This window comes from Mesorhizobium sp. M0207 (genome assembly GCF_040321995.1).
GTDB lineage: Bacteria > Pseudomonadota > Alphaproteobacteria > Rhizobiales > Rhizobiaceae > Mesorhizobium.
Genome location: NZ_JAMYSQ010000007.1, coordinates 1 through 52,700, shown reverse-complemented (window position 1 = coordinate 52,700; position 52,700 = coordinate 1). Strand labels below are relative to the sequence as shown.

General features: G+C 61.6%; 65 protein-coding genes and 1 pseudogene. 10 read left to right on the top strand and 56 right to left on the bottom strand.

The window, feature by feature from the left end; genetic code table 11:
• The first annotated feature begins 12 nt into the window (after positions 1-12).
• Positions 13-135: a hypothetical protein gene (locus NKJ15_RS12610; protein WP_084642452.1), complete on the top strand. Its 123-nt coding sequence runs from the start codon at positions 13-15 to the stop codon at positions 133-135.
• A 77-nt stretch (positions 136-212) separates the two neighbouring features.
• On the opposite strand, the gene NKJ15_RS12605 is transcribed toward NKJ15_RS12610, so the two are convergent.
• From NKJ15_RS12605 to NKJ15_RS12575, 7 genes are all read right to left on the bottom strand, one after another.
• Entirely contained in the window at positions 213-578 is a 366-nt protein-coding gene (locus tag NKJ15_RS12605) for a PRC-barrel domain-containing protein (RefSeq protein WP_023675091.1), read from the bottom strand.
• A gap of 122 nt (positions 579-700) precedes the next feature.
• Positions 701-1,552, bottom strand: a complete 852-nt coding sequence (gene kdsA / locus NKJ15_RS12600; RefSeq protein ID WP_352815529.1) for a 3-deoxy-8-phosphooctulonate synthase — start codon at positions 1,550-1,552, stop codon at positions 701-703.
• Positions 1,549-2,436, bottom strand: a complete 888-nt coding sequence (locus tag NKJ15_RS12595; RefSeq protein WP_352815528.1) for a VOC family protein — start codon at positions 2,434-2,436, stop codon at positions 1,549-1,551. The genes kdsA and NKJ15_RS12595 overlap by 4 nt, the downstream gene beginning before the upstream one ends.
• Positions 2,437-2,742: 306 nt before the next feature.
• Positions 2,743-3,030, bottom strand: coding sequence for a Dabb family protein (locus tag NKJ15_RS12590; RefSeq protein WP_254817185.1), 288 nt, complete (start codon positions 3,028-3,030; stop codon positions 2,743-2,745).
• A gap of 103 nt (positions 3,031-3,133) precedes the next feature.
• A complete protein-coding gene (locus NKJ15_RS12585; RefSeq protein ID WP_292655342.1) occupies positions 3,134-3,268 on the bottom strand; it encodes a hypothetical protein in 135 nt (44 codons plus the stop codon).
• A 371-nt stretch (positions 3,269-3,639) separates the two neighbouring features.
• Entirely contained in the window at positions 3,640-5,619 is a 1,980-nt protein-coding gene (locus NKJ15_RS12580) for a bifunctional 2',3'-cyclic-nucleotide 2'-phosphodiesterase/3'-nucleotidase (RefSeq protein ID WP_352815526.1), read from the bottom strand.
• 131 nt (positions 5,620-5,750) lie between these two features.
• Positions 5,751-7,016 carry an NAD(P)/FAD-dependent oxidoreductase gene (locus NKJ15_RS12575; RefSeq protein ID WP_352815525.1) on the bottom strand — a complete coding sequence of 422 codons (1,266 nt, stop codon included), beginning with the start codon at positions 7,014-7,016 and terminating at the stop codon, positions 5,751-5,753.
• A 180-nt stretch (positions 7,017-7,196) separates the two neighbouring features.
• Between NKJ15_RS12575 and NKJ15_RS12570 the strand changes: the two genes are divergently transcribed.
• The gene (locus tag NKJ15_RS12570) at positions 7,197-7,853 is read left to right on the top strand and encodes a 5-formyltetrahydrofolate cyclo-ligase (protein ID WP_352471829.1); all 657 of its coding nucleotides are present in this window, start codon (positions 7,197-7,199) and stop codon (positions 7,851-7,853) included.
• 13 nt (positions 7,854-7,866) lie between these two features.
• On the opposite strand, the gene NKJ15_RS12565 is transcribed toward NKJ15_RS12570, so the two are convergent.
• Positions 7,867-8,340, bottom strand: coding sequence for an Lrp/AsnC family transcriptional regulator (locus tag NKJ15_RS12565; RefSeq protein ID WP_023675099.1), 474 nt, complete (start codon positions 8,338-8,340; stop codon positions 7,867-7,869).
• A 157-nt stretch (positions 8,341-8,497) separates the two neighbouring features.
• Here NKJ15_RS12565 and ald point away from each other — a divergent pair, with 157 nt between their 5' ends.
• Complete coding sequence (ald, locus tag NKJ15_RS12560; protein WP_352815524.1) at positions 8,498-9,613, top strand: alanine dehydrogenase; 1,116 nt, start codon at positions 8,498-8,500, stop codon at positions 9,611-9,613.
• A gap of 244 nt (positions 9,614-9,857) precedes the next feature.
• Here ald and NKJ15_RS12555 read toward each other — a convergent pair whose 3' ends face one another.
• The 6 genes from NKJ15_RS12555 to NKJ15_RS12530 form a co-directional block, all read right to left on the bottom strand.
• The gene (locus tag NKJ15_RS12555; protein ID WP_352471826.1) at positions 9,858-10,325 is read right to left on the bottom strand and encodes a DUF1203 domain-containing protein; all 468 of its coding nucleotides are present in this window, start codon (positions 10,323-10,325) and stop codon (positions 9,858-9,860) included.
• Between the two features lie 77 nt (positions 10,326-10,402).
• Positions 10,403-11,209 (bottom strand): 4-hydroxy-tetrahydrodipicolinate reductase, encoded by an 807-nt coding sequence (gene dapB / locus NKJ15_RS12550; protein ID WP_352448952.1) that lies wholly within the window; start codon positions 11,207-11,209, stop codon positions 10,403-10,405.
• A 149-nt stretch (positions 11,210-11,358) separates the two neighbouring features.
• A complete protein-coding gene (locus tag NKJ15_RS12545; protein ID WP_352448953.1) occupies positions 11,359-11,922 on the bottom strand; it encodes a GNAT family N-acetyltransferase in 564 nt (187 codons plus the stop codon).
• 5 nt (positions 11,923-11,927) lie between these two features.
• Positions 11,928-12,779, bottom strand: a complete 852-nt coding sequence (gene sseA, locus NKJ15_RS12540; protein WP_023675104.1) for a 3-mercaptopyruvate sulfurtransferase — start codon at positions 12,777-12,779, stop codon at positions 11,928-11,930.
• A gap of 35 nt (positions 12,780-12,814) precedes the next feature.
• Positions 12,815-13,558: an alanyl-tRNA editing protein gene (locus tag NKJ15_RS12535; RefSeq protein ID WP_023675105.1), complete on the bottom strand. Its 744-nt coding sequence runs from the start codon at positions 13,556-13,558 to the stop codon at positions 12,815-12,817.
• On the bottom strand, positions 13,558-14,592 hold the full coding sequence (locus NKJ15_RS12530; protein WP_023675106.1) for a cysteine synthase A: 1,035 nt from the start codon (positions 14,590-14,592) through the stop codon (positions 13,558-13,560). Before NKJ15_RS12530 ends, NKJ15_RS12535 begins: the two co-directional genes overlap by 1 nt.
• 215 nt (positions 14,593-14,807) lie before the next feature.
• On the opposite strand from NKJ15_RS12530, the gene NKJ15_RS12525 reads away from it, so the two are divergent.
• Together NKJ15_RS12525 and NKJ15_RS12520 are read left to right on the top strand one after the other, a co-directional pair.
• Entirely contained in the window at positions 14,808-15,629 is an 822-nt protein-coding gene (locus tag NKJ15_RS12525; protein ID WP_352457508.1) for an SDR family oxidoreductase, read from the top strand.
• A gap of 25 nt (positions 15,630-15,654) precedes the next feature.
• Positions 15,655-15,801 (top strand): annotated as a pseudogene (locus NKJ15_RS12520) (alpha/beta hydrolase); the annotation flags it as partial.
• A 108-nt stretch (positions 15,802-15,909) separates the two neighbouring features.
• Here NKJ15_RS12520 and NKJ15_RS12515 read toward each other — a convergent pair.
• Positions 15,910-17,328, bottom strand: a complete 1,419-nt coding sequence (locus NKJ15_RS12515) for a DEAD/DEAH box helicase (protein ID WP_352471825.1) — start codon at positions 17,326-17,328, stop codon at positions 15,910-15,912.
• A 387-nt stretch (positions 17,329-17,715) separates the two neighbouring features.
• Between NKJ15_RS12515 and NKJ15_RS12510 the strand changes: the two genes are divergently transcribed.
• On the top strand, positions 17,716-19,248 hold the full coding sequence (locus tag NKJ15_RS12510) for an acyl-CoA carboxylase subunit beta (protein WP_352471824.1): 1,533 nt from the start codon (positions 17,716-17,718) through the stop codon (positions 19,246-19,248).
• Between the two features lie 7 nt (positions 19,249-19,255).
• The gene (locus NKJ15_RS12505) at positions 19,256-20,326 is read left to right on the top strand and encodes a M48 family metallopeptidase (protein ID WP_352815522.1); all 1,071 of its coding nucleotides are present in this window, start codon (positions 19,256-19,258) and stop codon (positions 20,324-20,326) included.
• Between the two features lie 44 nt (positions 20,327-20,370).
• Here the strand turns inward: NKJ15_RS12505 and NKJ15_RS12500 are convergent, their stop codons facing one another.
• Positions 20,371-22,374 carry a hypothetical protein gene (locus tag NKJ15_RS12500; RefSeq protein WP_352815520.1) on the bottom strand — a complete coding sequence of 668 codons (2,004 nt, stop codon included), beginning with the start codon at positions 22,372-22,374 and terminating at the stop codon, positions 20,371-20,373.
• On the bottom strand, positions 22,371-23,900 hold the full coding sequence (locus NKJ15_RS12495) for an NAD(P)H-hydrate dehydratase (RefSeq protein WP_352815518.1): 1,530 nt from the start codon (positions 23,898-23,900) through the stop codon (positions 22,371-22,373). Before NKJ15_RS12495 ends, NKJ15_RS12500 begins: the two co-directional genes overlap by 4 nt.
• Before the next feature lie 358 nt (positions 23,901-24,258).
• Here NKJ15_RS12495 and NKJ15_RS12490 point away from each other — a divergent pair, with 358 nt between their 5' ends.
• Both NKJ15_RS12490 and glnA read left to right on the top strand, forming a co-directional pair.
• Positions 24,259-24,597, top strand: a complete 339-nt coding sequence (locus tag NKJ15_RS12490) for a P-II family nitrogen regulator (protein ID WP_019857988.1) — start codon at positions 24,259-24,261, stop codon at positions 24,595-24,597.
• Positions 24,598-24,651: 54 nt separating this feature from the next.
• Positions 24,652-26,061 (top strand): type I glutamate--ammonia ligase, encoded by a 1,410-nt coding sequence (gene glnA / locus NKJ15_RS12485; protein ID WP_352815517.1) that lies wholly within the window; start codon positions 24,652-24,654, stop codon positions 26,059-26,061.
• A gap of 116 nt (positions 26,062-26,177) precedes the next feature.
• Here glnA and NKJ15_RS12480 read toward each other — a convergent pair whose 3' ends face one another.
• The gene (locus tag NKJ15_RS12480; RefSeq protein WP_023717535.1) at positions 26,178-27,218 is read right to left on the bottom strand and encodes a glutamine synthetase beta-grasp domain-containing protein; all 1,041 of its coding nucleotides are present in this window, start codon (positions 27,216-27,218) and stop codon (positions 26,178-26,180) included.
• Positions 27,219-27,537: 319 nt separating this feature from the next.
• Here NKJ15_RS12480 and NKJ15_RS12475 point away from each other — a divergent pair, with 319 nt between their 5' ends.
• The gene (locus NKJ15_RS12475) at positions 27,538-27,732 is read left to right on the top strand and encodes a DUF2735 domain-containing protein (RefSeq protein WP_352451032.1); all 195 of its coding nucleotides are present in this window, start codon (positions 27,538-27,540) and stop codon (positions 27,730-27,732) included.
• Between the two features lie 76 nt (positions 27,733-27,808).
• Here the strand turns inward: NKJ15_RS12475 and NKJ15_RS12470 are convergent, their stop codons facing one another.
• The 38 genes from NKJ15_RS12470 to NKJ15_RS12285 all read right to left on the bottom strand — a co-directional run.
• Positions 27,809-29,695: an MFS transporter gene (locus NKJ15_RS12470; RefSeq protein ID WP_352815515.1), complete on the bottom strand. Its 1,887-nt coding sequence runs from the start codon at positions 29,693-29,695 to the stop codon at positions 27,809-27,811.
• Between the two features lie 187 nt (positions 29,696-29,882).
• Positions 29,883-30,674, bottom strand: coding sequence for an ATP12 family chaperone protein (locus tag NKJ15_RS12465; RefSeq protein ID WP_352815513.1), 792 nt, complete (start codon positions 30,672-30,674; stop codon positions 29,883-29,885).
• A 2-nt stretch (positions 30,675-30,676) separates the two neighbouring features.
• A complete protein-coding gene (locus NKJ15_RS12460) occupies positions 30,677-31,534 on the bottom strand; it encodes a DMT family transporter (protein ID WP_502898883.1) in 858 nt (285 codons plus the stop codon).
• Positions 31,535-31,602: 68 nt separating this feature from the next.
• A complete protein-coding gene (locus tag NKJ15_RS12455; RefSeq protein WP_352451037.1) occupies positions 31,603-32,583 on the bottom strand; it encodes an RluA family pseudouridine synthase in 981 nt (326 codons plus the stop codon).
• 62 nt (positions 32,584-32,645) lie between these two features.
• The gene (locus NKJ15_RS12450; RefSeq protein WP_352451038.1) at positions 32,646-32,984 is read right to left on the bottom strand and encodes a DUF190 domain-containing protein; all 339 of its coding nucleotides are present in this window, start codon (positions 32,982-32,984) and stop codon (positions 32,646-32,648) included.
• Entirely contained in the window at positions 32,981-33,352 is a 372-nt protein-coding gene (locus tag NKJ15_RS12445) for a CrcB family protein (protein ID WP_352451039.1), read from the bottom strand. The genes NKJ15_RS12450 and NKJ15_RS12445 overlap by 4 nt, the downstream gene beginning before the upstream one ends.
• 125 nt (positions 33,353-33,477) lie before the next feature.
• Entirely contained in the window at positions 33,478-33,864 is a 387-nt protein-coding gene (crcB, locus tag NKJ15_RS12440; protein ID WP_352815510.1) for a fluoride efflux transporter CrcB, read from the bottom strand.
• Positions 33,865-33,895: 31 nt separating this feature from the next.
• On the bottom strand, positions 33,896-34,726 hold the full coding sequence (locus tag NKJ15_RS12435; protein ID WP_352614176.1) for an aspartyl/asparaginyl beta-hydroxylase domain-containing protein: 831 nt from the start codon (positions 34,724-34,726) through the stop codon (positions 33,896-33,898).
• A 136-nt stretch (positions 34,727-34,862) separates the two neighbouring features.
• Positions 34,863-36,173, bottom strand: coding sequence for a replication-associated recombination protein A (locus NKJ15_RS12430; protein ID WP_352815508.1), 1,311 nt, complete (start codon positions 36,171-36,173; stop codon positions 34,863-34,865).
• Between the two features lie 43 nt (positions 36,174-36,216).
• Positions 36,217-37,704 carry a DegQ family serine endoprotease gene (locus NKJ15_RS12425; protein WP_352815506.1) on the bottom strand — a complete coding sequence of 496 codons (1,488 nt, stop codon included), beginning with the start codon at positions 37,702-37,704 and terminating at the stop codon, positions 36,217-36,219.
• A 188-nt stretch (positions 37,705-37,892) separates the two neighbouring features.
• Positions 37,893-38,324, bottom strand: coding sequence for a 50S ribosomal protein L17 (gene rplQ, locus NKJ15_RS12420; protein ID WP_352815505.1), 432 nt, complete (start codon positions 38,322-38,324; stop codon positions 37,893-37,895).
• Between the two features lie 116 nt (positions 38,325-38,440).
• Entirely contained in the window at positions 38,441-39,451 is a 1,011-nt protein-coding gene (locus tag NKJ15_RS12415) for a DNA-directed RNA polymerase subunit alpha (protein ID WP_023675128.1), read from the bottom strand.
• 104 nt (positions 39,452-39,555) lie between these two features.
• Positions 39,556-39,945 (bottom strand): 30S ribosomal protein S11, encoded by a 390-nt coding sequence (gene rpsK, locus NKJ15_RS12410; RefSeq protein ID WP_006205444.1) that lies wholly within the window; start codon positions 39,943-39,945, stop codon positions 39,556-39,558.
• 139 nt (positions 39,946-40,084) lie between these two features.
• Positions 40,085-40,453, bottom strand: coding sequence for a 30S ribosomal protein S13 (gene rpsM / locus NKJ15_RS12405; protein WP_006205445.1), 369 nt, complete (start codon positions 40,451-40,453; stop codon positions 40,085-40,087).
• Between the two features lie 198 nt (positions 40,454-40,651).
• Positions 40,652-41,263, bottom strand: coding sequence for an adenylate kinase (locus NKJ15_RS12400; RefSeq protein ID WP_352815503.1), 612 nt, complete (start codon positions 41,261-41,263; stop codon positions 40,652-40,654).
• Positions 41,260-42,600: a preprotein translocase subunit SecY gene (gene secY / locus NKJ15_RS12395; RefSeq protein WP_352471807.1), complete on the bottom strand. Its 1,341-nt coding sequence runs from the start codon at positions 42,598-42,600 to the stop codon at positions 41,260-41,262. The genes NKJ15_RS12400 and secY overlap by 4 nt, the downstream gene beginning before the upstream one ends.
• Before the next feature lie 191 nt (positions 42,601-42,791).
• A complete protein-coding gene (gene rplO / locus NKJ15_RS12390; protein ID WP_292660428.1) occupies positions 42,792-43,265 on the bottom strand; it encodes a 50S ribosomal protein L15 in 474 nt (157 codons plus the stop codon).
• A gap of 22 nt (positions 43,266-43,287) precedes the next feature.
• Positions 43,288-43,485, bottom strand: a complete 198-nt coding sequence (gene rpmD / locus NKJ15_RS12385; RefSeq protein ID WP_006205449.1) for a 50S ribosomal protein L30 — start codon at positions 43,483-43,485, stop codon at positions 43,288-43,290.
• A 24-nt stretch (positions 43,486-43,509) separates the two neighbouring features.
• Entirely contained in the window at positions 43,510-44,073 is a 564-nt protein-coding gene (gene rpsE / locus NKJ15_RS12380; RefSeq protein WP_006333394.1) for a 30S ribosomal protein S5, read from the bottom strand.
• An 83-nt stretch (positions 44,074-44,156) separates the two neighbouring features.
• The gene (gene rplR, locus NKJ15_RS12375) at positions 44,157-44,516 is read right to left on the bottom strand and encodes a 50S ribosomal protein L18 (protein WP_023675132.1); all 360 of its coding nucleotides are present in this window, start codon (positions 44,514-44,516) and stop codon (positions 44,157-44,159) included.
• A gap of 85 nt (positions 44,517-44,601) precedes the next feature.
• Positions 44,602-45,135: a 50S ribosomal protein L6 gene (rplF, locus tag NKJ15_RS12370; RefSeq protein ID WP_023675133.1), complete on the bottom strand. Its 534-nt coding sequence runs from the start codon at positions 45,133-45,135 to the stop codon at positions 44,602-44,604.
• An 89-nt stretch (positions 45,136-45,224) separates the two neighbouring features.
• Entirely contained in the window at positions 45,225-45,623 is a 399-nt protein-coding gene (rpsH, locus tag NKJ15_RS12365; RefSeq protein WP_006205453.1) for a 30S ribosomal protein S8, read from the bottom strand.
• A 12-nt stretch (positions 45,624-45,635) separates the two neighbouring features.
• Positions 45,636-45,941 carry a 30S ribosomal protein S14 gene (gene rpsN, locus NKJ15_RS12360; RefSeq protein ID WP_352451046.1) on the bottom strand — a complete coding sequence of 102 codons (306 nt, stop codon included), beginning with the start codon at positions 45,939-45,941 and terminating at the stop codon, positions 45,636-45,638.
• A 27-nt stretch (positions 45,942-45,968) separates the two neighbouring features.
• Complete coding sequence (rplE, locus tag NKJ15_RS12355; RefSeq protein WP_008875670.1) at positions 45,969-46,547, bottom strand: 50S ribosomal protein L5; 579 nt, start codon at positions 46,545-46,547, stop codon at positions 45,969-45,971.
• Entirely contained in the window at positions 46,540-46,854 is a 315-nt protein-coding gene (gene rplX, locus NKJ15_RS12350) for a 50S ribosomal protein L24 (protein WP_254817150.1), read from the bottom strand. The genes rplE and rplX overlap by 8 nt, the downstream gene beginning before the upstream one ends.
• Before the next feature lie 12 nt (positions 46,855-46,866).
• Positions 46,867-47,235 carry a 50S ribosomal protein L14 gene (gene rplN, locus NKJ15_RS12345; protein WP_006205457.1) on the bottom strand — a complete coding sequence of 123 codons (369 nt, stop codon included), beginning with the start codon at positions 47,233-47,235 and terminating at the stop codon, positions 46,867-46,869.
• A gap of 82 nt (positions 47,236-47,317) precedes the next feature.
• A complete protein-coding gene (gene rpsQ, locus NKJ15_RS12340; RefSeq protein WP_023675136.1) occupies positions 47,318-47,557 on the bottom strand; it encodes a 30S ribosomal protein S17 in 240 nt (79 codons plus the stop codon).
• A gap of 11 nt (positions 47,558-47,568) precedes the next feature.
• Complete coding sequence (rpmC, locus tag NKJ15_RS12335) at positions 47,569-47,769, bottom strand: 50S ribosomal protein L29 (RefSeq protein ID WP_006205459.1); 201 nt, start codon at positions 47,767-47,769, stop codon at positions 47,569-47,571.
• Between the two features lie 13 nt (positions 47,770-47,782).
• Complete coding sequence (rplP, locus tag NKJ15_RS12330) at positions 47,783-48,196, bottom strand: 50S ribosomal protein L16 (protein WP_006205460.1); 414 nt, start codon at positions 48,194-48,196, stop codon at positions 47,783-47,785.
• A gap of 27 nt (positions 48,197-48,223) precedes the next feature.
• Positions 48,224-48,949, bottom strand: coding sequence for a 30S ribosomal protein S3 (gene rpsC / locus NKJ15_RS12325; RefSeq protein ID WP_023675137.1), 726 nt, complete (start codon positions 48,947-48,949; stop codon positions 48,224-48,226).
• Positions 48,949-49,338: a 50S ribosomal protein L22 gene (gene rplV / locus NKJ15_RS12320; RefSeq protein ID WP_006205462.1), complete on the bottom strand. Its 390-nt coding sequence runs from the start codon at positions 49,336-49,338 to the stop codon at positions 48,949-48,951. The genes rpsC and rplV overlap by 1 nt, the downstream gene beginning before the upstream one ends.
• A 2-nt stretch (positions 49,339-49,340) precedes the next feature.
• Complete coding sequence (gene rpsS, locus NKJ15_RS12315) at positions 49,341-49,619, bottom strand: 30S ribosomal protein S19 (protein ID WP_006205463.1); 279 nt, start codon at positions 49,617-49,619, stop codon at positions 49,341-49,343.
• Between the two features lie 16 nt (positions 49,620-49,635).
• Positions 49,636-50,469, bottom strand: coding sequence for a 50S ribosomal protein L2 (gene rplB / locus NKJ15_RS12310; protein WP_023675138.1), 834 nt, complete (start codon positions 50,467-50,469; stop codon positions 49,636-49,638).
• A 22-nt stretch (positions 50,470-50,491) separates the two neighbouring features.
• On the bottom strand, positions 50,492-50,785 hold the full coding sequence (locus NKJ15_RS12305; RefSeq protein ID WP_023675139.1) for a 50S ribosomal protein L23: 294 nt from the start codon (positions 50,783-50,785) through the stop codon (positions 50,492-50,494).
• Positions 50,782-51,402: a 50S ribosomal protein L4 gene (rplD, locus tag NKJ15_RS12300; RefSeq protein ID WP_023675140.1), complete on the bottom strand. Its 621-nt coding sequence runs from the start codon at positions 51,400-51,402 to the stop codon at positions 50,782-50,784. Before rplD ends, NKJ15_RS12305 begins: the two co-directional genes overlap by 4 nt.
• Positions 51,402-52,130 (bottom strand): 50S ribosomal protein L3, encoded by a 729-nt coding sequence (gene rplC, locus NKJ15_RS12295; protein WP_352451050.1) that lies wholly within the window; start codon positions 52,128-52,130, stop codon positions 51,402-51,404. The genes rplD and rplC overlap by 1 nt, the downstream gene beginning before the upstream one ends.
• 96 nt (positions 52,131-52,226) lie before the next feature.
• Positions 52,227-52,535, bottom strand: a complete 309-nt coding sequence (gene rpsJ / locus NKJ15_RS12290; protein ID WP_006205468.1) for a 30S ribosomal protein S10 — start codon at positions 52,533-52,535, stop codon at positions 52,227-52,229.
• A 63-nt stretch (positions 52,536-52,598) separates the two neighbouring features.
• Positions 52,599-52,700, bottom strand: a 102-nt coding sequence (locus tag NKJ15_RS12285) for an EF-Tu C-terminal domain-related protein (protein ID WP_502896533.1), incomplete at its 5' end; no start/stop codon positions are given.

Sequence of the window (52,700 nt, the reverse complement as noted above, 5' to 3'; positions counted from 1 at the left end):
AGGAGTTTCGCCATGTCCCAGTTGAGCGGTATTGTGAGTTTGTTCCTGATCGCGGCTGCGTTCCTGACGTCGTGCGACAATCAGCAACCCCCGCAGGGATCGTCGCCTTTGCCGGCCCTGCAGATTGCGCAGTAGCATCCCGCCACATCGAAAGGCCCCCGATTTCCCGGGGGCCTTTTTGATTCCAGGAGACTTAGTCAGTGCCAGTAAGGTCAGTGCCAGTAAGGCTCGACCTTGTAGTAGTTGTATGAGGCATCACGCGCGGCCTCGCCGTCGGCGCCGGTCAACTCGTTGATCGAATAGGAAGGAGCGGCCATCAGCTGGTCTTTGGTGAACGGCACGACATAGCCGCCCTTGTTCTCGTCATAGTCAAGGCTCGCCCACGGAATGGCGTGGTATTTCTCGCCGATGCCGAGAAATCCACCAAAACCGATCACGGCAAACATGATTCCGTTCGACAGTTTGTCGAGCATGACGTCCTCGATGTCGCCGATATGAGTGCCTTCCGTATTGTAGACCGATGTGCCGATAACCCGCGAAGCGGCGATGGCTTCGGTGTGTCCCGTCTGGGTCGTCATGGTGTGCTCCTCGTCGTCGTTGACATTAGATTTTGACAATGATGGCCGCGGGCTAAGGTTCCAGGCAGGTTCGAAATTCTTCAAAGTTTTCCTGGCGGCGCTGCTGTGGCGCAACTGCTGGTTCAACCCACGCTTTTGGCAATGCGATCGAACGCCATCAGCCGGTCAAGCAATGCGGGAAGATCCTTTAGCGGCACCATGTTGGGACCGTCGGAAGGCGCGTTGTCGGGGTCCTGGTGCGTCTCGATGAAGACGCCGGCGACGCCAACCGCGACGGCCGCGCGCGCCAGCGTCTCGACAAAGCGCCGGTCGCCTCCAGACGAACCGCCCTGCCCACCCGGCTGCTGCACGGAATGGGTGGCATCGAAAATCACCGGCGCGCCGATCTCGGCCATGATCGGCAGCGCCCGCATGTCAGACACCAGGGTATTGTAACCAAAGGATGCGCCGCGCTCGGTGACCAAGACATTGGCATTGCCGGAGCCAATGATTTTGGCGACGACGTTCTTCATGTCCCACGGCGCGAGGAATTGCCCCTTCTTCACATTGACCACCTTGCCGGTTTTTGCCGCAGCAATCAGCAAATCGGTCTGGCGGCTGAGGAAGGCAGGAATCTGCAGGATATCGGCATGAAGCGCGACGATCGCGCATTGTTCCTCAGTGTGGACGTCGGTCAGGATCGGCAAGGCAAAATTCTTGCGCAAGTCGTCGAAGATCGGCATTGCCGCTTCAAGTCCCGCGCCGCGCGTGCCGCCAAGCGAGGTGCGATTGGCCTTGTCGTAGCTGGTCTTGTAGACGAGCCCAATGCCGAGCCTGTCGGTCAATTCCTTTAGCGCACCGGCCATGTCGAAAGCGTGCTGCCGCGATTCCAGCTGGCATGGACCAGCGATCAGCGATAGGGGCGCGCTGTTGCCGAAAATGACTTTGCCGACCGCAACGGAAGAGTTCGGCATCAGTGGATTGAGCTTGTTCATGCGATCTCCCGGAAAATGAAGGCTGCGCCCTGCCCTGGCGCCGGCGGCACGATGGTATCACCGCCGCGCATGTGGTGTTCCACAGAATTGGCTGCAAGCAGCTTGGCGACGGCATCGCCGTGCCTAATCGAAAAGACGATCCCAGCAAAGCGGAGTTCAGATGGTGCGCCGGCAGGAATGCCGAAGCGTGCCGAATAGGCTGCAGGATCCAGAACGGTCACGACGGCATTCGGCAGCTCATAGACAGTGCCGCCGCCCTGCGCCTCGATTCCGGCTGCGATCGAAATCAAACGGCCTTGTTCGAAAGGTTCGCCAGTGACTGCCACGACTTCGACAATGCCGGTTGCGCCATTAGCGTGGGCCTGCAACGCAGTGCGGTCGACGTTCGGCGCATTGATCCGCTCGCAGGCGAAGAGAAAAGCGTCCGTTGCCTTGCCTGTAGCCGCAAAGGCCAGTTTGAACGATGCGGTGTCGCTCTTTCCCGTCGCATCGGTGAAGGCGCGCGAAAAGCTTAGCGCGTCTCCCGCCGACAGACCGGCTTCCATGTAGCGCGCGTGGTCCGCGGCGGCGCTTTCGGTGCCCAGCGCCACGGCAGAAAATCCTTCATCGCCGTTTTCTTCGCGATACGTGCGATCACGCACGACAAAGACATTGCGGTTCGCGATCGCCGTTGCCGCGGCCTGCCGGTCAGCGACCGCGAGCGGCTCGAGATAGGTGCCGTCGGTGAGGAAGACACAGCAGTTTTGCGTTCCGAAAGGGTGGATACCTGTCGGCGCAACGGTAAAGCCGAGCAGGGCCAAGCGCGCCCGCGCAACATCGAGGCTTGCTGTCGGCAGCACCAGGTGATCGAGCGGATGAGGCCTTGCGGGGGTGTTTTCGGTCATGTCCCGCGCGATGTGCCTCATTCCTGAAAATGGTTCAAGGGCTTAGCCGGTGCCTCAGCGGCGATCGCAGGCCTCGGCCGCGAGGAGCCGACTTGCCGCCCGCAAAAATCATCCTAGCTCATTGCTATGGGAAGAGACCTTTTCATCGCCCTAGCCGTTATTGCGATAGCAGTTATCGCCGTGCTGATCTGGAACGCGCCAAAGCGGCCGGGCGTCGATCCGACCGAAACCTCCGCGGCTCAGACGGAGTGAAGCGGGCTACGGCGCGGAGCCCCTCCGCGACGTCAAATCTGCCTTGGGAGGCGGTCAACTTGCAACGATGTCGGCCGAATAGCGTAATTCGCGCAGAGGTTTGACCCGGCTGGTCGTCTCTGCATAGAGCGGATGCGCCTTGTAGGCGGCGAGCGCCGCTTCGTCCTCGAACTCGGCGTAGACGACCACATCGATCTCATCCGAGAGCGGGTCGACCTTGGTGTTGAGCGTTACCTCGAAATGACGCGAATGCGGTATCTTGCCAAGCGCCAGGAGGCCCGTGCGCACTGCCTCGACATCCGCTTTATGCCGTGCGCTGAAGAAAACGATATGCCGGATCAACCCAGCCTCCTCGACCGTTGGACCGGCGTTCTTTTGTGTCAGCGGCAGCGTGCCGTCAATCGGCAGGTTTGTCGCGTCTGCGAACCATAGCTGCGAAGAGAAACTACACCATGCTCGTTACATAGTGCACGATGCGGGTCACCTCCCTGACCGTCCTGTCGAGGTAGCGGCCCTGGTTGTAAATGCCGTCCCAGATCAGGAAAAAGGTGACGGTCGTGATGACGATGACATAACGCATGACTAAAACTAGCGCATATGGACGGTTGCAACCATAGCGATTCCAACGCTGCTGGGGACCCTCCCCGAATCTTAATGGCCTTTGTGGTCTGTCTGCTGCGATGCTTGCTGGCCAGAATGGCGCTACCGCCACAGGGCGCCTTGGAAAGATAACCCCGCTCGGCTTCGACGACCGCTTCCCGCCTCGATCGACCAACTGCCACACCATTATTCCGGCGGGATTTCGACGGACGCGCTGGATCCGGTCATGCCGCCGTCAAGCGGCGTTTCGCACCACCTGCTTGAAGAGGCCCCCTGTCTCAAACGGATTGGCCGTATCGGGGCAGTATCTTAACGCTGAGACAGTTTCGAGCCGACGTTCAAATCCTCGCCTCAAAGAGTGATGCGGTATTTTGCAAAGCCCGCTTCGCCCTCGCCCGCCGGCTCGATCTTCAGCGACTTCACTTGCGCAATAAACTCCTTCGCCTTGGCGCCGGTCTCGAATACGACGCGGGTTCCCGGCAGTGGCGCAAACGACCAGTTGGCGTCCGCCGACGGGTTGATGGTGCCTTTGCTGACGATATAGCGCACGATCACATCGCGGTTGGTGTCGGGCGCTTCGTAGATGATCTTCGAGGCATTGATCTCCGGGAAATTGCCCCCGCCGCCGGCTCGGTAGTTGTTGGTGGCGACGACGAATTTCCGCTTGGGGTCAATCGGTTTGCCGTCGAACATCAAGTCAATGATGCGGGTCGAGCCAGCATTCACCAGCCCGCCCTTCGAATCATATTTCGGTGGCTGCGACAGATCGATCTTGTATGTGACGCCGTCGATCACGTCGAAATTATAGGATGGGAAGTCAGTGTTGATGAGCGCCTGGTCGGCTTTGCCCGGTTCGATCCGGTTGAAGATGCCGGCCGACATTTCCAGCCATTCCTTCACCTCTGCCCCGGTGATTTCAACGGCGCGCACCGTGTTTGGATAGAGGTAGAGATCGGCGACGTTCTTGATGGCGATATCGCCCACCGCCACGTCGGTGTAATAGTCGGCGCCGTTGCGCCCGCCGGCCTTGAACGGTGCCGCCGCCGACAACAGCGGCATATCCTTCCACTCTGTGTTCTTCAGGATGTCCTTCAAATACCAGGTCTGCGCCTGGCTGACGATCTGCACCGATGGATCATCGGCGACCAGCGCAAAATAGGAATAGAGCGGCGCCGAGGTTTTGCCGACCGGCCGGCGCACATAGGCAAGCGTCGCCTCGTGGTCCTGTTTGAGCGCGTCGATGATGCGCTGGTCGTCCGCGACGGTCGGCTTGTTCGTTTTGTCGACCCGCTCAAAGATCGGCCTGGCCTCAGAGGTCGCCGAGACGATTTTCCACGTCGATCCGTCGCGCTCCAGCAACAGATCGATCAGCCCCATGTGCGAGCCCCAGAAGCCGGCCATGACGGCGGGCTTGCCTTGCAACGTGCCTTTCGCCGTATCGACGGCTTCCAGCGACTGAAAGTCCTTCTTGCCGGGGAAGACCAGATGCTGGTGACCGGTGAACACCGCATCGATACCTTCGACACCGGCAACGAAGAAGGAGGCGTTCTCCATCATGTCACTTTGCTTCACGTCGATGCCGGAATGGGAGAGCGCAATGACGATGTCGGCGCCTTCTTCCTTCATTTGCGGCACCCACGCCTTGGCCGCCTCGACGATGTCGCGTGTTTTGACGCTGCCCTCGAGATTTTTCAGGTCCCAGACCATGATCTGCGGCGGCACGAAGCCGATGATGCCGATCCTGATCGGTTGCTCGGCGCCCGACCCGTCTTTGATCTTCCTGTCGAGGATGACGTAAGGCTTGAGATAAAGCCTGTCGTCGCGCGGGTTCGCGGCGAGCTCCGTGCCGCGGATCAAATTCGCGCAGACAAACGGGAAATTGGCACCGGCCAGCACCTTGTCCATGAACGACAGGCCGTAGTTGAACTCGTGGTTGCCGAGCGTCGAGCATTCGTAGCCGAGCAGGTTCATGCCCTTCATGACCGGATGCAGATCGCCATCCTTCATCCCCCTCTCGTAGGCGATGTAGTCGCCCATCGGGTTACCTTGCAGAAGGTCGCCATTATCGATCAGCATCGCGTTGGTTGCTTCCTTGCGCACGGCTTCAATCAACGATGCCGTTCGCGACAGCCCCATCGTGTCGTTAGCTTTGTCGGCGTAGTAGTCGTAAGGCAGCACATTCACGTGGATGTCGGTCGTCTCCATAATCCTCAGATGCGCCTGATTGGCTTGAGCCCGGGCGGAGAACGGGTGCAGCATGATCAGCGCTCCGCTGGCGGCGACGCTGGCGAGGAAATCGCGGCGTGAGACGAGGTGGCGCAATTGGGACATTCGTTTTCTCTTTCTTCCACGACGTGACAAGTCCTGCCCGAAGCAAAGCTTCGCGCCGAAATCCAGTCGAGTCCAGAAGCCGATTCCATCAAGAGGAGGTGACGCGCCGATGAATGTCCGGCAGCGAACAATCAGCCCTTGTCGTCGTCGCCCTGCGTGATCAGCCGCGCGCTGCGCTGACCGGTGAAGTAGATCCATAGCCAACTCAGGGAAACCGCAAGCCGGTTACGAAAGCCGATCAGGAAGTAGATATGCGCCAAGCCCCATAGCCACCAGGCAAGCCGGCCGGTAAGCTTGATCCAGCCGAAATCGATGGCCGCGGCGCGCTTGCCGATCGTCGCCAGGTCGCCGTCATGCCTGTAGCTGAAAGGACGCGGTGTCGTGCCACCGGTAAGCCTTGCCTTGATCGTCGCGGCGACATGCCGTCCCTGCTGCTTGGCGGCGGGCGCGACGCCCGGCACGAGCCGGCCATCCGGCCGCAGGACGTGCGCTGCGTCACCGATGACGAAAATCTCCGGGTTTCCCGGCACACTCAAGTCGGGCTCGACAAGCACCCTGCCCGCGCGGTCCGCTGCCGCGCCGAGCCATTCGGCGGCCGGCGAAGCGGCGACGCCCGCCGCCCACAGGATTGTCCTGGCCGGCAAATGTGTGTCGCCGAAGACGACACCCTCGGCATCGCAGCGCGTAACCGCCCGGCCGAGTTCGACGGTCACGCCGAGCCGTTCGAGCGCCTTCGTTGCATAATCGGAGAGTTCGGGAGCGAAATTGGAGAGGATGCGGTCACCGGCCTCAATCAGCACCACACGCGTCTGCCGCGTGTCGATGTTGCGGAACTCGCCGTGCAGCGTGTCGTGCGCCAGCTCGGCAATGGTGCCGGCCAGTTCCACGCCGGTCGGCCCGCCGCCGACGATCGCCAGGGTCAGCAATGCCTGGCGCTGGACGGGATCGGTTTCCCGCTCGGCCTGCTCGAAAGCCAAAAGAATACGCCGTCGAATGGTGGTGGCGTCCTCCAGCGTCTTCAGGCCAGGGGCGAACGGTTCCCATTCGTCATGGCCGAAATAGGCGTGCCGCGCGCCGGTGGCCAGCACCAGCGTGTCGTAAGCGACCGTGCCGCCGTCCTGCAGCAGCACGCGCTTGCCGGTGCGGTCGATGCCGGTAACGGTGGCGAGCAGCGTCGTCACGTCCTTGCGCCTGCGCAGAAGATGGCGGATCGGCCAGGCGACTTCGGAGGTGGCCAGCGCCGTCGTCGCCACCTGGTAGAGCAGCGGCTGAAAAAGGTGATGATTGCGCCTGTCGATCATCGTGATGCGCACCGGCGAGCCGGCTAGTGCGCGGGTGAACTCGAGGCCGCCGAAACCGGCACCTACGACGACGACGTGATGGTTGGCTGTGTTCATCTCGCTCATCCCTCTCGCCAAGGCTGATGTAAGTATCGTTGTGCAGTGCAGCAATGCCTGCGCTGCAACTACCTGGGAGTCGTCGCTTGATGTCGTGAATACGCATGCTGCGGACTCGTTCCCGGATATAGCCTGCGTCCAGGATACTACTTGGTTGGAACTGTATATTGCAGGTGAAGCATGGCTAGCGATGAAGACGAAGGCTCAGCGCAGTACGCCTCGCCGCCTTGTTTTATGCACGAGCTCGATCCGGAGTTCCAAGCGCCGCTATCCGACTGGACCGACGTAAGGCGCTGGCGCAAGGCCGAGCGCGAGCGGTTGATCGCATCCCGCCTTGCCGTTTCAGCCGACACGCGCGCAGCTATGTCGCAGCGTATTGCCGAAGGGCTCGACGCGGTGATCGGCGACATCGCCGGCCGTTTGGTCAGCCTCTACTGGCCGTTTCGCGGCGAGCCGGACCTGCGCCCTTGGATGGAAACCGTTAACGCGCGAGGCGGGCGCACGGCGTTGCCCGTCGTCGTCGAGAAAGACCGGCCGCTTGTCTTTCGCGCCTATGCCCACGGAGACCGGCTGGAGAAGGGCGTCTGGAATATCCCGATACCGGCTGACGGTGATCCGGTGTTGCCCGACGTCGTCATTTCGCCGATCGTCGGCATCGATCCCGGGCAGTTCCGCTTGGGTTATGGCGGCGGCTTCTTCGATCGCACGCTTGCCGCGATGCCGTTCAAGCCGCTGGTCATCGGCGTCGGCTACGAGTTGCAGCGCATCACCACCATCTACCCGCAGCCGCACGATATTCCGATGGACCGTGTGGTGACTGAGGCATCCAAGGCCTAGGCGAGTTCGGGGCCTAGGCGAGTTCAGGCTTCATTCCCACGGCTGTGCGATCGACGATTTCGCGCAAGGCAAAGGACGAATTGATCTTCGTCACATGCGGCATTGCCGACAGCCACTCCTTGTGGATACGTTCGTAGTCGACGAGATCCTTTGCCGCTATGCGCAGGATGTAGTCATATTCGCCCGACATCAAATGGCAGGACAAGACGTTCGGGCAGCGCTTTATCGCTGCCTCGAAATCCGACAACGTCTTCTCGAATTGCCCGGACAGCGATATATGCACGATCGCCGTCATCTGGTGCCCAAGTGCAGCGTTGGACAGCCGGGCGTGATAGCCGCGGATGGTTCCGGATTTCTCCAGATTGTCCAGCCGCCGCGAGCAGGCCGACTGGGACAGGCCGACCTTCTCGGCGAGCGCTGCGTTGGGTATCCGCCCATCCTTCTGCAACGTCTCGAGAATGGCGATATCAATCCTGTCGAGCGGCATTTTTGCGGGTTCCTGCGACAATTCTAATGTTTCGCGCAACGATTATCGAACAGTGGCTTCTCAGGCAAGCGCATTCGCAAACACTTACCGAACGATTCGTGGTTCACTATCTCTAGACAGGGAACGAGCCCCAAAGGGCCGGATCAGGAGAAGAACGATGCGCATCGGCTGCCCCCGGGAAATCAAGAATCACGAATATCGCGTCGGCCTGACGCCGGGTTCGGTCCGCGAATATGTCGCGCATGGCCATGAAGTGCTGATCGAGACCGGCGCCGGCGCCGGCAGCGGCGCCGACGACAACGCGTATCGTGCCGCCGGCGCCACGATCGCCAAGACGGCAGCCGACGTTTTTGCCAAGTCCGACATGATCGTGAAGGTCAAGGAGCCGCAGCCCAACGAATGGGTTCAGCTCCGCGACGGCCAGATCCTCTATACCTATCTGCATCTTGCCCCGGATCCGGAGCAGACCAAGGGCCTGCTGGCCTCCGGCGTGACCGCGATAGCCTACGAGACCGTCACCGACGAGCGCGGCGGTCTGCCGCTCTTGGCGCCGATGTCGGAAGTTGCCGGCCGCCTGTCGATCCAGGCGGGTGCAACGGCGCTGCAAAAGGCCAATGGCGGCCGCGGGGTGCTGCTTGGCGGCGTGCCCGGCGTGCTCCCCGGCAAGGTAACCGTGCTCGGCGGCGGCGTCGTCGGCCTGCATGCTGCACGGATGGCCGCCGGCCTTGGCGCCAACGTCACCATCATTGACCGCTCGATCCCGCGCCTGCGTCAGCTCGACGACATCTTTGGCGGCCGCGTCCACACCCGCTACTCGACCGTCGAGGCGCTGGAAGAAGAATGTTTTTCGGCTGACATCGTCGTCGGCGCCGTGCTGATCCCGGGGGCAGCAGCGCCCAAGCTGGTGACGCGCGAGATGCTGTCGGGCATGAAGAAAGGCGCCGTGCTGGTCGACGTCGCCATCGACCAGGGCGGCTGCTTCGAGACCTCGCACGCCACCACCCATGCCGAGCCGACCTATGAGGTCGACGGCGTCATCCACTATTGCGTCGCCAACATGCCGGGTGCGGTGCCGGTCACCTCGGCCCACGCACTCAATAATGCGACGCTGCATTATGGCCTGCAGCTCGCCGACAAGGGCCTCAAGGCGCTGGTAGACGACCACCATCTGCGCAACGGGCTGAACGTCCACAAGGGCAAGATCACGAATCGCGCGGTGGCCGAAGCGCTCGGTTACGAGCTGGTCGAGCCGAAGGCCGTTCTCGCCGCCTGAGCTTCCGAATCTGCCTCTCCAGTGCCCGTCGGATTCGTCCGACGGGTTTTTCTTATGTCGAAAAACGGAAAAGTGTCGGGCGCGCAGAATAACCGGACAACAAAAAAGCGGAGCCAAAGCCCCGCTTCCTCGGTTGTCGAAAATTTCCGCCGGTTCATCCGCGGTCGGCAAATCGATCGACAGTCTCTTTCTACCGCTGGTATGCGACGGGAGTACGACAGCCAAGCCGGTGCAGCCTGTCCGGTTACGCGCGGTCGATCCGGCACTGATAGCAATTGTTGCGCGCCGAGCGGATGTGGACGTAAGCGATGTCGTCGCGTTCGAACAACGTCTCTGCCCGTGCGGCAATGGCGTCGGTCGGAATGACGCCGCCGCTGCCGTAAACGATGCGGTCGTCCTTGCCATAACCGCGCACAATGTAATCGCTGCTTTCGAGCATTTCGGGAAGCATTTTCCCCTCGGCGGCGCGTTCGCATTCTTTCGCATGCAGAAAGATCGGCCCCGTTTCGGCATAAGGCTGCAGCTCCGGAAAAGGTCGATAGGCCAAAACAAGATAGGCTTCTCCCAAAGCAATATTTTTCAAGCAATGACGGCAAGGCACGCCGTCGCCATCCGAAATTTGCCGCTCTGGCTTCAAGCCATAAGCATCCGGCCCGCCGCGCTGAAGTGCCCGGACAGCATTGGTTGGCAAGGCTTTGAATTTTAGCGTCATGGCAAAATCTCCGGTGTCGTCGACCGGAAATTATGCTCGCAAGACAGCGTTTCCCACCCGATTCCTGCCGAAATGGATCAATCCATCAGCGCGTCGAGACCACGAACCAGACCTTTGATCTGCTGTACCCGTCTGATGGCGAGCAGCGTGCCCGCCACGTAAGGCGCCGCGGACGAGCCGGCGTCGTGGCGTATGGTCAGCCGCTCGTCTGGCAGACCGAACAGCGCCTCGCAGGACAGGATGTAGGACGGCAGGCGAAGCGCGTGCACTTGCACCCCCTCGCCTGCGCCGACCGCACCACCGCGTGTGGCCGGCACGCCGGAGACCTCAGAGACCGGCTTTGCCGTTGAGGCCTTGCGGATGTCGGCCAGCGCTTCAGCAAGCTCTCGTGCGGTTCCGGAGGGCGCGTCGGGCTTCTTTGCACTAGCATAATCGATGACCTCGACATCCGGCACGTATTTTGCCGCCATAAGTGCAAACCGCTTCATCAGCGTGGCGGTGATGGAAAAGTTGCCGGCGGCAACGACGCCGACGCCATTAGCGCGCGCCGCGGCGTCGATCTCGGCATAATCGGCAGCTCCCAGTCCCGACGTGCCGATCACCGTATGCCGTCCGTTGTCGATGGCGAGCAGCACATGGTCTTTCACGACATGCGGCTTGGTGAAGTCGACCAGCACGTCCGACGGCGCCTCCAGCGCCTCGGCCAGCGAGGCCGAAACGGCAATACCATTAGCCGGCATACCAACCAGCAGACCGGAATCCTGCCCCGCGCCGCTGCGTGATACAGCCCCGGCCAGCGCCATGTCGCCCTGCGCCCCGATCGCCGGAACCAGCGCTTTGCCGACCCAGCCGGTCGCGCCGGCCATTACCACGCGTATTGCCATCGTGCGATCCTCCATCACCCATCGGTTTTTAGACGATAGCGATATGGAAAGAGCCAAGCTCATTCAAGTCGGGCTCGCCTTTGAGTGTTGATCCAGAGACTCTGGGACATTGCAAGACAAGCTGAAGCGCGGATGAACGGGCCTGAAAATCAGGGCCGCATGACGCTGGCCGCGCGCTCGGCAAAAGACATCGGATGTACGACCTCCTTTTTTTGCGCCACTGGCGTAAAGCCGAGTTTTTGATAGAGCGGCAGTGCTGCTGGGTGATCGAGGGTGCAGGTCTGCACCGTCACCCGCTTTGGCCCGTGCGACCATGCCGCGGCGATTGCCGCACCAAGGAACCAGCGGCCGATGCCTTGCCCGGTCGCGTGCTCCATCATTCCGAAATAAGCGAGTTCCACTTCCTCCGGCAAATGCGGCTTGAGGTCGAAGAAGCCGGCCGGCGCACCATCCAGATAAAGCACCCTGATGTCGCGGTCCTCGCGGTGGATGCCCGCCGCAAGCTCCTCGTCGCTCAGCCTCAGCACATTGACCCAGTGCCATTTGCGGCCCACCCGATCCATCAAATAGCGGTAGAAATGCAGCGGAATGTCTTTGGTCTTGAGCAGCGCGATCTGGCGGTTGTACGGCAGCGGCGGCGAATACGCAGGCGGCACATGCATTTCGAGAAACGTCACGGTGACGTCGATGTCTTCCAGCGATCCGTCTTCCATCCCCGTCAGTCCTTGCCCGTCACGACGGGCGTGTCGGAAAGCCCGCCCCATTCGGTCCATGAACCGTCATAAAGCCTGTTGTCGGCATGGCCAAGCGTCTCCAAAGCCAGCGTGACAGCTGCCGCGGTGACGCCCGACCCGCAGGAGGTGACGACCGGCTTCGACAGGTCGATGCCGGCTCCTTCGATCACTTTGCGCAGCCTGTCCTTCGGCAACAATTCGCCGTTTTCCGAAAGCGCCGAAAATGGCACGTTGTGCGCGCCCGGCATATGGCCGGAGCGGATGCCGGGGCGCGGCTCCGGCTCGGTGCCGGCAAAACGGCCAGGCGAGCGCGCGTCGGCGATCTGGCTCTCCCCCGTCTCGACGATCCGGCGCATGTCGGCAAGGCTGGCGACGCGGGCGGCATCGAAGTTGGCATAAAACACGCAAGGCGCGATCTTCGTCGGCTCCGCCGTCACTGGCCGTCCGGCGGCTTTCCAACGATCGAACCCGCCGTCGAGTATATAGACCTGGAACACGCCCATGACGCGAAACAACCACCAGGCGCGCGGTGCAGAAAAGAACCCTGGCCCGTCATAGACAACAATCGTGTCATCGGCCGAAATACCCATCGCGCCGACATATTGCGCGAAATGCTGCGGCGACGGCAGCGTGTGCGGCAGAGCCGCGTCGGGGTCCGAAACCGCATCCTGGTCGAGGAAGCGGGCGCCTGGAATATGCGCTACGTCGTACTCGGCGCGCGCGTCACGCTTTTGCGCCGGCAGATACCAGGACGCGTCGACAATCGTCAGGCCGGGTTCGCCGAGCCGCTTCTGTAACCAATCGGCATCGATGGTGAAAGGACTGTCGTCGGCCATCTTTTCTCTCCTGTCCCGCCCGTCGCAGTCCTATATCAGGCTGGCGGCATAGGACCAAAGCGAATGCGGAAGCGCCGGTTCTCGCGGCCCTTCTTCTCGATCTTGCCGATATGGATCTCGCCGATTTCGCTGGTGCTCTTTACATGGGTGCCGCCGCAAGGCTGGCTGTCGATCGAAGCGTTCTCGCCGATGCAGACCAATCGGATCCTTCCCGTGCCGGCCGGGGGCCGCACATTCTTGGATTTCACCAAGCCCGGATTGGATGCCAGTTCCTCGTCGGAAATGAGCCGGGTGAAGATCGGGTGGTCGGCTCGCACCAGTTCCATCAGTCTGGCCGTCACGTCTTCCTTGGTAAAGCCGGCATCCGGGATGTCGAAATCGATACGGCTGTCGTCCTCGGAAACCGCGGCGCCGGTGATCGGGAACGGACAGACGACGGTAAGCAGGTGGCAGGCAGAATGCATGCGCATCAGCAACTGCCGCCGCGGCCAGTCGATGGCGAGCCTCATGCGCTCGCCCACCTTTGGAACTGCCTGCTCCGGCGCCGGCACATGGATGATCTCGTCCTTGGTTTCGCCGGTGATCGTAGCGGCAATCGCTATGCCGGTGCCGTCGGCGCGTTCGAGGCTGCCGGTGTCGCCCGGCTGCCCGCCCGATGTGGCGTAAAACACCGTCCGGTCCAGAATGATGCCGCCGCGATCATTGACTGCGACGACGGTGGCGTCGGCCGTCCCCAGATAGGCGTCGTCACGAAACAGCGCTTCGGTCTTGTGCGCCATCACGCAACCCTTTCGAACGGTACTGAAATCGTGCTCTGTTGCTCCATCCACCCCGGCACCGGCAGCTTCTTTTCGCGCAGGAATTCAGGATTGAACAGCTTCGACTGGTAGCGCGTGCCGTAGTCGCAAAGCATGGTCACGATAGTGTGGCCGGGGCCTAGCTCGCGCGCCAGGCGAATGGCGCCGGCAATGTTGATGCCCGTCGAACCGCCAACGCAAAGCCCCTCCTCCTGGATCAGGTCGAATACGATCGGCAGCGCGTCCTCGTCGGGGATCTGGAAGGCAAAATCGGGTGTAAAGCCTTGGAGGTTGGCGGTGATCCGCCCCTGCCCGATGCCTTCGGTGATCGAACTGCCCTCGGATTTCAGCTCGCCGCTGGTGTAGAAGGAATAGAGCGCTGCCCCCAGCGGATCGGCCAGCGCGATCTTGACCTGGTTGTTTTTGGCCTTCAGCCCGAAACCGACGCCTGCCAGAGTGCCGCCGGAACCGACCGCCGACACGAAACCATCCACCTTGCCGTCGGTCTGGTTCCAGATTTCTTCGGCCGTGGTGCGGATATGGCCGTCACGGTTGGCGACATTGTCGAACTGGTTGGCCCAGATCGCGCCGTTCGGCTCGCTCTTGGCCATCTGCTCGGCCAGCCGGCCCGACAGCTTCACGTAGTTGTTCGGGTTCTTGTAAGGCACGGCGGGCACTTCGATCAACTCGGCGCCGAGCAGTTTGATCGTATCCTTCTTCTCCTGGCTCTGGGTGTCGGGAATGACGATCACCGTGCGGTAGCCGAGCGCCTTGGCAACCAGTGTCAATCCGATGCCGGTGTTGCCAGCCGTCCCCTCGACGATGACGCCGCCGGGCCGCAGCAGCCCGCGCTGTTCCGCATCGCGGATGATAAACAGGCCGGCGCGGTCCTTTACCGACTGCCCGGGATTCATGAATTCGGCCTTGCCCAGGATCTCGCAGCCGGTTGCTTCCGAGGCCTTGTTGAGGCGGATCAGGGGCGTGTTGCCGATCACGTCGATCACAGAACGGGGCATGGAGATTCCTTTGTGGGTGCGGCGAAACCCTAGAAACCCGAAGCTTCGGTTTCAAGGCAAGAATTTGCCTGGTCCAGTCGCATTTCGCACACTGCAATTCCTGCAGCCAGGAGCGCCCGACCGGTATTCATTTCAACCATGTACCGAAAAGCACTCTTTTCATTCGATTTCTTCACCGGTAGAGCACAGGCTAAGAAGAGCCGGCGGGGCGCAACATGACACTCTATCGGGCCAATCCGAAGCATGGCGTCGCCTGGATTACGGGCGGCAGCAGCGGTATCGGCCGTTCGCTGGCCAAGGATCTTGCCGCTCGGGGCTATGTCGTCGCGGTGACTGCGCCAGATGACCATCCGATCGATACGCTCATCGTCGAAACGGCGCAGATGGCGGGCCGTGTCGCAGCCTATCCTTGCGACGTGACCGACGAAAAACGCATGGCGAAGACGGTTGCAGCGATCGAGAAAGATCTCGGTCCGATCGTGTTGGCAGTGTTCAACGCTGGAAGCTATATCGCAACGCCGGGCGAGGATCTTGTGGCGCGCAATTTCCGTCGGTCTTTCGAAGTCAATTATTTTGGCATCATCAATGGCCTGCTGCCGGTCATCGAACGCATGCGCGTGCGCTCGCGCGGCCATGTCGTGCTGATCGGTTCGGTCACCGCCTATTTCGGCTGGCCCACCACCGCCGCCTATGGCGGCACCAAGGCGGCGGTCAATATCCTGGCCGAGTCGCTGAAATACGATTTCGACAAGATGAACGTCCGCATCCAGGTGATTAATCCGGGCTTTGTCGACACGCGGCTGACCGAAAAGAACTTCCTGCCGATGCCGGGCTTGATGCCGGTCAATCTGGCCTCGCGCCGCATCGCGCAAGGCATCGAATACGGCGGCTTCGAAGTCACTTTCCCACGCCGCCTGAGTTGGACGCTGAAACTGCTCAGGATGCTGCCGAGGCCGTTCTGCCGATGGGTGATCAGCACGGTCACCCGCTGGAACGCGCGGCCGCTGAATTTCGACCGCAAGCCGCCAGTCGAGTAGGATCGGTGATGGGCGAGCGATCGTGCTTGCGGGTCGCTGGGGCGCCGCACATGAATTGGTGCCGGTCGACGATACCGGCGACCCGGACAACCACGTCATTGCCGGCGACGCGCTGTCGCCATCGACCACGGCTTTCCTCGCGCAGCGGATCGTCGTGTGGGTCGAGGCGGTGGTAAGTGAACCAAAGCCCCAAGCAAGAGGGCGACCGAAGCATCGCTCCGGTCGCCCTCTTCAATCGTATTCGACCAAGCCAGGCTTGGCTGACCGCAACACGGTCAGATTATGCGGCCCGCGCTGCTGGCCGCTTGCCGCCGAAGCGGCGTTTGTTATTGCCCTTGAAGGGCTTGGCGCCTTCCGGCTTGCGCTCGCCCGCAAAGGCCGGCTTGTCGCCGAACCGCTTCTTGCCGAAGCCGTTGTTTGCGCCGCTGGGCCGCCTGCCGTCGCGACGGCCATTGTGGTCGTTGCGATCATTGGCCGGTTCGAAGCTGCGCTCATTCTTCTCGGCGGGATTGCGCTGCGGATCGGGGCTGCCGAGATGGTCGGCAATGATCGGCAGCTTGGTGCGGATGATGCGCTCGACCTGACGCAGCTTGCTGTTTTCAGACGGGTCGCAGAGTGTGATGGCGATGCCGTCCATGCCGTTGCGGCCGGTGCGGCCGATCCGGTGGACATAGCTCTCCGCCTCGTCCGGCAGGTCGAAATTCACCACATGGCTGATGCCGGGCACGTCGATGCCGCGTGCCGCAATGTCGGTCGCCACGAGAATGCGCACCGAACCCTCACGGAAATCGTTGAGTGCCTTCTGACGGGCATTCTGCGACTTGTTGCCGTGGATGACGGCGGCCTTGAAGCCGTCGCGCTCGAGATCCTTGGTCACCCTGTCGGCGCCATGCTTGGTGCGCGAGAAGATGATGACGGACTTCATCGCCTCGTCGGCGAGCATCTGGGCCAGCACCTGGCGCTTCTGCTTGGTGCGGGCAAAGACGACACCCTGCACGATCTCGGCTGCCGCGGTGCTGTGAGGAGCGACTTCGACGCGGATCGGGTTCTTCAGCAGGCCTTTCGCCAGTTCGGCGATCTCGGCCGGCATGGTCGCCGAGAACAGCACCGTCTGACGGTCCGGCGCCGTCGCCTTGGCGATGCGCTTCACGTCGTTGATGAAGCCCATGTCGAGCATGCGGTCGCCTTCATCGAGCACCAGCCATTTGGTGTCGGCAAGCATCAGGTCGCCTTCACGCACAAGGTCGGTCAGCCGACCGGGCGTTGCGATCAGGATGTCGACGCCGGGCGCGACCTTCTTCACCTGGCTGAAGCGCGAGACGCCGCCCAGCACGAGCGCGGTCGATACATGCGCGCCCTTGGCGAGCAGCTTGATCATCTCCTCGATCTGCACCGCAAGTTCACGTGTCGGCGCCAGGATCAGCGCTCGGGCCGTCTTCGGCCGGCGCTTGGTACCAAGTGCGATGATCTTCGACAGGATCGGCAGCGCGAACGCCGCCGTCTTGCCCGAGCCGGTCTGGGCGATGCCGAAAATGTCGCGGCCTTCGAGCTGCGGCGGGATCGCCTGGGCCTGGATCGGCTTCGGATCGGTAAAACCGGCGGCATTGGTGGCCTTGAGCAGTGCGCCGGTGATTCCAAGTGCGGCGAAACCGTTCGGTTCCGCAGTGTCCTTACCGGTCAAAGTGTTTTCATTGGTCAAAATATTCTTCTTTCATGCGGCTCCTGGCCGCAAACATCGATGGCGGCAGGGCGCAACCTGCCGTCGAAAATTGTCATGAAACGACAAGGCGGGCGGACGTCATCGTCCGCACGGCTGCGCTGTCGTGCCCGCAGGCTTCATGCCACGGGGCTTTTTCGCCACCTTGCCGATATGTCGGGAAGAGGGAAAACAGACGCAACCAGTCTCATTCATCGAGAAGGCCGGACTATCCCGGCCCAAGCGCCTATGCCGCCGCATATGGCCCAGTTCGCATCGAAATGCAAGGGGCCTGATGTTGCAGCGCAGCAAAAGCCATGAGGAAGCGGCGCTTGCGCTCTCTCGCGGGCATGATTACCACAATGCAGCTTTCCGTTTCGGGGACCGGTCATGAAGGACGTGCTGAAGGAACTCGAGCGCCGCCGCGAGATCGCCCGCATGGGCGGCGGCCAGGCCCGCATCGACGCCCAGCACAAGAAGGGCAAGCTGACCGCCCGCGAACGCATAGACGTCTTTCTCGACGAGGGCTCGTTCGAGGAGTTCGACATGTATGTCGAGCACCGCTCGACCGATTTCGGCATGGAGAAAACCAAGATCGCCGGCGACGGCGTCGTTACCGGCTGGGGCACCGTCAACGGTCGCCCGGTCTATCTTTTCGCCAAGGATTTCACCGTGTTCGGCGGCTCGCTGTCCGAGGCCCATGCCGAAAAGGTGGTCAAGGTCCAGGAGATGGCGCTGCGCAATCGCGCGCCGATCATCGGCCTTTACGACGCCGGCGGCGCCCGCATCCAGGAAGGCGTGGCGGCGCTCGGCGGCTATGCCGAGATCTTCCAGCGCAATGTACTGGCCTCCGGCGTCATCCCGCAGATTTCACTGATCATGGGCCCCTGCGCCGGCGGCGATGTCTATTCGCCGGCGATGACTGACTTCATCTTCATGGTTCGCGAAACCTCCTACATGTTCGTCACCGGGCCGGATGTGGTGAAGACCGTAACCAACGAGACGGTCACCGCCGAAAGCCTCGGCGGCGCTTCTATCCACACGACGAAGTCCTCGATCGCCGACGGAGCCTACGACAATGACGTCGAGGCGCTGCTGCAGATGCGCCGGCTGGTCGATCTGCTGCCCGCTTCCAACACGGCGGAAATTCCCGAGATCGAATGCTACCAGTCGGTCACCGATCACGATCTGTCGCTCGACAGGCTGATCCCCGACAATGCCAACAAACCCTACGACATCAAAGAGTTGATCCTTAAAGTTGCCGACGAGGGTGACTTCTTCGAGATCCAGCAGAATTTTGCGAAAAACATCGTCACCGGCTTCGGCCGTATCGAGGGCCGCACCGTCGGCTTCGTCGCCAACCAGCCGATGGTGCTGGCCGGCGTGCTCGATTCGGATGCCAGCCGCAAGGCGGCTCGTTTCGTGCGCTTCTGCGACTGCTTCTCGATCCCGATCGTCACCTTCGTCGACGTGCCGGGCTTCCTGCCCGGCACCGCGCAGGAATATGGCGGGTTGATCAAGCACGGCGCCAAGCTTCTGTTCGCCTATGCCGAAGCGACCGTGCCAAAGATCACCGTCATCACCAGAAAGGCCTATGGCGGTGCCTATGACGTCATGGCGTCAAAGCATTTGCGCGGTGACATGAACTATGCGTGGCCAACGGCGCAGATTGCGGTGATGGGCGCCAGGGGCGCAGTCGAGATCATCTATCGCAAGGACATCGGCGACGCGGAGAAAATTGCAGCACACACAAAGGCTTACGAAGATCGCTTCCTGTCGCCCTTCGTTGCCGCCGAGCGTGGCTATGTCGACGAGGTGATCATGCCGCATTCAACCCGCCGCCGCATCGCCCGCGCGCTCAGGATGCTGCGCAACAAGGATATGCAAAACCCCTGGAAGAAGCACGACAACATTCCGCTGTGAGGGGTTGATGTCGCGCCTGGTCTTCTACATGGGAGCGCACTTCGGCAGGTTTGCCGTCCTGCTTTTCGCTCTGCCGCTGTTCTGCCCAACAGTCTTATGGTTCTGGTTTCTCGACCGGCATCCGCTCGCCGTCATCGCGGCTGGCGTTGTTGCGATCCCAGCTGCGATGCTGGGCATGGTTCTGTTGATCGGGACATTGTTCGCCGGTTTTCGACCCAGCAAGGTGGACGGGATTACTCGGGAATCAGCCCCGAAATTATGGGCCATCTGGGAGAGTATTGCCGGCAAACACCGCGCCAGCCGGACTACCATCGTGCTGAGCCCCGATCTCAACGCCAGTATCGGTGAAGAGCGGCCGTTTCTGGGCCTGCTTGGTCGCAGGGCAATTCTCACCGTGGGCCTGCCGCTGCTCGCAGTGACCGACCAAAAGGGGGTTGCGGCGATCTTGGCCCATGAGGACGCCCATCTGAAAAATAAAGATACAAATGGCGGGCTCAACCTGGCCGAACTCGAAAAGAGCTTCGATCTAATCTTCGACTTCGCCCCACCGGGAAAAACAGTTTCGGGCAGCCTGTTCTACTGGATGCTTGGCCCGCTGTCGCGCACGCTGGAGCGCGAAGAAATACGGTTGTCGCGGCGGGCGGAAATTGACGCGGATCGTCATGCAGCGATGTCCGGCGATGCATATGAAGCGGCCCGCGCCCTGCTGCTGGTCGGTGCCGCCAGTGCGTTCTTCGATGACCAAGTGTATATTCCGCTTAAACGTGAACTGCTTGGCACCATGGTACCGCCTCGTCCACCACTCGAAAGAGTTCTGGCGGCCGCCAGTCACCTGTCGAGGCTTCCCATCCTGCAAGAATATGCGCAAAAGGCCTGGGACGCGCCAGATAACGAAAGCGCGGATCATCCGCCCTGGTCCGAACGTTTGAATGCTCTTGGATTTAGCTCGGCTCCAGAGATAGAACCAGTTCTGGTTTCCGCCTTGTCGAGCCTGCTGAGCGATGAGGTGGTCGCCGAACGCGTCCGGCATTTCGACGGTGAATGGACATCGAACATCGCCGACGACCTCGATCGATAGCTGTCCGCCCTGGAGCTACTGCGGCCAATGTCAGAGTCGTCGGCCTATTCCGCTTCCGCTGCTCCGAACCCGGCTCCCATCGTCGCGCGGACAGCGCCCGACCACGGCGTGGCGTGATTGTCGATGCGCATCTGGAAGATAAAATAGGTCGGCGAGCAGAAGCCGATGCCCTTCACTTTGCCGATACCGGGTGTATCGGGCGGCAGCGACTGACACATGTAATCCTCGCGGCAGAAATGGTCGGCCGAGCAGGCAGGACGATTGCCGCGATTGACGGCGCCGCCCAGGCACTGATCGAAATTATTGGTCGCCACGCAGGTGTCGAATTTCTTGCCGCCAACCAGCCCGCAAATCTCGTTCGGCATCGGCTTGCCCGTCTTGAAGGCGGCAAAGCTGCGATCCCGGTCATCGCAGCCGCGATAGGCGATACCCGCCGGCACACCGATCTTCGGCGGTCGGCAGGTGTAGGCGGCGCGCGAAATGCTTGGTGCGAACGCGGCGAACTGACCGGTGATGGTATACCGGTCATTGAAAGGCTGTGCCGGGTTGCTGGCGATGGATCCCGTTAAACAAGGGTGGCCGGAAAACATATCTTCGCTGTCCTTGGGCAACAGGCATTGCGCCAGCTTGGTGCGCACGCCGGACGCGGTTGTCAACGGCGTGCAGACGGTGCCGCCACCGCATTGCCATGTCGCGCCGAAGCGGGCCGCATCCTGTGGCATCAGGCAAGGCATCGCCATCTCGGCCGGCGAATAGGCGATTTCGCCGGCATCGTTCCAGGTCGCCGGCGGCGCGAACGATAACGGGCGAAAGCGGTTCGGTTCCTTGCCGTCGGCAGTCGCGTGCAGCCAGGCGACGCGGCGCGGGATGTCGGCGTGGAGATGCGGGGAGATGCCGACCTCGATGCGGTTGAGCGGCGAGGTCGTCTTATCGTCCAGGCCGATGAAATGGAAGCCGGCGGTCGAGCCCGCCTGATGGCAGCCCTGGCAGGCGCCGTTGTCCAGCCGCTCGACCAGTGCCTCCGGCGTGCGCACCAGCCTCAAGGCGGAATAATCGAGCCCGACAAAATCCGCAGGCTGGAATAATGGCGCAAACGGGTGGTTGGCCTGCCTTGCGCTGCCGAAGGTCGACCAGGAGATGACCTTCCTTGCCAAGAATTCATCGGGGATTTTGTAGATGCCGAGATCGACCGCCGCGACATTGGTGCGGACATAGTCGGCAAGTCTTGCTTTCAGCGCAGCATCTTCGGCGAGACGTGCCGTGTCGGGCGTGTTTTCCAGCGGCTTTTCGCTGACAGCCGCTCCGTCGATGCCGAAAATTCGCATGAGATAGGCAGCCTGCCCGCCGAATTCGGTCTCCTGGCCGGAGGGGAAGCGCACCACTTGCGCATTGAGCTCGAGCTGCTTGAAGGTGAGCGCCGTCCTTTCCAGCGGCCCACCGGTCAGCCAGCCGGCATCGACGCTCTCGTCGAGTTGTGGTGCCCAGCGTCCCGCGACGCCGACACAACCGCCGTCGGCATCCGGCGCGGCATCGTAGACGGCACTGAAATTGAACGGCAGGCGCGAGGCCAGAACCTTGCCGTTCTTCTTGAAGCCGTAGGCGAGGCGATAGATGAAGCGCACTTCGCCGCAACTCGTGTCGCCTTGCAAGGCGGCGAAGTCGCGCCGGTCGAGCCGGTTGACCACGCCGACAAGGCGGAAGCGTGCGGCCTCGGTCCTCGGCCAGCGCATGTCCATGACGCGGCCAACATTGCCGTCGGTCACCTCGTAAAGCGGCCGGCCGCCGGCCTTCATCTCGGCCCGCAATGCCGCGACGTCGCTTGCAATCGTTTCGACGATCGCGTGGTAAGCGGGCGCCTTATCATAAAGCGTCTTCAAATCGCCGTTGCCATCGACGCCGAAAATGCCGGCGAACCCGTAACCGTTGCTGTCGAGAGCGGCGAGAACGGCCGGGTCGTCGACGATGGTCAGCGGAGTTCCGGCGTTCGCGGCCTGCGCCATGGATATGGCACTAATGATCGCAACGAGCAGCGCAATCAGGCGGTTCATTCGGCAGCCTTCCCGCGGCTTTCAACGAGCTCGCGCAGGACCGGCACCAGCGCCAGCGGCAGGTCCTCGGCGATCAGCCCCGGTCCGAAACGGCTGCCGGCCTCGGCATGGATCCAGACTGCCGCACAGGCCGCTTCAAAGGCCGGCATGCCCTGCGCCAGCAGCGCGGCGATGATACCCGACAGCACGTCGCCCGAACCGGCGGTGGCCAGCCAAGGCGCGCCATTGTCGTTGATCGCTGCCCGGCCATCGGGGGCCGCAATCACAGTGTCGGCACCCTTGTAGACGAGAGTGGCGTTGGCCCGTTCGGCTGCGGCGCGTGCCTTGGCCAGTTTGGACAGGTCCTTGTCCTCGGCGATATCTGAAAAAAGCCTGACGAATTCGCCGTCATGCGGCGTCATCACCAGAGCCGGCGCGCTCGGCCGGCTGGCGGCTTCGAACAGGGCATCCGTCGCGTCGCGAAACGAGGTGACGCCGTCGGCGTCGAGCACCAGTCCGTCGATCCCACCGTCTTGCCCACGAGCGCCATTCAGCACGGCCAGGGCGAATTCGCGCGTCTTCTCACCAATGCCAAATCCTGGGCCGAGCACGAAGGCCGATGGCCGGCGGCTGCCGACGAATTCGTCCACATCCGCGACAGTGTCTAGCTTGCGCAGCATGATCGAGGTCAGATGCGCCGCGTTCACATGGATGGCGTTCGCCGGCGACAGCAAGGTGACGGCCCCTGCCCCGCTCCTAGCCGCGGCAAGCGCCGACAGCCGCGCAGCACCCGTCGCCGACGGCCCGCCGGAAAAGACGCCGACATGGCCGCGTTTATACTTATGGGCGTCGACGGCCGGAACCGGAAAGCGGCCAAGCCAGAGCGCCGGAATGTTCTCGAATGTTCGTGGTTCAAGCTGCGCAACAACACTGTCGCTTATGCCGATATCAGCGAGCACGATTTCGCCGCACAGCTCGCGCCCCGGCAACAAAAGATGGCCTGGCTTTTTTCGCGCGAAGGTCACCGTGGTCCGGGCCCGGAAGGCCTTTCCTAACACATTGCCGCTCTCGCCTGAAACGCCCGACGGCAGGTCGACCGCAACAACCGGCAAATTCAATTCCGCCGCAATGTCGATCACCTTGGCGGCGTCGCCGGACAGCGGCTTGGACAGCCCCGCCCCATAGACCGCGTCAACCACGACCGAGCCCATCTCGGCAACAAAATCCGACAGCGGCCGAGCTTCAACCGGGCATTCCGAGGCAGCGAGTGCCGCATCACGGCCGCGTTTGGGCGATCCGGACGCCCACACAGAGACATCGACGGCGCTCTCCCGAAGGATGCGCGCCACGACATAGCCGTCGCCGCCATTGTTGCCGGGGCCGCAAAGCACATGGACGCGCGTTGCTTTCGGGTAGCGCTTGAGCACCACGGCAGCAACCGCAGCGCCGGCATTGCGCATCAGGCCGATGCCGTCGAATGGACCAGCGGCAATCGCCAGCCGGTCGGCCTCGGCCATTTCGGACGGAGAAAGAAGTTCGTGGCTCATGCGGGCGACATGCACATCATCTGCCGAAGCATTGTCCAGTTTTTGATCCGACGCAAACTACGAAGGTTATGAAACACACCGGCAATGCCCGGAGCGACGAGTCGCAGGTCCGCAGCTGCCCATGAAATATCCGATCTGCCCATTTTTTGTGCGGACGACGGGACCGGCGTTGTTTAGGCTCGTGGCGCTCATGGCGCATCCGACGCGGAGAATGACGCGAATGTACATTCCCGCGTAGCATGGTATCCAAATCATGTGAGCCCACCCGGCACCCCATCAATTGGCACAGTTCGTGCTTGATTGAGGCGCAAGCGGGGCTCACAACCCGTCTTTTTTGGCAGTGGAGGCCACTTTTTACATGAAAAAGATCGAAGCGATCATCAAGCCATTCAAGCTAGACGAAGTGAAGGAAGCGCTTCAGGAGGCCGGCCTGCAAGGTATCACCGTTACCGAGGCCAAAGGGTTTGGCCGCCAGAAGGGCCATACCGAGCTTTATCGCGGCGCCGAATATGTCGTCGACTTCCTGCCGAAGGTGAAAATCGAAGTCGTGCTCGGCGACGATGCGGTCGAAGCAGCGATCGAAGCCATCCGCAAGGCGGCCCAGACTGGCCGTATCGGCGACGGCAAGATCTTCGTCTCCAACATCGAGGAAGTGGTGCGCATCCGCACCGGGGAAACCGGCATGGACGCCGTCTGAATTTTCCCGTTAAAAGGCCATGTTCAAAACGTCATCACATAGGGAAGCAGGGACATGACGACAGCCAAAGACATCATGAAGCAGATCAAGGACAACGACGTTAAGTTCGTCGATCTGCGCTTCACCGATCCGAAGGGCAAACTGCAGCACGTTACGATGGATGTCGTCGAGGTCGAGGAAGACATGTTTGCCGATGGCGTCATGTTCGATGGTTCCTCGATCGCTGGCTGGAAGGCGATCAACGAGTCCGACATGGTGCTGATGCCGGATTCCGATACGGTGCATATGGACCCGTTCTTCGCGCAGTCGACCATGGTCATCCTGTGCGACATCCTCGATCCGATCTCCGGGGAGTCCTACAATCGCGACCCGCGCGGCACCGCAAAAAAAGCCGAGGCCTACATGAAGGCCGAAGGCATCGGCGACCAAATCTTCGTCGGTCCTGAAGCCGAGTTCTTCGTGTTCGACGACGTCAAGTACAAGGCCGATCCCTACAACACCGGCTTCAGGCTGGATTCGACCGAACTGCCGTCCAATGACGACACCGACTACGAGACCGGCAACCTCGGTCATCGGCCGCGCATCAAGGGCGGCTATTTCCCGGTGCCGCCGGTCGATTCGGCGCAGGACATGCGCTCGGAAATGCTCACCGTGCTCGCCGAGATGGGCGTGCGCGTCGAAAAGCACCACCACGAAGTGGCCGCCGCACAGCACGAGCTCGGCATCAAGTTCGACACGCTGGTCCGCAACGCCGACAAGATGCTGATCTACAAATATGTCGTGCACCAGGTTGCCAACGCCTATGGCAAGACCGCCACCTTCATGCCGAAGCCGGTGTTCGGCGACAATGGCTCGGGCATGCATGTCCACCAGTCGATCTGGAAGGAAGGCAAGCCGACCTTCGCCGGCAACGAATATGCCGGCCTGTCCGAGAGCTGCCTGTTCTATATCGGCGGCATCATCAAGCATGCCAAGGCGATCAACGCCTTTACCAACCCGCTGACCAACTCCTACAAGCGCCTGGTGGCGGGTTATGAAGCGCCGGTGCTGCTCGCCTATTCGGCACGCAACCGCTCGGCCTCGTGCCGCATTCCGTTCGGCTCGTCGCCGAAGGCCAAGCGCGTCGAGGTCCGCTTCCCCGATCCGGGCGCGAACCCCTATCTTGCCTTCGCCGCCATGCTGATGGCCGGCCTTGACGGCATCAAGAACAAGATCCACCCGGGACAGCCGATGGACAAGGATCTCTACGACCTGCCGCCGAAGGAATTGAAGAAAATCCCGACCGTCTGCGGCTCGCTGCGCGAGGCTTTGCAGAGCCTCGACAAGGACCGCGGCTTCCTGAAGGCCGGCGGCGTATTCGACGACGACCAGATCGACAGCTATATCGAGCTCAAGATGGCCGAGGTAATGCGCTTCGAAATGACCCCGCATCCGGTCGAATACGATATGTATTATTCGGTGTGATCCGGATCGTTGCAGCCAATAGAAAAAACCCCGGCAAAGACGCCGGGGTTTTTTATTGTGATGCGATTGGAGAGAAAGTCACAGCGCAGACCTGAGGTCCACGCCATGACGAATGCTCAAGCCGCTGCCGAAACCTCGGCGCTGGTCGGGACGGAGGCGATCGTCTTCAATATCTGCGAGGCGATCTGGTAGGGGTCGCCCTGCGAATTCGGCCGGCGATCTTCGAGATAGCCCTTGTAGCCGTTGTTGATGAAGGAGTGCGGCACGCGGATCGAGGCACCGCGATCGGCGATGCCATAGCTGAACCTGTTCCACGGCGCGGTCTCGTGCTTGCCGGTCAAACGCTTGTCGTTGTCCGGCCCGTAGACGGCGATGTGATCCATCAGGTTCTTGTCGAAAGCCGCCATCAGCGCTTCGAAATACGCCTTGCCGCCGACTTCGCGCATATAGGCTGTCGAGAAGTTGGCATGCATTCCCGAGCCGTTCCAGTCGGTGTCGCCGAGCGGCTTGCAGTGATATTCGATGTCGATGCCGTATTTCTCGGTCAGGCGCTGCATCAAATAGCGTGCCATCCACATCTGGTCGGCGGCCTTCTTGGAGCCCTTGCCGAAGATCTGGAATTCCCACTGGCCTTTGGCCACTTCGGCGTTGATGCCTTCATGGTTGATGCCGGCGGCAAGGCAAAGGTCGAGATGCTCCTCGACGATCTGCCTGGCGACGGAGCCGACATTGCTATAGCCGACGCCGGTATAGTACGGGCCTTGCGGCGCCGGATAGCCGCTCTCGGGGAAGCCGAGCGGGCGGCCGTCCTTGTAGAAGAAATACTCCTGCTCGAAGCCGAACCAGGCGCCCTCGTCGTCGAGGATGGTGGCGCGTTTGTTGGACGCATGCGGCGTGACGCCGTCCGGCATCATGACCTCGCACATGACGAGCGCGCCATTAGTGCGGGCGGGATCCGGATAAACGGCGACCGGCTTCAAAACGCAGTCGGAGCTGTGGCCCTCGGCCTGCATGGTCGAAGAACCGTCGAAGCCCCACAGCGGAAGCTGGTCGAGCGTCGGAAACTCGGCGTAGTCCTTGACCTGCGTCTTTCCGCGAAGATTGGGAACCGGGGTGTATCCATCGAGCCAAATGTACTCGAGCTTGTATTTCGTCATTCTAGCCTCTCGTTGCTTGATCACCGAACCCTGGATGGCGCCGGGGGGAGCCGGCCTATCCAGCAGCCGACCTGCCGGATTACTAAAATGCAATTCGTGTGCCATTCTCGCCGGCGATGGATGCGGCAAAAGTGAGGTTGTATCCGCCCAAAAACGCTGGTCCGCGGTCATGCTGCGTTCGGATCATCCACAAGCACATTTTGCACAAATAATATGCAAGTACTGATCTTTTCGTAATCATATTGCCTATTTCGATTGCTGAACCTATGTTGGGGAAAGGTTGAATCGGCAAGGTTCTGTCGAAGAAAGGAAACCGACAATGGAAATCACTTCCACTCGTCAGTCGGCCAAAATCCTGATGTTCCCGGTGGCAGCGCGCGCTTCTGCCTCAAATTTAAGCGGAAAGGCTAAGTTCGCGGCAGAACTTGCTTCGTTGCGCAACCGCACGGATTTCGGAAGTGCCTGGTATCATGAGGCAGCGATCGAGGAAGCGAACCAGGATCGGAAGAGCTAAGCCCTGCGCTCGATAAATTGAAAAAGCCCGGCGCGATCGCTCGCGCCGGGCTTTGCTTTGAACCGGACAGGCCGGCTTACTGTTTGGTGTGCAGGTCCGTTCCGAGCGTATCCCTGACAAAGATCATGCCGATGATCAGCGACATCGCTGCAACGGCGACCGGATACCAGAGGCCGTAGTAGATGTTGCCCTTAGCCGCGCTCAGCGCGAAGACGGTCACCGGCAGTAAACCGCCAAACCAGCCATTGCCAATGTGGTAAGGCAGCGACATGCCGGTGTAGCGGATGCGCGTCGGGAACATCTCGACCAGGATCGCAGCAATCGGCCCGTAAACCATGGTCACGTACAGAACCAGGATGAACAGGATGCCGATGGTCAGCGGCCAGTTGATCTGCGCCGGATCCGCGAACATGGCAAAAGCGCCGGAAGCGGGAATGTTGTAGACTGTCACCTCGGTTGCGCCAGCCGCTTCTTCCTTGGTCAGGATCTTGTCCGCGACTGCCTTGTCTGTCGGGACGGTTGTTTTTTCGCCGGCACGAATCGCGGTGGCATCGAGTTTAAGCTCGGGATTGGCAGCCACAAAAGCGTCGAGCTTCTGGTCGGCCACTTTCGATGCCGCACGCTTTAGAGGATAACCTCCATCCTGTAAGGCGATATTGATTGCCTTGCCGAAGGCTGTCTCCTTGGCCTTCAACTGGTCGCCAGCCGCGACCGCGTCATAGGCTTCAGCCGTTTCGTTGCCAATCTTGACCGTTGCAGCCGTTCCGGGCGCGGCTGTCGTGACCACATCGTATGGCACGGAACTCTTCGCAAGGAATGCCGTGGCCACATCGCACGAGCTGGTGAATTTCCATGTTCCGGTAAGATTGAACTGGAAACTGCAGTCGCCCGGTGCCGCGGTGACGGTTGCTCGAACATTTTCCTGCGCGGTAGCTAGAGTGGGATTAGCGGCGCGGGTCAGTGCCTTGAACAGTGGAAAGGTGGTGACGATCGCCAGCGCCAATCCCGCCATGATGATCGGTTTGCGCCCGATCTTGTCGGAGAGCCAGCCGAATACGACAAAGAAGATGGTGCCAAGCGCCAGCGCGATCGCGATCATGATGTTGACCGACTGCGGATCGACCTTGAGCACGTTCTGCAGGAAGAACAGCGCGTAGAACTGGCCGTTGTACCAGACCACGGCTTGGCCAGCGGTAAGGCCAAGCAGTGCCAGCAATGCGATCTTGGCGTTTTTCCACTGGCCGAAGGCTTCGGACAGGGGTGCCTTGGAGCCTTTGCCCTCGGCCTTCATACGCTGGAAGGTCGGAGACTCGGCAAGTGACAGGCGAATCCAGACCGAGATGGCGAGCAGCACCGCGGAAACCAGGAACGGAATGCGCCAGCCCCAAGCTGTGAAATCTTCCTTGCTGAGGGAATTCTGCACAATCAGAATCACGATCAGCGACAGGAACAGGCCGAGCGTTGCGGTGGTCTGGATCCATGAGGTGTAGAAGCCACGGCGGTCATCTGGAGCGTGCTCGGCGACGTAGGTCGCGGCGCCGCCATATTCGCCGCCAAGCGCCAGACCCTGCAGCAGACGGAGTGCAATCAGCATGATCGGCGCGGCAATGCCCCAACTGGCGGAGCCGGGAAGCAGGCCGACCAGAAAGGTCGACAGACCCATGATCATGATGGTGACAAGAAATGTGTACTTGCGGCCGACGAGATCGCCGATGCGGCCGAACACCAGGGCACCGAGCGGGCGAACGATGAAGCCTGCGGCGAACGCCAGAAGCACGAAGATGTTTCTCGTTGTTTCCGGATAAGAGTTGAAGAATGCCGTGCCGATCGCGGCCGCCAATGCACCGTAGAGATAGAAATCGTACCATTCGAAAATGGTGCCGAGCGAGGAGGCGAAGATGACCTTCTTCTCCTCGCGCGTCATGCCGCGGCTTGTTTTGCCGGCGGTCGAAGCCATTGCCATGAGCGTGTCCTCCCGTGTGATTCCGTCAGTCCTCGATGCTGCGCGTCATCGTCCGCGTTTCCTCGCAACGCAGACTCAGTGCAGCCACCAGTACAAAAAATGACAGAAAGCGCCGTCCAGAGGCAGACCGTCTTTGGGATTATGACTTTGGTCTAATGTGCAGTGCGAAATAGAAACGACGGTGCGGTCAGCCTTTGAGAGCTTCGAGCAGCGTGACTGCCGCCATCATGTCGCGCTTGCGGGCCGCGCGGTGCGCGACGGCCTCGGCATCATGGCCCCATTGCTCGGCCTGCCAGTCCTCGTCGACATGACCGGCAGCCCAGGCCGCCTCGCCGTCGAGCTCGCCGAAGTCGACGGCCAGCGCCAGCAGCGCCGATCCGGTCAGCGACGTCATGACGTGGATGGCGGCAAGGCGCAGCGGATCGGCACGTTGGGCAAGATGCTGGCCAAGCAGCGCGATACTCTCGCGCGGCTGTTCGACATGGATCACGCCTTCGGCAAGATGGAACCGGGCGCCGAGCGCGCTGCGCACCCAGTCGATGACCGGATCCCAATGCTCGTTCTGCCGGTCGACGAGTCCTTTGGGCGCATCGGCGCGGTAGCAGAGCAGATCGGACGAGGCAAAGCGCAGGATGTCCTCCAGCACGGCCTGGGGATCACTGGCGACGCCATCGATTGCCGTATTGACCAGACGCATCACCGGCATCGTCACCGGGTTGATGGTCTCCTCCTGTGCGGCGAATTCCTCGGCGACCAGAGCAGCCGCCTTTTCGGTCGGCAGCGCCAGCAGCGCCTTGGCCGGCGTGCGGACGGGCTTGCCATCGAGATGGACGGCAAAACCGTCTTCGACCGGTGCTACCGCGACGGTCTTGTAGAAGCGCTTCGGCAGCGGCGTCTTCATCTGGATCTGGGCGCGACGCACCGGGTCCGGATCGGAGAGCTGCTTTCCAGCTTCGAGGTCGTTCAATATATCGCGCATGCTCATCCGGGACTTTGTTTTCGGACCGGCCGGTTGACGATGATGAGACCAGCCGCGATCAGGGCGAGTGCCAGGAAGATACGAACGGTCAGCGGCTCATTCAAGAACACGGCGCCGCACAGCACACCAAACACCGGCGACAGGAAAGTGAAGCTCGACAGTCCAGATGCAGGGTAGCGCCGCAGCAGCCAGAACCACAGCACATAGGTGAAGGCGACGACGTAGACGGCCTGGAACAACAGCGCCAAGGTCGGCAGAACGGCAAAGCTGCGGACCGGCGGCCCGGCAAAAGGCATCACCAAAATGCCGATGACGGCGGCCCCGGCCAGCTGATAGAGCAGCAGCTTTTCGGCGCTGGCCGTCACCAGCTTCGACCGCTTGATGACGATATTGGTCACGGCCCACAGAATGCCGGCACCGAGACTGAGCAAATCGCCGCCCAATGTTGCGCCGCCATTGGCGCTCAGTTTATCTGAAAACACCGCGATCAGTCCGGCGAAAGCGAGCAGAAGACCAACGAGCTTGCGTACCGTGATGCTTTCGCCCAGCAGGAAATGACCGCCGACCAGCATCCAGAACGGCATGGTGTTGACCAGCAAAGTGTTGCGCACGACAGTGGTGTGCTCGAGCCCGACATAGAGAAACAGGAACTCGAAACCGAAAAGCGCGCCGGCCAGAATGCCGGCGACGAGGGTCTTGTCGGGCGTGAACAGCGCAATGCCGCGCCAGCGGCACCAGCCGAAAACACACAAGCCGCCGATCACCGAGCGGGCGATCGACAGGAAAACGGGATCGTAGCCGGCGTAGGAGATCTTGGCGGCGACGTAGTTCAGCCCCCAGGAAAAAGTCAGCCCAACCATGATGGCGGCTGCCGCCAGATCGACCGCGTCACGGCGGTCGAGGGTTTCTGTGGCGACGCCCACCAGCGCTAGTCCTCGGCACTCTGCTCGTCGAAACCGAGCAGGTTCCAGCTCTGGCGCATATGCGGCGGCATCGGTGCGGTGACGTCGACAAAGCCCTTGTCGGGATGCGGGATAACGATGCGGCGCGCGTGCAGATGCAGCCGGTTCTGCATGCCGCCTGGAAAATCCCAATTGGTGTCGGCCTCGAAATATTTGGGGTCGCCGATGATCGGGCAACCGATATGGGCGGCATGGACGCGAAGCTGGTGGGTGCGCCCGGTGTAGGGTTCCATTTCCAGCCAGGACAGCGTCTGCGCCGCCTGCTCGACTATGCGGTAATAGGACACGGCGTGATCGGCGCCCTTTTCGCCGTGCTTGGCTATGCGCACACGATCGCCGTCGGGCGTCGGTTCCTTGATCAACCAGGTCGAGATCTTGTCCTCGCGCTTCGGCGGCACGCCCTTGACCAGCGCCCAGTAGGTTTTCTTCGTCTCACGCGCCCGGAACGCTTCGGCGAGCTTCATGGCGGCGAGCCTTGTACGGGCGACAACCAGCACACCCGACGTATCGCGGTCGAGCCGGTGCACCAGGCGCGGCTTCTCGCCCTTCTGGTTGCGCCAGGCTTCCAGCATGTCGTCGACATTGCGGGTGACGCCCGAGCCGCCCTGCACTGCCAGGCCGGCCGGCTTGTTGAAGACGAAGACCTTCGGGTCCTCATGGATCAGCATCTTTGCCAAAACGTCGGCGTCGCCCTGGTTGCGGATCGAATGACCGGTGAGCGGGCTTTCGCCTTTCTTGTCCACTTCGAGCGGCGGCACACGCACCGTCTGGCCGGCTTCGACGCGGGTATCGGCCTTCACCCTGCCGCCGTCGACGCGGATCTGGCCGGAACGCAGCAGCTTCTGCAGATGACCGAAACCGAGACCGGGGAAATGGCTCTTGAACCAGCGATCGAGCCGCATGCCCGCCTCGCCGGCGTCCACTGTGATCTGTTCAACGCCTGCCATGATTCCAATCGCCGTTTTGCAGGCATGCAACGGCATTCGCCGGTACCCGCAATCTCACTCGCTTATTCGTTGTCGGTTCCATATTGCAGAACCTGAACTTTCTCCAGCGTAATCAAACCACTTGTCATGATTGTTTCAAGCACGGGCAGGAAAGCGGCCAATTTTTCCTCGTCATCGACGATCTCGATGACGAGTGGCAGATCCTCCGATAGGCGGAGGATCTTCGTGGTGTGAAGCCGGCTGGAATGGCCGAACCCCATCGCGCCGCGCAGGACGGTCGCGCCGGCTATCTGCATTTCGCGGGCCCTCAGCACAATAACCTCATACAGCGGACGGCCATCTGCCCTGTCGTTTTCGCCGATAAAGATGCGCAGCAATTGTGCCTGTGTTGGTATCTTCATTGCCTGGACCCTCTCAGCCGGTTGAGCCGAACTGCAAAGATGTGGCCAAGCCAGACGGCGGCAAGCCAGGCCACCACGGAGATCGCGATATTGAGTCCCGCCGCCACAAACCTCCCCCCTTGCGCGAGGATGAGTGTTTCAAGGCTGAAAGCGGAGAAGGTCGTCAGGCCGCCGCAGAAGCCGGCCATGAAGAATTGACGTTGCAGCGGACCGGCGAAGACGCGACCATCCGGTCCCGTCAATGTCGCGTAGAAGCCGATGAGGAACGAGCCAACAATATTGACGAGGAGCGTGCCGAAGGGAAATCCAGCGCCCCACAGGGCAGTGCTCGTCGATGAGGCAAGCGCCCGCAACACACCGCCGATCATGCTGCCTGCGGCCACGGTCGCATAGAGCCGAACCGTTTCGTTGGTTCTGCGACGGCCAATGAGGCGCGCCGCATGCCCTGCCGCGGCAGTGTCCGTCCCGTCGTGGCGGAGCTTCCGCGGGCCGCTCACCGCGCCCCGCCGCCAATCAGAAGACTTCCGGCGGCAAAGCCTAGCGTCACGCCGCCGAGGCTCAGAAAAACCGAAAGCAGCACATTTCCGCCGGCGCGCCGCCATTCGCCCTCGCGCGCCAGCGCCAGCGTCTGCAGGCTGAAGGAAGAAACCGTGGTATAGCAGCCGAGGCCGCCGGTAACGGTAAAGGCCCAGATGGCGGGCATGCCGTCGCGCGCCACCGCATGCGCAACGACACCGATTGCAAACGCTCCCGAGACATTGACGGCCATAGTGCCCCAGGGAAAGGTCTCGCCGACCCGGCGGGCGACGAAGCCGGACAGGAAGAAGCGGGCCATTGCACCGATCGCGCCACCAAGGCAGACAAGCAACAGATAATACATCGTGCTCCCTCGCGCCGGTCACACCACGGTGTCAGGCGGCTCCGGCCTTCTTCGGCTTGCTGGAGCCGATCATCTTCCAGTTCTTGTAGAACATGGCATTGATGCGCTCGACGCTGACCGAAACGATGGCGAGAAGAGCGGCGATCAGGCCGGGAAATGGCGATGGCCGGATGATGTCCATGAACACGCAGTAGCGGCGCCCATCATATTCGTTGACCGATCGGTGCAGCAGCGTGTCGTCGAAAATATAGAGCGGATTGTCGTGCCAGTAGTTCCTGGCGTTGTTGCACTCGACGAAAACCTCGGCCTTCACCGGGAGAAGATTGTAGAGAATGCGCAGGCTGAGCCGCAGCGGTCCGAAATGCCAGGAGGTCGATTCCCTGCCCCTGAACACCGACACGGCGATGGTCTTGATGTATTTGAAATCCTTGTTGAATTCGGCAACGTTGTCGATTTTGTGCTTGCCATACCACTGGTAGACATACATGCCGCGCCGGCCGCTGCCGAAATTGGCGTCGATATCGGCGATGATCTCGTCCTTGCGCGCTTTGAAGACGTCCAGAACCTCGTTGACCTCACGCTGATAGTCCGGAGGAAACTGGTCCAGTTTCCAGACACCGCGGTTTCTGTAGCACAGCAGATCGACCAGCAGATTGAAGGGCGAAAGCAGCCAGGTGAAGATGCCGTTGCCGAGGAAATAACCACTGAACAGGGCCCAGTTCTTGTTGTCGTTGCGCAACACGTCGATCAGGCCGAGGACAATGAAAATTGTCGTCAGGATGGGAATGAAATAGAAGCCGAGCGCCAGCAGCGGGATCGCTATGGCGAACTTCCGGAGGGTCTTGCGAGTTCTTTTTGTCATTTTTCCACGCGCCAGGCGCGATTCCGTTCTGAATATCGTCGGTACGTTTCTGGCCTGTCCGCCGGCCGAAGGCGCACCTTGATAGGGTTTTTTATCCCGCCAGACAACGGCGATCACACCAGTGTGCGACTGGCAGCTACTTTTCCCGCTCGCTGCGCAGCTTCGCCCAATAATCCAGCCGCTTCCTGATATCGCGCTCGAAGCCGCGCTCGGGCGGGTCGTAGAATGTCTGCCTTCCCATCTTCTCCGGAAAATAGTCCTGGCCGGAAAAAGCGTCGGGCTCGTCGTGGTCGTAGCGATAGCCGGCGCCGTAATCTTCCTGTTTCATCAGCTTGGTCGGAGCATTGAGAATGTGCTTGGGCGGCAGCAGCGAACCGAATTCCTTCGCCGCCTGTGTGGCGGCCTTGAACGCGGTATAGACTGCATTGGATTTCGGCGCGGTGGCGAGATAGACGGTCGCCTCGGCGAAGGCCAGTTCGCCCTCGGGCGAGCCCAGATAGTCATAGGCGTCCTTGGCGGCGTTAGCGACGACGAGCGCCTGCGGGTCGGCCAGCCCGATATCCTCCATCGCCATGCGCACCAACCGGCGCCCGAGATAAAGCGGATCTTCGCCGGCGTCGAACATGCGGGCCAGATAGTAGAGTGCCGCGTCGGGGTCGGAGCCGCGCACCGATTTGTGCAAGGCGGAGATCAAATTGTAGTGGCCGTCCTGTCCCTTGTCGTAGATCGGCGCGCGGCGCTGGACGATGCGCTGCAGGGCTTCGGCGCCGAACACCTCCTTTGATTTCGCTGCGCGCCAGACCTCTTCGGCGAGCGTCAATGCCGCGCGGCCGTCGCCGTCGCTCATGCGGATGAGCATCGCCTGCGCGTCTTCATCGAGCGGCAGCGGCCTGCCCTCTGCCTGTTCGGCCCGCGCCAGCAGCTTGGCAATACTGTCCTCGCCGAGTGAGTGAAAGACCAGCACACGCGCGCGCGACAAAAGCGCGGCGTTAAGCTCGAAGGACGGATTCTCCGTGGTGGCGCCGACCAGCACGACGGTGCCGTCTTCCATCACGGGCAGAAAACTGTCCTGCTGGGCGCGGTTGAATCGATGGATCTCGTCGACGAACAGCAGCGTCTGGCGGCCGTTCGAGCGGCGCAGCTTCGCTGCCTCGAACACTTTCTTCAGGTCGGCAACGCCGGAAAACACCGCCGATATCTGTTCGAAGGCGAGGCTTGTCTCGCCGGCAAGCAGCCGTGCGACCGTGGTCTTGCCAGTGCCGGGCGGGCCCCAGAAAATCATCGAGCCGAGCGAGCCGGAACCGATCAGCCGCGTCAGCGCGCCGTCGGGTCCGGTCAGATGCTCCTGGCCGACGACCTCGCCAAGGTTCTTCGGGCGCAGACGGTCCGCCAGCGGCCTGCCGGGCGGCGTCTTTTCCGGTTCGTCGACACTGAACAGATCGGCCATGCAACTTCTTCTGCCTGGAGTCCGATCATGCTGACGGTCGGGCTCAGTAACGCAACACCTGGCGCAGTATCTGCCCGCCGCGCTCGACGGTAAAGCGCCACCAGCGCGTATCCTGCTGGGCTACCTGTTCCAGGGTCGCCGCCTTGTCGATCGTCAGGCCATTGACCTCACGCACGATGTCGCCTGGCTGGAAGCCAAAATCGGCAGCAGGCGAATCGCGGTTGATGTCGACCACGGTGACGCCTTTGACATCGGTGCGCAGACCGAGCCGTTGGGCAAGCCGTGGCGACAGTTCAGCAACCTTGGCACCGGAGAACGGGCTGCGGCCGCGCAATGTGAGTTCCGCAGCTTTGGCGCCCTCAGGCGGCCGTTCCAGCGCGATGTCCATCGTCGCCTGCTGACCCTTGCTCAGAACGCCGAAGCTGGCATTCGTACCAATCGACAGCGTCGCCATCCGGTAGTCCAGCGCCCCGACGCTCTCGACCGGCTTACCGTTGAGCGACAGCACTACGTCGCCCGGCTTGAGCCCTGCCTTGGCGGCGGGTCCCGCCTCTTCGACCGAAGAAACCAGCGCACCGGTCGGTTTGTCCATGCCGAGCGATTCGGCAATCTGCGGCGTCACCGCCTCGAACTCGGCACCGGCATACGGCCGCTCGAAGAAGTCGAGCCCGGCCTTGGCCGCGTCGGCGAAGGCGCGAACCATGTTCGAAGGGATGGCAAAGCCGATGCCGATCGAGCCGCCGCTACGGCTATAGATCGCCGTGTTGATGCCGATCAGCTGCCCTCCCATGTTGACCAGCGCGCCACCGGAATTGCCGGGGTTGATGGCGGCGTCGGTCTGGATGAAGAAGCTGGAATCGGAGACGCCGATATGGCTGCGCGCCACCGCCGAAATGATGCCGCTGGTGGTGGTCTGGCCGACACCGAACGGATTGCCGATCGCCAGCACCAGATCGCCGACCTCGAGCGCGTCGGAATCGCCGATAGCGATCACCGGGAACGGCTTGTCAGAAGAAATCTTGAGCACGGCGAGGTCGAGCGTCTCATCCTTGAGCAGCACCTTGCTGTCGAATTCGCGCCCGTCGGCGGTCGCTACCTTGACCTTGTCGGCGTCCTTGACGACGTGGAAATTGGTGACCACGACGCCGGTCGGATCGACCAGCACCCCCGAACCGAGCGAAGACTGCGCGCGCGGCTGCGAGCGGCCGAAGAACTCCTCGAAGAACGGATCGCCGTCGAAGGGCGACGTCATCTTGGCGGTTTGCGAGGCGTAGACATTGACCACGGCCGGCGCTGTCTGCTTGACCAGCGGCGCGAAGGACAGTTGCACCTCCTCGCGGCCGAACGGCACGCGCTTGTCGGGGCCGGAAGTGGCGTTTTCGCCTTCGACGCCATGCAATAGATCCGTCAGCACGTCGGACAACCCGGGATCTGGCTTGGCCTCCTCCGCCAGCGCGTGCCTGGCCGCCGGCACGATGGCCAGCGCCATCAAGGCGCAGATCAGAACAAGGGACAGCCGTTTAACGCGCATTCCGAATCCTCCAAGTCGGGCGCCATTGTCCTGACGATTGTGCAAAATGAAAGGCTAAGCCGCTGAAATCCGATATTTTGAGTAGTCGCCCCAAAAACCGGTGACAAAACCCTACAGACCTGCCCGGCAGCTTCTGCAACGAAAAAGGGGCCCTCGGGCCCCTTAAACTCACTCAGAAAAGCCAAGCCTTATGCGGCTGCGGCTTCCTCTTCGGTGCCTTCGGCCTCGATGCGGGCGCGATCGCCGGCGCCCTTGGCAGAGGTGTCGCGGTCGACGAATTCGATGACGGCCATTGCGGCATTGTCACCGTGGCGGAAGCCCGCCTTCATGATGCGCAGATAGCCGCCATTGCGGGTGGCGTAGCGCGGCGCGATGGTATCGAACAGGCGCTTGACGAGGCCTTCATTGCCGATCTGGGCAATCACCTGGCGGCGAGCATGCAGGTCGCCGCGCTTGCCGAGCGTCACCAGCTTCTCGACGATCGGACGCAAATCCTTCGCCTTCGGCAGCGTGGTGAGAATCTGCTCGTGCTCGATAAGCGACACGGCAAGGTTGGCAAACATCGACTTGCGATGGCTTATGCTGCGGGCGAACCGGCGGCCTTTAAAACCGTGGCGCATGGCTCTTCTCCTTCATTGCGGTTTCAAGAGGCCTGAGCCTCAGTTGGTTAGCCGCATGATCTTGTCCGAAACGTCTGCAACTTTTTGCTGCGCTGACCTTCGGTTCGGGATCATGCTTAATATTGATCTTCGTAACGCTTGGCGAGGTCTTCGATGTTTTCCGGCGGCCAGTCCGGCACTTCCATGCCGAGATGAAGGCCCATCGCCGCCAGGACTTCCTTGATCTCGTTCAGCGATTTGCGGCCGAAGTTCGGGGTGCGCAGCATCTCGGCTTCGGTCTTCTGGATCAGATCGCCGATATAGACGATGTTATCGTTCTTCAGGCAGTTGGCCGAACGCACCGAAAGCTCGAGTTCGTCGACCTTCTTGAGCAGCGCCGGGTTGAAGGCAAGCTCGGTAACCTGTTCGGCAGCGACTTCCTTCTGCGGCTCGTCGAAATTGACGAACAGGCCGAGCTGGTCCTGCAGGATGCGAGCGGCGAAGGCCACCGCGTCCTCGCCCGAAATCGAACCGTCGGTCTCGATGGTCATGGTCAGCTTGTCATAGTCGAGAACCTGGCCCTCGCGGGTGTTCTCGACCTTGTAGGAGACCTTCTTGACCGGCGAATACAGGCTGTCGACGGGGATCAGCCCGATCGGCGCGTCCTCGGCGCGGTTACGGTCGGCCGGCACATAGCCCTTGCCGGTATCGACGGTGAATTCCATGCGGATTTCAGCGCCTTCGTCCAGCGTGCAGATGACGTGGTCGGGATTGAGGATCTCGACGTCGCCGACCGTCTGGATGTCGCCGGCGAGAACCGCGCCCGGTCCCTGCTTGCGGACGACCATGCGCTTGGGGCCGTCGCCTTCCATGCGGATGGCGATTTCCTTGATGTTCAAAACGATGTCGGTCACGTCCTCGCGGACGCCGGCGATGGACGAGAATTCATGCAGAACGCCGTCGATCTGCACGGCGGTTACAGCCGCGCCACGCAGCGAAGACAGAAGCACGCGGCGCAGCGCGTTGCCTAGGGTGAGGCCGAAGCCGCGCTCGAGCGGCTCGGCGACCAGCGTGGTCAGCGTCTTCTTCTTCGACGAGAACTCGATCTTGTTCGGCTTGATCAGTTCTTGCCAATTTTTCTGGATCATAGTGCTTTCCTTCCGTTGTCCCGCCACCATCCAATCGTGGCGGGCGACCTGGAATGCCGTGGAGGAGCGCCCTTGAGGCGCTCGCGCGGCGTTCGGTAAATTCTTTAGACGCGGCGCTTCTTGCGCGGACGGCAGCCGTTGTGCGGGATCGGCGTCACATCACGGATCGAGGTGATGGTGAACCCTGCTGCCTGCAGTGCGCGCAACGCCGATTCACGACCGGAGCCGGGTCCACAGACCTCGACCTCGAGCATGCGCATGCCGTGTTCCTGAGCCTTCTTGGCAACATCTTCGGCAGCCATCTGGGCAGCGAAAGGGGTCGACTTGCGCGATCCCTTGAAGCCCTGGGCTCCGGCCGACGACCAGGCAATCGAATTGCCCTGTGCGTCGGTGATGGTGATCATCGTGTTGTTGAAGGTCGAATTGACGTGGGCAACGCCCGACGAGATATTCTTGCGTTCGCGACGGCGAACACGAGCGGCTTCCTTGGCCATGATAGTCCTTTCAGTTGATCTCTACACCGCCGTAATGCCAGCGGCTCCACCAGGGAGAAGGCAGTGGGGGAATATGGCAGTAGGGCAGTATGTCTGCCGTCCCTATTGCCTTACTGCCCTACCCCCTTACTGCCCTAAATTACTTCTTCTTTCCGGCAATCGACTTGGCCGGGCCCTTACGGGTGCGCGCATTGGTGTGCGTGCGCTGGCCACGAACCGGCAGCGAGCGACGGTGACGCAGGCCGCGGTAGCAGCCGAGGTCCATGAGCCGCTTGATGTTCATCGACACTTCGCGGCGCAGGTCGCCCTCGACCTGGTAGTCGCGGTCGATGGTCTCGCGGATCTGCAGCACTTCCGCGTCGGTCAGTTGGTTGACGCGGCGCTCGGCCGGGATGCCGACCTTGTCGACGATCTCCTGGGCGAACTTCTTGCCAATGCCGTGAATGTATTGAAGCGCAATGACAACGCGCTTGTTGGTCGGAATGTTGACGCCGGCTATACGAGCCATGTTCTTCTCTTCTCCATATAGGCCGGGCGAGCCGGCGCTTCAAGTTGCCCCGCGTCCGGTGGAGGCCGGCCCTTGCGGGAGTTTCCAGTTCAAAGCGGCCTGCCTTGCCCTTGCGGACAAGCAAGCCTCATGCCTGATAGGAAGACGGGCCGCCATACCCCAGCGGACCGCTCCAGTCAAGCGCAATCGTTCGATTCTCTAGCCGGCCGCCTGGCCAACTGTCTGGGTCGTTGCCCTGAGCACCGCCTCGATCTGCTGCGTCACCGCATCGATGTCGGCCATGCCATCGACGCCCCTGAGTTTGCCCTTGGCGTAGTAGTAACCGATCAGCGGCGAGGTTTTCTTGTAATATTCCCTCAAGCGTTCTTCGAACACCGCTGGACTGTCGTCCTTGCGCACCGGCAGGCCTGCGGCCTTGGCTTCTTCGGCGCGCTTGACGATTCGGCCAACCAGCGCCTTGTCATCGACGACAAATTCGATGACCGCATCTAGCTCCAGTCCGCGATCCGACAGCATTTCCTCAACGGCGTCCGCTTGCACCAGAGTTCGGGGATACCCGTCAAGGATGAAGCCGTTTGCGCAATCAACTTGATCGATGCGCTCGGCCACAATGGCGTTGACGATAGCGTCGGACACCAGTTCGCCAGCGTCCATCACCGCTTTGGCGCGCTTGCCGACTTCGGTGCCGGCCTGAACAGCAGCACGCAGCATGTCCCCCGTGGAAAGCTGTGGGATGCCGTGTCGTTCTACCAGTCTCAGTGCTTGTGTCCCCTTGCCCGCCCCCGGCGGTCCAAGCAATATCAACCTCATCTGGCCTTTTTCCCCCCGCGCAGCTTCGACTTCTTGATCAGGCCCTCATACTGGTGCGCGATCAGGTGACCCTGAATCTGCGCCACCGTATCGAGCGTTACACTGACCACGATCAGGAGCGAAGTGCCACCAAGGTAGAACGGTACGCCAGTCGCTGAAATCAGGAACTCGGGCAGCAGACACACCAGCACCAGATAGATGGCGCCGACGACGGTGATGCGGGTGAGCACATAGTCAATATAGTCCGCGGTGCGCTCGCCCGGGCGATAGCCCGGGATGAAGCCCGAATGCTTCTTCAATTGGTCGGCGGTGTCCTTCGGGTTGAAGACGATCGCCGTGTAGAAGAAGGCGAAGAACACGATCATCGCCGCGTAGAAGGCCATGTAGAGCGGCTGGCCATGACCGAGCGACGCCAGGATGGTGCTGGCCCAAGCGGGCATGTTCGTCGTCTGCGAGAAACCGGCGACGGTCGCCGGCAGCAGCAATAGCGACGAAGCGAAGATCGGCGGAATGACGCCGGATGTGTTGAGCTTCAGCGGCAGATGCGAGGTATCGCCCTGGAACATGCGATTGCCGACCTGGCGCTTGGGGTACTGAATCAGCAGGCGGCGCTGGGCGCGCTCGAAAAAGACGATCAGGCCGATAACGATAATGGCGAGCACGATGATCGCCAGGATCAGGCCGGTCGACAGCGCTCCGGTGCGGCCTAGCTCCAAGGTACCGGAGATGGCGCGCGGCAGGCCGGCGACAATGCCGGAGAAGATGATCAGCGAAATGCCGTTGCCGATGCCGCGGGCGGTGATCTGCTCGCCGAGCCACATCAGGAACATGGTGCCGCCGACCAGCGTGACGACGGTCGAGATGCGGAAAAAGATGCCGGGATCGTTGACGATGCCGTTTCCGCCCTCGAGCCCGACCGAAATGCCGTAGGCCTGGACCAGCGCCAGAAGCACGGTCCCGTAGCGCGTATACTGGTTGATAATCTTGCGGCCCTGCTCGCCTTCCTTCTTCAGCGCTTCCAGCGACGGAATGACCGAGGTCATAAGCTGCATGATGATGGAGGCGGAGATATAGGGCATGATGCCGAGGGCAAAGATCGCCATGCGCTGCACGGCACCGCCTGCAAACATATTGAACATGCCAAGCACGCCCTTGCTCTGCGACGAGAAGGCGTGGGCAAAGGCGTCCGGATTGATGCCGGGCAGCGGGATATAGGTGCCAAGACGGTAGACGAGCAGCGCGCCGATGGTGAACCAGATGCGCTTCTTCAGATCCTCGGCCTTGGCGAAGGCCGAAAAATTCAGATTCGAGGCTAGTTGTTCAGCAGCCGAAGCCATGCCTGATTCTCCGCTTGGTCACGCTCGATGCCCGCAGCTCAGGCGGCGCGTGTCACCGAAACTCACGAGATAAGCTCCGGACTGCAAACATGCAAGCGGCCGCGTTGATGCGGCCGTCACATCTATCGGATCAAAGCACGACCGCAGGCAAAACCGAATTCCACCTTTGCCGGCCGTGCTTCAAATTGCCGTTACTCGGCGGCTGCCTTCTCAGGCAGCTTCACCGAGCCGCCGGCCTTTTCGATCTTCTCGATCGCGGCCTTGGAGGCTCCGGCCACGTCGAAGGCAAGCTTGGCCTTGATGTCGCCGTCTGAAAGGATGCGCACGCCGTCCTTGACGCGACGGATGACGCCAGCCGCAACCAGCGCCTCGGCCGTTACAACTGTCTTGGCGTCGAGCTTCTTGGCATCGAGCGCCGCCTGGATGCGGGCCAGCGACACGACGGTGAAGCTCTTGGCGAAGATATTGTTGAAGCCGCGCTTCGGCAGGCGGCGGTAGAGCGGCATCTGGCCACCCTCGAAGCCGTTGACGGCGACGCCGGAGCGCGCCTTCTGGCCCTTGACGCCGCGACCGGCGGTCTTGCCCGAACCGGAGCCGATGCCACGGCCGAGACGCTTCTTGGAGTGCGTCGCGCCGTCCTTGTCACGCAGATCATTGAGTTTCATCTGGGTTCTCCTGCGCTCTGGTTCAGCCCTCGTCCACGACGCGGACGAGATGCTGGACGGCAGCGATCATGCCGCGCACCGAGGGCGTATCCTCCAGCGTGCGCTGCTTGTGCATCTTGTTGAGGCCGAGGCCGACCAGCGTTGCGCGCTGCTCCTTCGGCCGGCGGATCGGCGAACCGATCTGCTCGACGGTGATGGTCTTGGTTGCTTTCTTGGCCATGGTCAAATCCCTGGTCAGCGTCGACTATTCTTCAGCCGCAACGGCGGTGCCGCGGCGGGCCTGAAGGGTCGAATACTTGATGCCGCGCGCTGCAGCGACATCCTTCGGATGCATCTGGCTCTTCAGCGCGTCGAAAGTGGCACGAACCATGTTGTAGGGGTTCGAAGAACCCATCGACTTGGCGACCACGTCATGCATGCCGAGCGTCTCGAAAACGGCGCGCATCGGGCCGCCGGCGATGATGCCGGTACCTTGCTTGGCGGCGCGCAGCAGAACGCGTCCCGCACCCCAGCGTCCCTCGACGTCGTGGTGCAGCGTGCGGCCTGAGCGCAGCGGCACGAAGATCATGTCGCGCTTGGCCGATTCGGTCGCCTTGCGGATCGCCTCCGGCACTTCGCGCGCCTTGCCGTGGCCGAAGCCGACGCGGCCCTTCTGGTCGCCGACGACAACAAGTGCCGCAAAGCCGAAGCGCCGGCCGCCCTTGACGACTTTGGCGACACGGTTGATGTGGACGAGCTTGTCGACCATGCCGTCGTCGCGCTCTTCGCGATCACGGCCGCGGCCGCCATCCCTACGTTCCTGTGCCATATCCTGTTCCTTGTTTTTTTCCGGAAGCACGGTTGATGATGATATCCGGCGCCTCTGTGGGTCGCCGGGGGCGAATTTCGTTTTTAGAAGCTCAGACCACCTTCACGGGCAGCCTCGGCAAGCGCCTTGACACGGCCGTGGTAGATGTAGGCGCCGCGGTCGAAGACGACTTCCTTGACGCCGGCCTTCGAGGCACGCTCGGCGATCAGCTTGCCGATGGCAGCGGCCGCCGCCGTGTCGGCGCCGGTCTTGAGCGAACCCTTGAGCTCCTTCTCGAGCGTCGAAGCAGCCGCGATCGTGTGGCCCTTGGCGTCGTCGATCACCTGGACATAGATGTTCTTCGACGTGCGATGGACCGACAAGCGCGGACGATCGCCGGCAACCTTCTTGATCTGGCGGCGGACGCGCTGGGCGCGGCGTTGGGTGGATTCTTTCGAGCCCATGATATCAGTTCCTTGCCTTCAAAAAACGGGGGCAACCATATGCGGTAGGACGAGCCTCCCGCGACCGCTCCCCGCGGCGTTAAAATTACTTCTTCTTGCCTTCCTTGCGGACGATCTTCTCGCCGGCATAGCGGACACCCTTGCCCTTGTAGGGCTCGGGGCTGCGATACTCGCGGATCTCGGCGGCAACCTGGCCGACCTGCTGCTTATCGATGCCGGTCACCGTGATTTCCGTCGGCTTCGGCACCGAAATCGTCACGCCCTGCGGCGTCTCGTAGACGACGTCATGGCTGAAGCCGAGCGCCAGCTGCAGGTTCTTGCCCTGCATGGCGGCACGATAGCCGACGCCGGTGATCTCGAGCTTCTTTTCGAAGCCGTCCTTGACGCCCTGCAGGATGTTGACGATCTGCGTGCGCGACATGCCCCACTTGGAACGGGCAGTCTTGGTCTGGTCGCGCGGCTGGACAGCGATCTCGCTGCCTTCCATCTTGACCAGCACTTCGTCGTTCACCACGAACTTCAGCTCGCCCTTCGGACCCTTCGCCGTCACGGTCTGGCCGTTGACGGTCGCGGTCACGCCCTGCGGCAGCGAAACGGGTTTCTTTCCAATACGAGACATTTTGTTGTCCTCGTCACTTCTCTTGTTTCAGGTCTCGGCTTTCGGGACTAGATCCCGAAAACCTGTTTCCAACCGGGTCACATACCAGATCAGAAGATCTGGCAGAGGATTTCCCCGCCGACATTCTGTTCACGCGCTTCGTGGTCGGCCATCACGCCCTTCGGCGTCGAAAGGATGGCGATGCCGAGGCCGTTGGCGACGTGCGGTATCGACTTGGCCGAAACGTAGACGCGGCGGCCGGGCTTCGAGACCCGAGCGATTTCGCGCACCACCGGCGCACCATCGAAATACTTCAGCTCGATCTCGATTTCGGACTTGCCGTTGTCGAAGTCGGTCTGGCTGTAGTCGCGGATATAGCCTTCCGCCTTCAGCACGTCGAGGACGCGGGTACGCAGGCGCGAGGCCGGCGTCGAAACGCTCGACTTCTTGCGGCCATACGCGTTGCGGATGCGGGTCAGCATATCGCCGAGAGGATCGCTCAATGACATGTTATGTCCTCCTTACCAGCTCGACTTGACCAGGCCCGGGATCTGGCCGTTATTGCCGAGATCACGAAGCGCGATACGCGATACTTTGAGCTTGCGATAATAGGCACGCGGACGTCCGGTGACTTCGCAGCGGTTGCGGATGCGGGTCTTGGCCGAGTTGCGCGGCAGCGCCGAAAGCTTCAGCTGGGCGCGGAAGCGCTCTTCCATCGGCTTGGACTGATCCATGATGATCGCCTTGAGCACCTCGCGCTTGGCAGCGAACTGGTCCGCAAGCTTGCGGCGCCTGTTGTTCTTCTCGACTGAGCTGGTCTTTGCCATTTCAGATTTTTCCTTTTCTCGCTGCCGTTACTGGCGGAAGGGGAAGTTGAAGGCCTTGAGCAATGCCCTGGCTTCGTCGTCCGTCTTCGCAGTCGTACAAACGATGACGTCCATGCCCCAGATCTGATCAACCTTGTCGTAGTTGATCTCCGGAAACACGATGTGTTCCTTGATGCCCATGGCATAGTTGCCACGGCCATCGAAGCTCTTCGGATTAAGTCCGCGGAAGTCGCGGACGCGCGGCAGTGCGATGTTCACGAGGCGGTCGAGGAACTCGTACATGCGTTCCTTGCGCAGCGTGACCTTGGCGCCGATCGGCATCTTCTCGCGGACCTTGAAGCCGGCGATCGAGTTGCGGGCGCGGGTGACGACGGCCTTCTGGCCGGCGATCATCGCAAGGTCTTCCGCCGCGATCGAAGGCTTCTTCGAATCGCCGGTCGCCTCGCCGACGCCCATGTTCAGCACGATCTTGTCGATGCGCGGAACCTGCATCTCGTTCTCGTAGCCGAACTGCTCCTGCAGCGCCTTGCGGATGGTCTCGTTGTAGACCTGCTTGAGGCGCGGCGTGTTCTGGGCAGTTGCCTGCTTGGTTTGAGCCTTAGCCATTGATGACTTCTCCCGAGCGCTTGGCGACGCGCACCTTCTTGCCGTCCTTCTGGAAGATGAAGCCGACCCGGGTCGGCTTGCCATCCTTGGGGTCGGCCAGCGCGATGTTCGACAGCTGGATCGGCGCTTCCTTGGTGATGATCCCGCCCTCTTGGGACTGGGACTGCTTCTGGTGACGACGGATCAGGTTGACGCCGCGCACCAGCGCGGTGTCGTCCTTCGGCTGTACCGAGAGGACTTCGCCCGAACGGCCCTTGTCCTTGCCGGCCAGCACGACGACCTTGTCGCCTTTTCTAATCTTCTGCATTGGTCCGGCTCCTTACAGCACTTCAGGCGCGAGCGAGATGATCTTCATGTGGTTCTTGGCGCGGAGTTCGCGCGGAACCGGTCCGAAGATACGCGTGCCGATCGGCTCTTTCTTGTTGTCGACGAGAACGGCTGCGTTCTTGTCGAAACGGATCACGCTGCCGTCCGGGCGGCGGATGTCCTTGGCCGTGCGAACCACGACCGCCTTCATCACATCGCCCTTCTTGACGCGGCCGCGCGGGATGGCTTCCTTGATCGACACCACGATGATGTCGCCCACGGAAGCGTATTTCCGCTTCGAGCCGCCCAGCACCTTGATGCACATGACACGACGGGCGCCGGAATTATCCGCGACGTCGAGGTTTGTTTGCATCTGAATCATGACTGGCCGCCTTCTTCTTTTCTAACGGGACGGGTTTCTCACCCCTCCCCGGTCTGTCCAAAATTCGTTTCGTTGGCCCTGATCAGGCCTGGTCCGAAGACACCACGACCCAGCGCTTGTCCTTGGAAATCGGCTTCGATTCCTGGATGAACACCTGATCGCCGACCTTGTGGGCGTTGTTCTCGTCGTGCGCCTTGTACTTCTTGGTCATGCGCACGGTCTTCTTCATCACGGGATGCGTGAAGCGCCGTTCGACCTTGACGACAACCGTCTTCTCGTTCTTGTCGCTGACGACGGTGCCCTGCAGAATGCGCTTTGGCATGGTTTTCGTCCTTAAGCCTTCTTGGCCGCGGACTTTTCCGCAGCGATGGTCTTGATACGCGCAATGTCCTTGCGGACCTGCCTCACGCGCGCGGTCTTCTCAAGCTGGCCGGTGGCCTTCTGAAAGCGCAGGTTGAACTGCTCCTTCTTCAGGCTGGCCAGGTCGTCGGTCAGCTGGTCCTGGGTCTTGGTCCGGATGTCTTCGGCTTTCATGATCAGCCCGTCCTTATTCTGCGATGCGCTGTACGAAGCGCGTCCTGACCGAGAGCTTGGCCGCGCCGAGACGCAGCGCCTCACGGGCGGTTTCCTCGTTGACGCCGTCGATCTCGAACATGATGCGGCCCGGCTTGACGCGTGCCGCCCAGTAGTCGACCGCGCCCTTGCCCTTACCCATACGGACTTCGGTCGGCTTCGACGTCACCGGCACGTCCGGGAAGATACGGATCCACACGCGGCCGGCACGCTTCATCTCGCGGGTGATCGCGCGGCGGGCCGCCTCGATCTCACGCGCGGTGACGCGGTTCGGCTCAAGCGCCTTCAGTCCGAAACCACCGAAATCCAGGTTGGTGCCGCCCTTGGCGGTACCGTGGATGCGGCCCTTGAACTGCTTGCGGAACTTTGTGCGCTTTGGCTGCAGCATCGTTCTAACTCCAAATTCCTAAATGTCTTACGCGTTTTCGCGACGGCGACCGCGTTCGCGCTCACCACCACCGCCATGCGCATGATCGCCCTCGGTGGCGCGGCGCTCCGAAGCCATCGGGTCGTGCTCGAGGATTTCGCCCTTGAACACCCAGACCTTGACGCCGCAGATGCCGTAGGCCGTATTCGCCTCGGCCGTGCCGTAGTCGACGTCGGCACGCAGCGTATGCAGCGGCACGCGGCCTTCGCGATACCATTCCATGCGCGCGATCTCGGCGCCGCCGAGACGGCCGGCGCAGTTGATGCGGATGCCTTCGGCACCGAGGCGCATCGCCGACTGCACGGCACGCTTCATGGCGCGGCGGAACGCGATGCGGCGCTCGAGCTGCTGGGCGATCGACTGGGCGACCAAGGTCGCGTCGATCTCCGGCTTGCGCACTTCGACGATGTTCAGATGCGTCTCGGACTTGGTCATCTCCATCAGCTTCTTGCGAAGCTTCTCGATGTCGGCGCCCTTCTTGCCGATGATCAGGCCCGGACGCGCCGCATGGATGGTGACGCGGCACTTCTTGTGCGGACGCTCGATCACGACTTTCGAGATCGCAGCCTGCTTGAGTTCCTTCTCAAGATATTTGCGGATCTTGATGTCCTCGTGCAGCAGCTTGCCGTACTCGCCGGTGTTCGCGAACCAGCGCGAATCCCAGGTGCGGTTGATGCCGAGACGCAGACCGATCGGATTGACTTTCTGGCCCATTATGCGGCCTCCCCTTTTTCTTCGACTTCACGAACGACGATCGTGAGGTGCGAGAACGGCTTCTCGATACGGCTGGCGCGCCCACGGCCACGGGCATGGAACCGCTTCATGACGATCGACTTGCCGACATAGGCTTCCGCCACGATCAGCGCATCGACGTCGAGGTCGTGGTTGTTTTCCGCGTTGGCGATCGCCGATTCCAGCGTCTTCTTGACCGTGCCGGAAATCCGCTTGGCCGAGAATTCGAGGTCGGAAAGCGCTGTCGCGACCTTCTTGCCGCGGATCAGCGCGGCAACCAGGTTCAGCTTCTGCGGGCTGATACGGATCGTGCGCAACACGGCGCGCGCTTCGTTGTCAGCAAGCCTGCGCGGAGCTTTGGCCTTGCCCATGATTATTTCCTCTTCGCCTTCTTATCCGCGCCGTGACCGTAATAGGTCCGGGTCGGAGCGAATTCACCGAACTTGTGACCGACCATGTCCTCGTTCACCGAGACGGGAACGTGCTTCTGGCCGTTGTAGACACCGAAGGTGAAGCCGACGAACTGCGGCAGGATGGTGGAGCGGCGGCTCCACATCTTGATCACCTCATTGCGACCACCTTCACGAACCTTGTCCACCTTCTTCAGAAGGTAGCCGTCGATGAAGGGGCCTTTCCAAATCGAACGAGTCACTTGGCGTTACCTCTTCTTAGCTCTTGCGCTGATGGCGCGAGCGCAGGATGAACTTGTCGGTCGCCTTGTTGGACCGCGTCTTCTTGCCCTTGGTCGGCTTGCCCCAGGGCGAAACCGGATGGCGGCCACCCGAGGTGCGGCCTTCGCCGCCGCCATGCGGATGGTCGACCGGGTTCATGGTCACGCCGCGATTGTGCGGACGTTTGCCGCGCCACACGGTGCGGCCTGCCTTGCCGTCATTGATGTTGCCGTGGTCCGGGTTGGACACGGCGCCGACAGTGGCCATGCAGGAGCCGTGGACGACACGCTGCTCGCCCGAATTGAGGCGCAGGATCGCCATGCCCTGGTCGCGGCCGACGAGCTGGCCATAACCGCCGGCCGAACGGGCGACCTGAGCGCCCTTGCCGGGCTTCAGCTCGATATTGTGGACGATCGTGCCGACCGGCATCGAGGCCAGCGGCATCGCGTTGCCCGGCTTCACGTCGACCGATTCACCGGCCACGATCTTGTCGCCGGGAGCCAGACGCTGCGGGGCGATGATGTAGGACAGCTCGCCATCGTCATACTTGATCAGCGCGATGAAGGCGGTGCGGTTCGGATCGTACTCGATACGCTCGACCGTGCCGACGACGTCGAACTTGCGGCGCTTGAAGTCGATAATGCGGTAGGTGCGCTTGTGACCGCCGCCGATGAAGCGGGCTGTGATGCGGCCGTAATTGTTGCGGCCGCCCGACTTGGTCAGGCCCTCGGTCAGACCCTTGACGGGCTTGCCCTTGTAGAGGCCCGAGCGATCGACGATGACCAGCTGACGGGTGCTCGGCGTTACCGGGTTGAATTTTTTCAGTGCCATTGTTCTGTCCTCGCGACCTTGCTCAGAGACCCGTCGCGACGTCGATCGACTGGCCTTCGGCCAGCGTCACAACCGCCTTCTTGACGTCGCTCTGGCGGCCGATCGTGCCGCGGAAGCGCTTGATCTTGCCCTTGCGGACAAGCGTGTTCACGGCCATCACCTTGACGCCGAACAGCGCTTCGACGGCGGCCTTGATTTCCGGCTTCGACGCCTTCTTGGCGACATTGAAGACGACCTGGTTCTGCTCGGAAGCCATGGTCGACTTTTCAGTGATCGCCGGCGAGACGATCACGTCGTAATGACGAAGGTCGGTCATTTGAAGCGCTCCTCGAGAGCCTCGACGGCGGCCTTGGAAAGGACCAGCGTGCCGCGGCGCAGAATGTCGTAGACGTTGATGCCCTGGATGGGCAGCACGTCGATGTTCGGGATGTTGGTCGCCGCCAGCTTGAAGTTCTTGTCAAGCTCGGCGCCGCCGATCACCAGGGCGTTGCTCAGGCCCAGCGTCGCGAAATTCGCGATCAGCGCCTTGGTCTTGGCCTCGGTCAGCTTCAGCTCGTCGATGATGATGATCGACGCGCTCTTGGCCTTGGCCGAGAGGGCATGCTTCAGGCCGAGCGCACGCACCTTCTTAGGCAGATCGTGCTCGTGGCTGCGCACGACCGGGCCGTGGGCCTTGCCGCCGCCGCGGAACTGCGGAGCGCGAGCCGAATGGTGACGGGCGCGGCCCGTACCCTTCTGCTTGTACATCTTGGCGCCGGTGCGGGCGATTTCCGCGCGACCCTTGGCCTTGTGCGTGCCCTGCTGCTTCTTGGCAAGCTGCCAGCGCACGACGCGCTGCAGGATGTCCTCGCGCGGATCGAGGCCGAAAATCTCTTCGGAGAGCTTCAGCTTGCCGGCGTCCTTGCCGCCAAGCGTTGTAATCTTGAGGTCCATTATTCCGCTCCCTCTGTGGCCGGGGCCTCGTTCGTGGCGGCACCGTCAGTCGCAAGGGCGCGGATCGCAGCGGGCTTCGGCGCATTGGCCGGAAGCGCCACCTTGGCCGCGTCGCGGACCAGGATCCATGCACCCTTCGAACCCGGGACCGCACCGCGGATCAGGATCAGGCCGCGATCGGCGTCGGTCGAGACGACCTCGACATTCTGCGTGGTGACGCGGGTGTCGCCCATGTGGCCGGCCATATGCTTGCCCTTGAACACCTTGCCCGGATCCTGGCGCTGGCCGGTCGAGCCGTGTGTACGGTGCGACACCGAGTTGCCGTGTGTTGCGCGGCCGCCACCCATGTGGTGCCGCTTGATGACGCCCTGGAAGCCCTTGCCGATCGTGGTGCCCGTCACATCGACCTTCTGGCCGACGACGAAGTGCTCGACAGTGATCTCGGCGCCAACATCGATCATGTTGTCGGCAGAGACGCGAAACTCGGCAACCTTGGCCTTGGGCTCGACGGAAGCGGTCGCGAAATGGCCGCGCATCGCCTTCGACGTGTTCTTCACTTTGGCAAGGCCAACGCCGAGCTGGACGGCGGTATAGCCGTTCTTCTCCTGCGTGCGCTGCGCCACGACCTGGCAGTTCTCCATCTGGAGAACAGTGACGGGAACATGTTCCCCGGCATCGTTGTAGATGCGGGTCATTCCCACCTTCTTTGCAATCACACCTGAACGCATCGGTTCAATTCCTTTAGAGTTCCCTGTCGGGGCTGTCGCCCCTCCACGCCTCTTGTTCCTTCAGAGTTCCGGGTCGCCCCGCTGACCTCTGGTTCCTTAGAGCTTGATCTCGACGTCGACACCGGCGGCCAGGTCGAGCTTCATCAAAGCATCGACCGTCTGCGGGGTCGGGTCGACGATGTCGAGCAGACGCTTGTGCGTGCGCATCTCGAACTGCTCGCGGCTCTTCTTGTCGACGTGAGGCGACCGGTTGACCGTGAACTTTTCGATCCGCGTCGGCAGCGGAATGGGGCCGCGGACGTTGGCGCCGGTGCGCTTGGCGGTCGACACGATTTCCCGTGTCGAGGCGTCGAGCACCCGGTGATCAAACGCCTTCAGGCGGATGCGGATATTCTGTCCGTTCATGCGTCACTTCCTTGTTCTGGCGCGGCGCGGGCAGCGCCCGCGACAGATCGGTTTAAGTCCAAATTACTCTGTGATGGTGACGACGATGCCGGCACCGACGGTGCGGCCGCCTTCACGGATGGCGAAGCGCAGCTTCTCTTCCATGGCGATCGGCACGATCAGCTC

Excerpts from the sequence above, each read along its gene's own strand:
- NKJ15_RS12610 (WP_084642452.1), top strand. The coding sequence starts at position 13 with ATGTCCCAGTTGAGCGGTATTGTGAGTTTGTTCCTGATCGCGGCTGCG.
- NKJ15_RS12605 (WP_023675091.1), bottom strand. The coding sequence starts at position 578 with ATGACGACCCAGACGGGACACACCGAAGCCATCGCCGCTTCGCGGGTT.
- kdsA (WP_352815529.1), bottom strand. The coding sequence starts at position 1,552 with ATGAACAAGCTCAATCCACTGATGCCGAACTCTTCCGTTGCGGTCGGC.
- NKJ15_RS12595 (WP_352815528.1), bottom strand. The coding sequence starts at position 2,436 with ATGACCGAAAACACCCCCGCAAGGCCTCATCCGCTCGATCACCTGGTG.
- NKJ15_RS12585 (WP_292655342.1), bottom strand. The coding sequence starts at position 3,268 with ATGCGTTATGTCATCGTCATCACGACCGTCACCTTTTTCCTGATCTGG.
- NKJ15_RS12580 (WP_352815526.1), bottom strand. The coding sequence starts at position 5,619 with ATGTCCCAATTGCGCCACCTCGTCTCACGCCGCGATTTCCTCGCCAGC.
- NKJ15_RS12575 (WP_352815525.1), bottom strand. The coding sequence starts at position 7,016 with ATGAACACAGCCAACCATCACGTCGTCGTCGTAGGTGCCGGTTTCGGC.
- NKJ15_RS12570 (WP_352471829.1), top strand. The coding sequence starts at position 7,197 with ATGGCTAGCGATGAAGACGAAGGCTCAGCGCAGTACGCCTCGCCGCCT.
- NKJ15_RS12565 (WP_023675099.1), bottom strand. The coding sequence starts at position 8,340 with ATGCCGCTCGACAGGATTGATATCGCCATTCTCGAGACGTTGCAGAAG.
- ald (WP_352815524.1), top strand. The coding sequence starts at position 8,498 with ATGCGCATCGGCTGCCCCCGGGAAATCAAGAATCACGAATATCGCGTC.
- NKJ15_RS12555 (WP_352471826.1), bottom strand. The coding sequence starts at position 10,325 with ATGACGCTAAAATTCAAAGCCTTGCCAACCAATGCTGTCCGGGCACTT.
- dapB (WP_352448952.1), bottom strand. The coding sequence starts at position 11,209 with ATGGCAATACGCGTGGTAATGGCCGGCGCGACCGGCTGGGTCGGCAAA.
- NKJ15_RS12545 (WP_352448953.1), bottom strand. The coding sequence starts at position 11,922 with ATGGAAGACGGATCGCTGGAAGACATCGACGTCACCGTGACGTTTCTC.
- sseA (WP_023675104.1), bottom strand. The coding sequence starts at position 12,779 with ATGGCCGACGACAGTCCTTTCACCATCGATGCCGATTGGTTACAGAAG.
- NKJ15_RS12535 (WP_023675105.1), bottom strand. The coding sequence starts at position 13,558 with ATGGCGCACAAGACCGAAGCGCTGTTTCGTGACGACGCCTATCTGGGG.
- NKJ15_RS12530 (WP_023675106.1), bottom strand. The coding sequence starts at position 14,592 with ATGCCCCGTTCTGTGATCGACGTGATCGGCAACACGCCCCTGATCCGC.
- NKJ15_RS12525 (WP_352457508.1), top strand. The coding sequence starts at position 14,808 with ATGACACTCTATCGGGCCAATCCGAAGCATGGCGTCGCCTGGATTACG.
- NKJ15_RS12510 (WP_352471824.1), top strand. The coding sequence starts at position 17,716 with ATGAAGGACGTGCTGAAGGAACTCGAGCGCCGCCGCGAGATCGCCCGC.
- NKJ15_RS12505 (WP_352815522.1), top strand. The coding sequence starts at position 19,256 with ATGTCGCGCCTGGTCTTCTACATGGGAGCGCACTTCGGCAGGTTTGCC.
- NKJ15_RS12500 (WP_352815520.1), bottom strand. The coding sequence starts at position 22,374 with ATGAACCGCCTGATTGCGCTGCTCGTTGCGATCATTAGTGCCATATCC.
- NKJ15_RS12495 (WP_352815518.1), bottom strand. The coding sequence starts at position 23,900 with ATGAGCCACGAACTTCTTTCTCCGTCCGAAATGGCCGAGGCCGACCGG.
- NKJ15_RS12490 (WP_019857988.1), top strand. The coding sequence starts at position 24,259 with ATGAAAAAGATCGAAGCGATCATCAAGCCATTCAAGCTAGACGAAGTG.
- glnA (WP_352815517.1), top strand. The coding sequence starts at position 24,652 with ATGACGACAGCCAAAGACATCATGAAGCAGATCAAGGACAACGACGTT.
- NKJ15_RS12480 (WP_023717535.1), bottom strand. The coding sequence starts at position 27,218 with ATGACGAAATACAAGCTCGAGTACATTTGGCTCGATGGATACACCCCG.
- NKJ15_RS12475 (WP_352451032.1), top strand. The coding sequence starts at position 27,538 with ATGGAAATCACTTCCACTCGTCAGTCGGCCAAAATCCTGATGTTCCCG.
- NKJ15_RS12470 (WP_352815515.1), bottom strand. The coding sequence starts at position 29,695 with ATGGCAATGGCTTCGACCGCCGGCAAAACAAGCCGCGGCATGACGCGC.
- NKJ15_RS12465 (WP_352815513.1), bottom strand. The coding sequence starts at position 30,674 with ATGCGCGATATATTGAACGACCTCGAAGCTGGAAAGCAGCTCTCCGAT.
- NKJ15_RS12460 (WP_502898883.1), bottom strand. The coding sequence starts at position 31,534 with ATGGTTGGGCTGACTTTTTCCTGGGGGCTGAACTACGTCGCCGCCAAG.
- NKJ15_RS12455 (WP_352451037.1), bottom strand. The coding sequence starts at position 32,583 with ATGGCAGGCGTTGAACAGATCACAGTGGACGCCGGCGAGGCGGGCATG.
- NKJ15_RS12450 (WP_352451038.1), bottom strand. The coding sequence starts at position 32,984 with ATGAAGATACCAACACAGGCACAATTGCTGCGCATCTTTATCGGCGAA.
- NKJ15_RS12445 (WP_352451039.1), bottom strand. The coding sequence starts at position 33,352 with ATGATCGGCGGTGTGTTGCGGGCGCTTGCCTCATCGACGAGCACTGCC.
- crcB (WP_352815510.1), bottom strand. The coding sequence starts at position 33,864 with ATGTATTATCTGTTGCTTGTCTGCCTTGGTGGCGCGATCGGTGCAATG.
- NKJ15_RS12435 (WP_352614176.1), bottom strand. The coding sequence starts at position 34,726 with ATGACAAAAAGAACTCGCAAGACCCTCCGGAAGTTCGCCATAGCGATC.
- NKJ15_RS12430 (WP_352815508.1), bottom strand. The coding sequence starts at position 36,173 with ATGGCCGATCTGTTCAGTGTCGACGAACCGGAAAAGACGCCGCCCGGC.
- NKJ15_RS12425 (WP_352815506.1), bottom strand. The coding sequence starts at position 37,704 with ATGCGCGTTAAACGGCTGTCCCTTGTTCTGATCTGCGCCTTGATGGCG.
- rplQ (WP_352815505.1), bottom strand. The coding sequence starts at position 38,324 with ATGCGCCACGGTTTTAAAGGCCGCCGGTTCGCCCGCAGCATAAGCCAT.
- NKJ15_RS12415 (WP_023675128.1), bottom strand. The coding sequence starts at position 39,451 with ATGATCCAGAAAAATTGGCAAGAACTGATCAAGCCGAACAAGATCGAG.
- rpsK (WP_006205444.1), bottom strand. The coding sequence starts at position 39,945 with ATGGCCAAGGAAGCCGCTCGTGTTCGCCGTCGCGAACGCAAGAATATC.
- rpsM (WP_006205445.1), bottom strand. The coding sequence starts at position 40,453 with ATGGCTCGTATAGCCGGCGTCAACATTCCGACCAACAAGCGCGTTGTC.
- NKJ15_RS12400 (WP_352815503.1), bottom strand. The coding sequence starts at position 41,263 with ATGAGGTTGATATTGCTTGGACCGCCGGGGGCGGGCAAGGGGACACAA.
- secY (WP_352471807.1), bottom strand. The coding sequence starts at position 42,600 with ATGGCTTCGGCTGCTGAACAACTAGCCTCGAATCTGAATTTTTCGGCC.
- rplO (WP_292660428.1), bottom strand. The coding sequence starts at position 43,265 with ATGAAACTCAATGATCTGCGTGACAAGGACGGCGCGACGCACTCCAAG.
- rpmD (WP_006205449.1), bottom strand. The coding sequence starts at position 43,485 with ATGGCCAAGAAAGCAACCAAGACCATCACCGTCGAGCAGATCGGTTCG.
- rpsE (WP_006333394.1), bottom strand. The coding sequence starts at position 44,073 with ATGGCACAGGAACGTAGGGATGGCGGCCGCGGCCGTGATCGCGAAGAG.
- rplR (WP_023675132.1), bottom strand. The coding sequence starts at position 44,516 with ATGGGCTCGAAAGAATCCACCCAACGCCGCGCCCAGCGCGTCCGCCGC.
- rplF (WP_023675133.1), bottom strand. The coding sequence starts at position 45,135 with ATGTCTCGTATTGGAAAGAAACCCGTTTCGCTGCCGCAGGGCGTGACC.
- rpsH (WP_006205453.1), bottom strand. The coding sequence starts at position 45,623 with ATGTCATTGAGCGATCCTCTCGGCGATATGCTGACCCGCATCCGCAAC.
- rpsN (WP_352451046.1), bottom strand. The coding sequence starts at position 45,941 with ATGGCAAAGACCAGCTCAGTCGAGAAGAACAACAGGCGCCGCAAGCTT.
- rplE (WP_008875670.1), bottom strand. The coding sequence starts at position 46,547 with ATGGCTAAGGCTCAAACCAAGCAGGCAACTGCCCAGAACACGCCGCGC.
- rplX (WP_254817150.1), bottom strand. The coding sequence starts at position 46,854 with ATGCAGAAGATTAGAAAAGGCGACAAGGTCGTCGTGCTGGCCGGCAAG.
- rplN (WP_006205457.1), bottom strand. The coding sequence starts at position 47,235 with ATGATTCAGATGCAAACAAACCTCGACGTCGCGGATAATTCCGGCGCC.
- rpsQ (WP_023675136.1), bottom strand. The coding sequence starts at position 47,557 with ATGCCAAAGCGCATTCTGCAGGGCACCGTCGTCAGCGACAAGAACGAG.
- rpmC (WP_006205459.1), bottom strand. The coding sequence starts at position 47,769 with ATGAAAGCCGAAGACATCCGGACCAAGACCCAGGACCAGCTGACCGAC.
- rplP (WP_006205460.1), bottom strand. The coding sequence starts at position 48,196 with ATGCTGCAGCCAAAGCGCACAAAGTTCCGCAAGCAGTTCAAGGGCCGC.
- rpsC (WP_023675137.1), bottom strand. The coding sequence starts at position 48,949 with ATGGGCCAGAAAGTCAATCCGATCGGTCTGCGTCTCGGCATCAACCGC.
- rplV (WP_006205462.1), bottom strand. The coding sequence starts at position 49,338 with ATGGGCAAGGCCAAAGCTCCGCGCAGGCTTGCTGACAACGAAGCGCGC.
- rplB (WP_023675138.1), bottom strand. The coding sequence starts at position 50,469 with ATGGCACTGAAAAAATTCAACCCGGTAACGCCGAGCACCCGTCAGCTG.
- NKJ15_RS12305 (WP_023675139.1), bottom strand. The coding sequence starts at position 50,785 with ATGACCGACCTTCGTCATTACGACGTGATCGTCTCGCCGGCGATCACT.
- rplD (WP_023675140.1), bottom strand. The coding sequence starts at position 51,402 with ATGGACCTCAAGATTACAACGCTTGGCGGCAAGGACGCCGGCAAGCTG.
- rplC (WP_352451050.1), bottom strand. The coding sequence starts at position 52,130 with ATGCGTTCAGGTGTGATTGCAAAGAAGGTGGGAATGACCCGCATCTAC.
- rpsJ (WP_006205468.1), bottom strand. The coding sequence starts at position 52,535 with ATGAACGGACAGAATATCCGCATCCGCCTGAAGGCGTTTGATCACCGG.